This window comes from Lactobacillus sp. IBH004, assembly GCF_026185255.2.
GTDB lineage: Bacteria > Bacillota > Bacilli > Lactobacillales > Lactobacillaceae > Lactobacillus > Lactobacillus melliventris.
Genome location: NZ_CP110217.2, coordinates 804,213 through 861,883, shown reverse-complemented (window position 1 = coordinate 861,883; position 57,671 = coordinate 804,213). Strand labels below are relative to the sequence as shown.

Below are 57,671 nucleotides of genomic sequence, written 5' to 3'. Positions count from 1 at the left end.
TTGTTTAAGTGCGATATAAGAGTATGTGGCATAAGCAATAATTGACAGTCCAGTTGCCAAACCATCTAAACCGTCTGACAGATTAACTGCGTTGGAATAACCTACCAACCAGAAAATTACAAAAATTGTGAATAAAACAACACTGTTAACTACACCAAAAAACGGTATGAAAAGTTTGAATTGAAAATGGTCCGTTGCTGCGATGATAATAATCAGAACAGCAACTAAAATTTGTAAAGAAAATTTTTGCCATGCACGAAGACCCAAATTACGCTTATAAAACAATTTTATACTATCATCTAAGAAGCCTATAGTACCGTAACCCAGCAAACTGATTAATAAAATCCAGATCATTTTCGTGACTTCGTGTTGCCATACACCAACCCAGATTGTAGAAACTGTGGCTGCTAAAACAAAAACCACACCACCCATTGTAGGTGTACCAGACTTTTTTTCATGCCATTTAGGACCTTCATCCCGAATTTCCTGTCCTTCATGGTGTGACCTCATGAAAATAATCACCCAGGGTAAAATAATCCCCGTTAACGCCAATGAACTTACTAATGCAATAATGCTAATGATCAGCATAAAATGCTACTCCTTTAATTGTATTTTTATTTTTGTCCCGGATTTGACAGTTTCACCAAAAGCTACACTTTGCTTAGATACTACACCTGTACCCTGAATGCTTAATTTAGCCCCAGTCAAATCTGCAAACTGCTGCAGCTCATCTTTTGACCAACCTTTCATAGCAGGACACTTTATAATGCCGGCTGTCCGCACCAGCATTAATTTACCTGACTGCTGTTTTTGACCTGCTTGATAAGACTGCTTGGTTATTTTATCACCTGAACCAATCCTGACAAGTCTGAAACCAACCCGTTGAGCGATTGCTTCAGCCTCCTTATAACTTAGCCCCGTTAGGTCAGGTATTTTAATCATTGTTGAACTGCTTAAGCCATTTTTAGACATAAGAATTGTTCTATTCATTACAGGTTTAAAAATTGAAGAAAGAATTACTTCAGCCGGTTTACTCATTCTTTGAGGCTGCTTGACAGTGATGTAAATGCAATAACGCGGATGCTTAGCCGGTGTAACTCCAACTACAGAAAAGATGTAATTATTGTTACCTTTAAGATAGCCCCCACCTTTAAGGTTAGCTATTTGCGCAGTACCTGTTTTAACAGCAATACTTTGATTTTTCATCCGGTATGCAGCTCCGGTACCAATTCTTTTGTTTAAAACTTGGCGCATATTTTCAAGAACTATGTTTGCTGTTTCTTTACTATAAACTGGTCTGCCAACATTTTTTATTTGATAACCCGTTATTGTGTGATCATCTGCATCGGTAATTTTTTCAACGAATTGGGGTTTTACCATTTGACCATTATTCGCCAAACTGCTAAAAGCTTGCATCATTTGCATGACGTTCACATCAACGCCCTGCCCAAAACTAGTGACAGCCTGATCAACGGGTGAGTTAAACGCGATCAATCCTGGTTGCTCACCTGGGAGCGTTACGCCAGTTTTCTGACCAATATGGAATTTCTTTAAATACTTTTTCCAAGTCTTAGCACCCATTTGTTGCTCAATATGAACGAATCCGGTATTGCTCGACCGTGGAAATGCTTGTGAAAAAGGTATGCTTCCCCAGCCATGCGGCTTCCAATCGTGAATTACTGAGCCATTCACAGAAACTGATCCTGAATTGTAATATTGATTTGGATGGTAGTTTCCGCTATTAACAGCGGAGGATAATGTCAGGACTTTAAAAACAGATCCGGGTTCATATGTATCTTGCACCAAAATATTGCGATAGGAATTTTTTATTCCCTTTTTGGTCTGCGGATTGAAACTTGGTCTTTGCGATGCAGCTAATACTTTTCCCGTCTTCATATCTTCAACTACGGCTGTCATAGAAACGGGATTAAAGGTATCCTGAACATAAGATAACCTACTTTCAAGGCATTCCTGCAACTGCGAGTCAATAGTTAGATATATATTATTACCGTCTACAGGGGCTTTATAAGTATGGGTACTATTTGGCGTCTGGAAATTTGAGGCATCAACAGCTGAAACCTGATAGCCGTTTTTTCCGGTAAGAACTTCGTCATACCAAGCTTCCAGTCCCATGGTACCCTCTAAATTTTGTTGCCTGGTTTTTTTATCATAAACTGGTGTAGCCAGACCAATTATGTGAGCTGCAAAATTACCATTTGGGTATAACCGTGACTGAGTTTCAAAAAATTTAATTCCCGGCAAATTCATTTTTTCAATTCGGTCTTTTTGCTTTTTGGTCAAATTAGAACCTGCAGTACCAAATTGTACCTGAAAAACCGGCTGCGAAGGATTAAGATACTTTAAAATTTTATTTGCTTTAAGAGGTAAAACTTGTGCTAACTTTTCAGCAGTTTTACTTTTGTTAACAACATATTCTGGCTTATTTTTATAATTAATGGATGATTTATCTAGAATGGCATAAATTGTATACAAATGGGAATCCTGCGCTACAGCTAAACCGTTACGGTCATAAATATTTCCCCGATTGGCCTTTAATACTTGATTACGCATATACAATTGCTCGGTCTTAGCGGTTAAATCTTGTCCATTAACGGTTTTTGAAATTCCCAGATATAAAAATCTGCCTATAAATACAAGAAAAACCAAAGCAACAGCTACCTCGAGAAATCTCCCGACTGTAAAACGGTATCCGTGGGCTTTGGAATTTAAGTTATATTTTTTACTAATGTGCTTATTCATTAGCGTATAGTCCTAATATTTTTTTCATTCAAAGCCAACCCCTTGCTGCGAGCAATTTTATTCATTCTTGAGCTTGAGGTCAACTCACCTAATTCTTGATGCAAATCTCCAACTTGACTTTGCTCTTTTGCAACCGAGCGCTGCAAACTAGTAAGTTCATGTTGAGCTGAAGTAGCAGAAATACTAGAAGAAACGAGCATTGTCATTAAGCCAATTGTGATCATTGTTCCCAATATAAGCAAGGACTTTTCGAAGCCGGTCCAAGCAACGTTGTGATGATTGAGAACTTGACGTTGTCTCTTCTCTGGATCTCTTTGCTCATTAGGATTAAACTCTATTTTTCTTGCTAAATTATCAGCCATTGTTTTTCCTCTTTACAATTTTTCTGCAACCCGCAACTTGGCACTGTGTGAGCGATTATTATTTTTAAGCTCTTCAGCCGAAGCAACAATGGGCTTACGATTTACTAATCGAAGCGTTGGCTTCAAGTCATCGGGAATAGCAGGCATTCCCCTAGGTACCTCAACGTCGGAGTATTTTTTAAAAATATTTTTTACTATTTTGTCTTCATCAGACTGAAAAGTAATCACACTAATGCGACCGCCTGGTTTGAGTAATTTGATCGCTTCCTCAAGTGATGTACTTAAAGCATCAAGCTCGTGGTTTACAGCAACACGCAAAGCCTGAAAAGTCTTTTTTGCTGGATGCCCTCCAGTCCTTCTTGCAAACGCAGGAATTGCTTCCTTAATAACATCAACCAGTTCAAAGGTTGTCGCAATTGGCTTTTTTTGTCTTTTAAGGACAATTTTATGAGCAATCTGGCGAGAATACTTTTCTCCACCAAATTTATACAAAATATTAGCCAATTCTTTTTGACTTGAGTCATTAACCAATTGATACGCATCAAGACTTTGATCCTGATCCATTCTCATATCCAATCTGGCATCGAAGCGGTAAGAAAAGCCTCTTTTTGCCTGATCAAATTGGGGGGAGGAAACGCCTAAATCATAATAGATACCGTCAATGCCATCTTGATAACCCAGCTTAACCAAGTTAATTTTTAAATGACTAAAGTTGTCGTGTACTAATTGTAATTTAGGATCAGCCTCAGATTTAAGTAAATCGGCAAAGTTTAACTTAGCCGAATTTATTGCATATTCATCCTGATCAAAACCAATCACGGTACCACTAGCAAGTTTGCTCAGTAAATATTTTGCATGACCGCCGCCGCCAAAAGTTGCGTCTACATAAAGACCACCATTTTTGGGTTTTAAATTATCGATTGTTTGGTGTAAGAGTACACTGGTGTGTTTGAATTCCATGTTTATAGTTCCAAATCATCTAAATTTTCTGCGATATCATCATAGTTTTCGTTGGCTTCATCACTAAAGCTTTCCCAACGCTCTTTCGACCAAATCTCAATTCGATCAGAAACTCCTATAATGACACATTCTTTAACAAGACAAGCGTGCTTCTTCAACGTTGTGGTCAGATTCACACGTCCCAGCTTATCAAATTCGCATTCCATTGCACCAGAGTAAAATAAACGCGTAAAACTGCGTGCATTCCTCTTAGTCAAAGGAAGGTGGGCTAGCTTGGCTTCAATTTTCTGCCATGCCTCTGTAGTATAGCCAAAAATGCAACCTTCCATTCCACGAGTAAATATCATTTTTTCGCCAATCTGACTACGCAAACGAGCAGGTATAATTAAACGCCCTTTGCTGTCGAGATTGTGATGATATTCACCCATGAACATGGCATTACCCCCTTCCACTAATTAATTTACCACAATTCACCACTTCCTACCACTTTTTAGTTATAAAGTTTAACATTTATTTTTTATGAGCCAAAAAGTAAAAAACGCAGACCATTGCAGGTTTGCGTTTAACTTGAAAAATAAATTTTTTTACTCAAAAAGTTTGACTATATCATTAAAAATAATAACCCTAAATACCAAAAAATAGTATTAACAGTTAAATAGTCCCATATTTTGCGGAAAGTTTTACTTATGGACAAGTTCTTATTTTTAATTGCTTCCGTTATAGCTATTATTATAACTAAAATGAAGAAGACAAAAAACCCATATGGCAAAAACTCAGGCCTTTTCTGATTCAGGGTAATCAGGTGGCATGCATATATAAAAAAGAATGGTAATAAATCATATCCGCGAAATTGCGCCTTGGGAAACATCTTATTAATAAGAAAAGCTAAAACAAGACCAACAATAGGTATCAAAAAAATTAAAAACATTGGCTATATTCCTCTATTATCTAATCTCTATTTTATCTTACTCTCTAATTGAAAAAAACTTTTAAGTAGCATAAAATATTGTTCAAATAGGGAGGTCTATCAATGACGAGAAGACATAAGAAAAAGAGATCTAAATTTCAAAAGCTAACAATTGCTATGGCCTGGCTAATGGCAATAATAACTTTAGCTGCTGTAGTAATGCAAGTTGTTGGTGCATTATCCAGCTTTGGCTTTTTCGAATAAAAAAACGTGAGATCATTGTCTCACGTTTTTTATTGTTGATAATTATCTAAATTTACCATAAAAGGATAGTTAACGGCTAAATTCCACCATAATTTATAAGTAACGCAAGCAAAAATAAATGCCCAACATAAGGTTGGCAAAATACTTTTTATCAATTTAATTGAACTAATACTCGTCAGGCCTGTCATATTCATAATAAGCCAAGTATAGCCCTCAACCAGAATAGAAGAGATTAAAATCGCTAAAATTCGGGCCCAAAAAACTTCTGGTAAAAATCTGGCAGCTTTTTGCAACAGCCAGCAAATTATAGGTAAACTAATGGCATAAACACCAATAATACCAAAAAAATAAATATCACTTACTATACCAGTACCAAAAGCTAACCAAATCTCTTTATGATTAGTGTCATCAAAAAGTGCTATTAACATCATGCTAACGGGTACCAATAAGTTTGTAGCATTACCTATTAAAAAAAACCGGTGAAAGAATAAAGACAAACTGCCGCTGATAGCTAAAACTATATATAAAGCTAAAACAAGACTAAATTTTCGCAGAGACTTCATTAGTCGTTCACTTTCCTTTTAATAACTGAGACTACAGAAGGATCATTTAATTCACCTGCTGGATTAATTTTAATTAAATCAGATAAGCCAAATGTATCATGGGTTGTAGTAGAAACTGTTCCTACCAATAATCCTTTGGGTGAATTACCACCTAATCCGCTAGTGTAAATTTTTGCACCACGCTTTAGTTTTTTACTGTCGACCGCCTGAGTAAATGCTAGTGTCTTGTTACCTATTACCGTAATAATTCCATGAACTTTTTTTCCGTTTACGGCTTGTGCTTCAACTGCGAAACGATTGGCTGATTTATCACTAGTTGTTATTAATTCAACTTTTGCAGTAGCAGCATTGACTTCTATTAGGCGACCAATAATACCACCACCGGACATTACCGCCATATTTTTACGCAAGCCAGATGTAGATCCTTTATTAATAACCAACAGGTCTGTCCAACTGTCCGGTGAACGAGAAATGACAGATGCTTGAATAATATTATAGTCAGTAAGCGTATTTTTTACTTTTAATGCTGATTTAAGTTGTTTGTTTTCAGCTTCCAAGCTAGCATTACGAGCTTTTGTTTGTTCTAAGTCAGTAACTTTGCTCTTGAGGTAGTTATTTTCATCTTGAGTATTCAACAAATCGTGAACATTATTTAAACTGCCAGAAACAAAACTTAATGGAAAATCAATTATTCTTGATCCCACTGCGACCACATCATTGCCAAAACTCTGAATAATCAGGGGGGTATCACGTCTATTACGTAAGCTGACACTGCCTCCTATAACAGTAAAAGCCAAAATAACTGCTATACATGCCGATAATAATTTTTTGTTTTGTAGAAATTTCTTCATTTGGAAACAGTCCCTAAAGAAAAGCCGGCGAAAACAGCCGACTTTTAGTATTATCTGCGATTTTTGCGCATTACTTCAATATTTTTCAGAGACTCACCTGTACCAACTGCAACACAATCTAGTGGATCTTGGGCTATAAATACTGGCACTTTAGTAGCTTCGGAAATAATCTCAGGTAAGTTTTTTAGTAAAGCTCCACCGCCTGTCAATACAATTCCGTGATCAATGACGTCTGCTGCTATTTCAGGGGAGGTCTGTTCAAGCGTTTCCTTAATTGCAACGATAATGTCCTGAACAACATCTTGAATAGCATGAGCTACATCGACTGCTTTTACATCAACTGATTTTGGTAAACCAGTAACTAAATCACGGCCACGAATATTGACTGCTTCAATATCTTTAGCCTTTTCAACTGAAGCAGAACCAATTTGAATTTTAATATCTTCAGCAGTTCTCTCACCAATTAGCAAATTAAAATTAGAGTGAACATAATTCACAATTGCCGTATTGAACTTATCACCGGCTTGGCGGATTGAGGTAGAAGAAACTATTCCCCCTAAAGAAATAGTGGCAACATCGGTAGTTCCCCCACCAATATCTACAACCATTGAGCCAGTGGGATCCATTACTGGCAATCCTGCCCCAATAGCAGCTGCAAATGGTTCTTCTATTACAAAAGCTTCACGTGCTCCAGCTACACGAGCAGCATCAATCACTGCCCGCTTTTCAACCTCAGTAACACCAGAAGGTACACAAATCATAGCTGAAGGTTTGGAATTGCCAACAGTCTTTTCGATAAAATACTTAAGCATTGAGGCAGTTGTATCATAATCAGCAATTACGCCATCTTTCATTGGCCTAATAGCCACTATACTTTCTGGTGTTCTGCCGATCATTTCTCTTGCTTCTGACCCTACCGCAATTACCTTGCCGGTATGGGTGTTTTTTGCCACCACAGAAGGCTCTCTTAAAACAATCCCTTTACCTTCCATATAAACAAGAGTATTGGCAGTTCCTAAGTCAATGCCAATATTTTTTGCTCCTAATCCAAACACGTAAATCTCTCCTTATTATTGCAGTCTCTAAATCTTGAATAATTATAGCATAAAGTGCAACTTAAAAAAGAAAATGGAACGTAACTTTAAGATGATTTTAAAATAATTGCCGTTCACAGAAACTAAAGTAATTTCCTTTGCCCACAATAAAATGATCAAGAAATTCAATCCGAAATAGTTTTGCTGCCTCATGAAGCATCTCAGTGAGTTCAATATCACTTTTTGAAGGTAACAAATTACCGCTGGGATGATTATGCACTACAAAGAAGCCGGCACAGGCATAAATAACTGCCCAACGAAAAACCTCTCGTGGATGCGCAATTGACTTATCCAAAGTACCTTGAAACAACTTCTTTTCAGCAATTATATGATTACTGTTATCTATGTAGATTGCCCATAGTTCTTCTTGTTTATGTCCTGCAAATTTATCTAATAAATAAGTACCGACTTCATCGCTTGAAGTCATAATAAGTTCCCGGTCTGATACCGCGGAGCGCAATCTTTCAAGTAATCCCTCACCTAAAATTGCTAAACTGTCACAGCATTGGTCACCAGATACATATTTAAGCAGATCATTGGCATTTCTTATTTTTAATTCTTCCAACTTAACAAGAAGTTCATCAAAATTTTCAATTCCATGTTCTTTCAGTTCATCAAAAAAACTGTTCAGCATTTCCCAGTCAGTTTTAATTAAATAGTGATGAGACCTTATTAATTCCATAAAATCATTCCTTTCACTATTTATATACGCCAAAACTAACTAACTTTTTGTAAAAATTCAAAGAAATCCTGACAAACAAAAGCCGCATTCTGATGATCTTCGGCGGTAGCTGGAATTAAATCCGGCACCATTACACATTTTAAGCCGGCATTAACAGCAGCTAGCAAGCCAGGAGAAGAATCTTCGAATGCTAAAATATTATTTTTGGCAACATGTAATTTTTGGGCTGCTAAAAGATAAATATCTGGTGCAGGCTTAGGCTTGACATTATTATTTTTTACATCGTCATAATTTAAGTGAAATTGAAAATAGTTACGCGTACCTGTGGCCCATAAATTATGCTCCACCACATTTTCAGAATTGCTGGTTACCACAGCCATAGGCAATCCGGCAGCCTGAAACCGATCAAGAGCTTTTTGCACTCCCGGTCTTAACTTTAATTTACCTTGTTCAGTCCACTGCCATACTAGTTCATCAGTACGTTTAATAAATTGGTCACGTTGTTCTTTATTCTTAAAGTATTGCTGGTAAAAATCGTTCATATCAGTTGTTGTCGAGCCAACTAATTTGAGATAAATATCATCTGGCGTACCAAGATTTGCCTCCTTAGCAGCCTGAATATTGGCTTCCCAATATAAATTTTCGGAATTAACCAGCAAGCCATCCATATCAAACAAAATGCCTTTGATATCATCCTTAATGCCTTGAACACGCATCTTTTATCTCCATTTGTAAAATATTCCCAACTAAGTAAAATGATCCTGTTACTAGCAGTATATCATTTGTTTGACTCTTCTGCTTTAATTCTTGATAAGAAGTTCGCCAGTCAACGTGATAATGATATTTTTTTTGAATCCAAACCGGATAGTCTTCTTTTTTAGCTGCACGCGGATAATCAATTGTAGTTAAGTGAACTTCATCTGCCGGTTTAAACAGTTTAAAAACTTGCTCAATATCCTTATCTTTCATCATCATCATCAATACTCTAATTTTTCCTTGCTTTTTTTTCTGCTTAAAATAAGCAAAATTTAGCAGGTTTTGCATTGCCTGAATATTGTGCGCTCCATCAAGGATAATTAAAGGATTATTTTGCAAGATTTGATAACGTCCAGGTACAGTTGTTTGGTTTATTGCATCTTCTATCTCTGAAGCAGAAAGTGATAGATTTAATAAGCTAAAGGCTTGAATTGCAATACCAATATCATAGCCTTCAACTAGTGGCCTGGGTAAAAAAGCAAGCTTTTGATATTGATCTTGATACTCCAAGTTTTCTTGAAGTAAAACATTAAAGTCAGAACCAAGTTTTTTAACCAGAGCATTTTCTTTTTGAGCCTTTTGCTGAATAATAGGTAACACTTCCTTGGGAATATTACCTAAAACAACTGGCCGATTTTTCTTTATTATGCCACTTTTTTCACGGGCAATATCTGCTAGCGTTGGTCCGATAACTTGCTCATGATCTAGTCCAACTGTAGTAATCACACTAACTTGCGGTGTAATGACATTAGTTTTGTCATGTTCACCACCTATGCCAACTTCTATCACAGCATAGTCACATTTTTCTTGTGCAAAATAAAGAAATGCCAATACTACTTCATATTCAAACGTCACTAATGAAAAAGCAGGATTGTTTTTACGAATTTTTGTCAAAACCGACTCTATTTTATTAGCTATTCCAATCAAACTTTGGTTACTAATATTTTGACCATTCAACTGAATTCGCTCGTTAAATTCAAAAACATAGGGCGAAACAAAAAGGCCAGTCTTTTGACCAGCCTTTTGCAACAAATTACTTAAATAGTAAGAAGTTGAGCCTTTACCATTCGTGCCCGTAACATGGATTGTTTTTATCTGATCTTGCGGATTACCTAACATAGCCAAAATTGTCTTAATATATGTTAAATCTGCTTTTTCATGTAATTTAGGAAGTGAGTATAAATAATTAATCACATCTTGAGCTTTGGTAAAAGTCACGTTATTCACTCTTCTTTAATTCTTGAATTCTTTCCTGAACGCTTTGAAGTTGACTTTCATAATCAGCTTTTTTCGCCTTTTCTTTATTTACCACAGCTTCCGGAGCATGTGCGACAAAGCCTTGATTATTTAGTTTCTTAGTTGAGCGTTCAACTTCAGCTTGCAAATCTTTTTCTTCTTTGGTCATGCGCTTGATTTCGTCGGCAATATTAACTAAATCAGCTAATGGCACAAAGATCTGAGCTCCTGAAATCACTGCAGTTTTAGCAAGTTTTGGTGCAGCAATTTGAGTTGAAATGGTTAATTCCTTTGGATGCAAGAAGTTCTTAACGTAATCTTCATTGTCAGTTAAAATTCTTTCATTCTTTGCGTCTTCTAACTGAATCATGATGTCTATTGAAGAAGATAACGGAGCATTTACTTCCATGCGAATGTTACGTACCGCCTTAATAATTTCAATTAAGAAAGCCATGTCATGACAAGCTGGTTCATTTTCAAATTCAGCATGTACTTCAGGATACTTAGCCACCATAATTGACTCACCATCGTGTGGCATTGAGAGCCAAAGCTTTTCAGTTACAAATGGCATAATTGGATGTAATAAACGCAAGATTTGGTCAAGAATCCAAATTAAATTATCTTGTTTTCTTGCTTTTAATTCTTGATCATTACCATTTAAAACAACTTTAGCCATTTCGATGTACCAGTCACAGAAGTCGTTCCAAATGAAGTTGTATAATTCACGACCAGCTTCTCCAAATTGATAGTCATCAAATAACCGAATAACTTCACTCACAGTATGATTTAAACGATCAAAAATCCAACCATCTGCTAAATCAAATTTAGCTGTATCTGGCATATGAGCAGATTGTGCATCTTCTGGTAAATTCATAATGACAAATCTGGCGGCATTCCAAATCTTATTGATAAAGTTCCAAGCAGATGCCAATTGTTTAGGATTATAACGAGTATCTTGACCTGGAGCTGTACCGTTAAGCAAGAACCAGCGTAAAGCATCGGCACCATACTGGTCAATAACATCCATTGGATCGACCCCGTTACCCAAAGATTTACTCATTTTACGTCCTTGTTCATCACGAATCAAGCCATGAAGTACCACGTCATTAAACGGTCTTTCATGTGTAAAATGCAAGCTCTGGAATATCATCCGTGAAACCCAGAAAAAGATAATATCATAGCCAGTAACTAAGGCATTAGTTGGGAAATAACGCTTAAAATCAGCAGAATTTTCATCAGGCCAGCCTAAAGTTGAGAATGGCCATAAAGCACTGGAGAACCAGGTATCTAGTACATCTGGATCTTGTTTCCAGTTTTCAATGTCCTTTGGCGCTTTTTCGCCAACATACATTTCACCGGTCTTTTTATTGTACCAAGCAGGAATTCGGTGTCCCCACCATAATTGGCGTGAAATTACCCAGTCATGAACATCCTCCATCCAGTGATCTAAAGTTTGTTCAAATCTTTTTGGTACAAAATTAACCTTACCCGCAGTTTTTTGATTTTCTAAAACTTTATCAGCTAATGGTTTCATCTTAACAAACCATTGAGTGGAAAGACGAGGTTCAACTTGAACGCCAGAACGCTCTGAGTGTCCAACTGAGTGCACAATCGGCTTAACTTTAATCAGATAGCCCTGTTCCTTCAGGTCCTTAACTAATGCTTCACGGCACTCAAAACGATCCATCCCTTCATACTTACCGGCATTTTCATTCATAGTGCCATCGTCGTTCATGACGTTAATCCGTTTTAAGTTATGACGATTGCCGACTAAAAAGTCGTTAGGGTCATGAGCAGGGGTAATCTTTACTAAACCAGTACCAAATTCAGGATCAACGTGTTGATCTTCAATAATTGGAATATGGCGTCCCACTAGCGGTAAAACTAATTCTTTGCCGACAAGGTCTTTATAGCGTTCATCCCCCGGTGCCACAGCAACCGCGGTATCACCGAACATAGTTTCAGGACGAGTAGTTGCAATTTCAACAAAGCCGGAATCATCCGCAAACGGATATTTAATATGATAAAAAGCGCCCTTATCGTCTTGGTGAATAACCTCGATATCACTTAGAGCTGTTTGCAGCTCAGGATCCCAATTGATAATGTATTCCCCGCGATAAATTAATCCTTCATTGTAAAGTTGAACAAAGACGCGGCGAACAGCTTTAGACAAACCCTTATCTAATGTAAATCTTTCACGTGAATAATCTAGTGACAGGCCCAATTTTGCCCACTGGCTCTTGATAATAGCAGCGTACTCATCTTTCCAGTCCCAAACTTGTTTAACAAAAGCTTCACGTCCCATTTCATGACGGTCTTTACCCTGTTTGCGTAATTTAGCCTCAACTTTTGCCTGAGTTGCAATTCCGGCATGATCCATTCCCGGAAGATACAAGGTATCATAACCCTGCATTCTTTTAAATCTAATTAATGTATCCTGAATTGCTGTATCCCAAGCATGACCTAAATGAAGCTTACCAGTAACATTTGGTGGCGGAATAACAATTGCATACGGATGTGCCTTTTTATCTCCAGATGGCTTAAATAAATCTTGATCAAGCCACTTTTGATATCTACCCTGTTCAACCTCGCGTGGGTCATATTTTGGTGCTAAATCTGTCATAGTTCTCCTCCCAATAAAAAAGTCCTAGACAACATGTCTAGGACGATGTGATTAACCGCGGTACCACCTAAAGTTAAGCAGAATAAATTCTGCCTCTCTTAATAATGATAACGGCGAATTTGCCGGATCAGCCTACTGTTAGTTCAGCCAATCAGTCCAATTGAGCTACCAATTAACCTTCATTCGGCCTTTCACCACTATCAGCCTTTCTCTATCTATAAGGTTAATACCTCTCAATTATTGCTTTGGGCGTATTATAACACGTTTTTTACAGTAGTGCAGCATCTTCTGCCGCTTTATCTGCCAAAAACTTATCATTAGGATAAATTGAAGTTACTTGTATACCAGCTAGAGCGCGGTCAATTAATCCTTCAACATCCAAACGATTTTCAAATTCCCGTGCTTTATCGATTTTGGGTTTAGTTTTGGGACGAGGCGGTGCGAAGATAGTACAACAATCTTCAAATGGCTGGATAGACAAATCAAAAGTACCAATTTTTTCAGCCAAATTAATAATTTCAGTTTTATCCATCGTGGCAACTGGTCTGACAACTGGTGTGGTCGTCACATCATTAATTGCAGCCATTGATTCCAAAGTTTGCGAAGCCACTTGACCAACGGATTCACCGTTAAAAATAGCCAGGCCTCTTCTTTTAGCTCTTATTTTATCTGCCAACTGCAACATGAACCTTCTTTGCACAGTCATTAAATAACCCTCAGGAATTTTTTCCTTAATGGTTTCCTGAATTTCAGCAAAAGGCACGGCAATAAAATTGATCTTCCCTGCATAATTGGCAAGAATTCCAGTTAATTCTTTAGCCTTATTTAGCGCTTTTTCAGTAGTATATGGCGGACTGTAAAAATGAACCATTTCTATATCAACACCACGCTTAAGAGCTAAATATGAAGCTACTGGCGAATCAATTCCGCCAGATAGCATCATAACGGCGCGTCCACCTGTCCCAACTGGCATTCCACCTGCACCGCGAAGTAACTGATTAGAAATATAGACAGCATCCTTGCGCACTTCAATTCTAAGGACAATGTCAGGGAGTTTCATTTCTACCTTTAAATTCTCCATATTGGCAAAGAGATAGTCACCCACCATTTTATTCAACTCATTGGTATCATATAAAAATTGGTGATCACTGCGTTTAGTGTTGACTTTAAAAGTCATGCCCTTTTTAAAAGTTTCTTTCATTAAAGCTAGAGCAGTTTCTTCAATTTTTGCCAAAGTTTTTTCAACTTTGATAGTTGGTGAATAAGTTTGAATACCAAAAACCCTTTTTAAACGTTTATCGACTTCTGCAAAAGGTGCATCATTTAAAACTATGTGCATGCGATCATGCCGCGGGTGTATTTCGACTTGCGGAAAATCGCGCAATACTTTAGTCACGTTACCAGCTAAGCGGCCAATGAAATCTTTACGATTTTTCCCTTTAGTTGACAGCTCACCATAACGTACCATTATTTCAGTATATTTCATAAAAAATTATTCTCCTAAATGATTAATTCTGGCAAAATGATGGTAAATTTTATCAAAGACCTTAATAAATTCATCTGCCTCGGCAAGAGTATTAGTTTCATCAAAACTAAGACGAATCGCACTTGTTGCTACTTTATCATCAACATGCATTGCCACCAATGTGCTTGCTTGATCAGTCTTAGTGGAAGAACAGGCCGAAGTAGTTGAAGTATAAATGTCATACTCTTCGAGTGTATGAACAAGAGTCTCTCCTCGAATACCTTCAAGAGCAAAACATAAAATATGAGGGGCAAAGTTATCATTCAATGGTGAAAATATAGTGATTCCTGGCTTATCTTGGAGATACTTCACTATTTTGGCTTTAATTTCAGCCTCACGTTGAGCTTTTTCCTGTTCATTTTCCAAAAGCAAACGTACTGCTTTAGCCATCCCTGCTATTGCCGGTAAGTTTTCAGTACCTGAACGCAAACCTTTTTCCTGACCGCCACCATCATGCAAGGGAGCAAGCATCTTGCCCTCTTTTTTATAAAGGATTCCGGTACCTCGAGGTGCATGAAATTTATGCGCTGACAGACTGGAAAAATCAACACGAGGGGTAAAAACACGAGACCAAATATTTTTACCTAATGCTTGCACATTATCCACATGAAAACTTACAGTCGGGTAGTTAGTTAACAAATCACTAATTTCAGCGATTGGCTGGATAGTACCAATTTCATTGTTAACGCCCATTATTGAAACCAAAGTGGTATCAGAATCTAAAGCATTACGTAAATCATTTACGTTAACACGGCCTTCTTTATCAACGGGTAAACGGGTTACACGAAAGCCAATATATTCTAAAGCGTTAAAAGCATTGGCAACAGAAGCATGTTCAACGCTTGAAGTAATCAGATGCTTGCCAAATTCCCGTTTTTGCAAAGCGGTTCCTTTTATTGCCCAGTTATTTGACTCAGTTCCACCAGAGGTAAAGAAAATTTCATCCTGTTTTGTGCCCAAAAGACTGGCAATTTGCTTACGTGAACTTTCTAAAAGTTGAAATGCACGGTCTCCCAGTTTATGTAAACTGGACGGATTGCCCCAAATGGTTTGAGCTACTTTATCATATGTGGCTAAAACAGCAGGATCAATCATAGTCGTGGCACTGTTGTCAAAGTAAATCACGGAATTTCTCCCCTCCAAAAACACTACATGGTCAGCTATTAACTTATAAATTGTAACTTAAATTCTTGTCAGCTTCAATTATTTATTCATGAGCACTAAAAAAGCTTTAAAATTGTTTTTTTAATTTTAAAGCTAAATATTTTTCTGCAGATTTATGATTCTTATCAGCTATTTTTCTTATCAGAATAGTACAAATTTTCTAAGCGTTGATATGAACCTGGCTCAACTTTTTCAATAGCAGTTGCAATGGTGTCCAAAGCATCTTTATAGTTATAATCCTGTTCATAAAGTTGCATTGCCTTTTTCTGAGCGCTTTTAATGGAACCATTATTGGAATATTTATTAGAATATTGCAAGGTTAGCTGAACTAGATCTGCAGAATTAATTATGTCATCTGCTTCTCGTTTTAACCTTTCGACATCATCAGAAATTTGAATTAATTCCTGAGAAATCTTTTCCATGTTTAGCCTTACCTGACTCAATTCTTTTGCCACATGACCAATCTCGTTGACAACCAAAGTATACATTTGCACAAAAGTATCAGGATTACCAGGGATTTTTTTACGTTCCAAACGGCGATAAACTAGAGAAACTTCCTGCTTAAAGCGGTTGATTGAATCATTGGCTACATTTTCAGAATCATAAAGACCATCAACGTCTTGGGACATTTTCTTTTGCTCTGCACTAATTTCACGTAATCTTTCCAACATGCTCAACCACGATGACTTAATTTTGGAATAGACTCCCTTCCCATCAGCAACATTCTGGGTATCAACCGTATATTGCCGCTCCATATCATTGACTTCCTGTTCCAACTTCCTACTAGTGGCAAGTTCATTATGAGTAAGCTCATAACTCTCATCAATATGGCGCAATTTTGCTACTAGTTTTTTTGATTCAACTTGTTCGTGAGCAAGCAGACGCTGGATTTTATCTTGATTTTCTTCTACAAATGGTCTCGCTTTGTACTCTTTAGCTAAAATATCATAAAGAGCAGAAATTTCTTTTTGGATTTCCGCATTTTTTTCTTTTAACTCGGAAACTTTAAGCTCTTTTAGCAAACTATTTGCATCGGCTACTTGTCCTCTGATTTTTTTAATCTCAGCTAAAACGTCTACCTGAGTTATGTAATACTTAGAAGACATCATCTTCTTATAACTGTCAGATAGTTCACTCAACTGATCTTGAAAAACTTTATTAAGTTGGTGACGGGCATTTCTGATTTCGGGCAGGATAGAACTAATGTTAGTCAAAGCAGCTTTAATTTTTGACAAAATACGTTTTGCTTCAACTTGATCTCCTTGAGCAGTCAAACTCTTGGCTTCCGAAAAGTCATTTTCAATATTTGTCAATTCGTTTTCAATCTGATCCAGAGCAGCACCATAATCATATGAATTTGCCAGAATGTCTTTACGCATTTCTTTAAAGCCATTGAACAAGTCGTTATATTTTTTTTGATTCTCACGGTTTGATTCAAGTAATTCTGTGAATACTTCCTTAGTGTTCTTGGCATCTTTATAAGTTGGATCCATGATTTCACGGGCTTGTTTAATACTTTTATGAGCTTTAAATAAGTGATAGTGTGTATTTTGCTCAGCAGCCTGTTCAAGAAAGTTCTGCGCTGCAGGAATCTTTTTAGCCAATGCCTGCTCGTAGTTTTTACGCCAAGTAGTTAATGTTGTCAAACTTTCACCGGCTAAATCCATTTTATCCAGATTGACAATATCTGTTTCTAAATGCATTTTATCAATTTTGGTAATCAAATCGTCTAATTCAAGAATTTGCCTTAATTGGCGGCGATTGATTATTAACATAGCGGCTATAATTATAATGATGATTAAAATTGCAATGATTACAACTATGGATTGAGTTGGTGACATAATTTTCCTCCAAAACTACCCCAATTATACCAAACTTCTACATTATTGTGGTCAAGAGTTTTTTCAAGCCAATAAAATTCGTTATTTAAATAAAATCGTGCGATCAGATATTTATAAATATCTCTTTAATTAAAAGCAGTATACTAGTATTAACAAGTTGCTACCACCTTTTTATTTTTTCTAGTTAAATTATTAAATATTAAAGCAATTGCTATTTTCCTTGCTTTAATAAGGTAATACAACTATAATATAGAACGTGTAAAATATTTGCAGCTATAAGTGGCAAGAACGTCAACATCTTAATACGTTTTAGTGAACGAGTAACCGACGCTGCAATAGGCGAAAATGAAAATTAAGATGCACGAATGTTAAACTTATACGTAATTATTTTACTCCAAAAACTGTTATCAGATTTTATTGGAGGATTTTATGTCAAGATATACAGGTCCAAGTTGGAAACGTTCCAGAAGATTAGGAATTTCACTTTCAGGTACTGGCAAGGAGCTTAGTCGTAGAAACTACGCCCCTGGTCAACACGGCCCTAATTCACGTGGTCGTTTATCAGAATATGGCGAACAATTGCATGAAAAGCAAAAGTTACGTTGGATGTACGGTTTAAATGAGCGTCAATTTAGAACTTTGTTCAAACGTGCCGGTAAGATCCGTGAAGGTGAACACGGTACTAACTTTATGGTTCTGCTTGAATGCCGTTTAGACAGTATTGTTTACCGTTTAGGTTTGGCTACTACTAGAGAGCAAGCTAGACAATTAGTTAACCACGGTCACATCACTGTTGACGGCAAGCGTGTTGATATTCCTTCCTATGAAGTCAAGGTTGGTCAAACCATTGGTCTTAAGGAAAAGTCAAAGAACCTGCAACAAGTTAAGGATGCACTTGAAGCAGTTGTATCCCGCCCATCCTTTGTTTCATTCGATGACAACAAGGTAGAAGGTTCACTTGTTCGCCTTCCAGAACGTGATGAAATGGAACCAGAAATTAACGAAGCTCTAGTTGTTGAATACTACAACAAGTTACTTTAATTTCCATGTTTTTACAAACCCCTTTCCTTCTTGGAGAGGGGTTTTTGTTACCCGAAAGGAGTACCAATCAATGACAGAGGATTTAAATACCAGAGTTTCAAATGCTGCTCAAGGCATCACACCCCAAACAAAGCCGGATGAACGCAGAAGATTTTTAGGGTCTCTTCGCGAGCGGGTATTAGTTAGAATGACCAATGCTGAAGTGCAAGATCCTAAATTAACCAACCTATTTTTACGCCATTTTAAAGATTATATTGGTTACAATATCCTGATTAATGGCAATTTACACGATAAGTTTGTTGATCAAGTGGAAACTAGTTGTGGCAAATACGAGATCTCTTTTACTATCGTTAACAATGAAACGGCAAAAACGGGTCCGAATGACTCGGCAATCTTAGTAGTAGCTGCAAATGCAATTAACAAAATGCGCATTGAAATAAGTCAAGTGTATCCACCCGAAATGCCCCAAGAATTGCTTACTAGTGACAAAACTAAAAAAGCTGGTTTCTGGCAGCGACTTTTTCATGGAGACAATTAAATGAAACCATTAGCTTACAGAATGAGACCAAAAACGTTAGATGAGGTAGTCGGTCAGGAGCATTTAATTGGCCCTGGAAAAATTATTCGCCGGATGGTTGAAGCCAAAATGTTGTCCTCGATGATTCTTTACGGTCCTCCGGGAATAGGTAAAACAAGTATTGCCAGTGCCATAGCTGGTTCCACCAAATACGCTTTTCGCCAGCTTAACGCTGCAACAGACAGTAAAAAACAGCTGGAGCAAGTAGCCGCGGAAGGAAAATTGAGTGGTACGGTGATATTGCTCCTAGACGAAATTCACCGCTTGGATAAAACCAAGCAGGACTTTTTATTACCTCTTTTAGAATCCGGACAAATTATTTTGATCGGTGCGACAACTGAAAATCCGTATATAGCAATTTCCCCCGCTATTCGTTCCCGCTGCCAGATTTTTGAATTAAAGCCTTTGGCAAAAAATGATGTCAATAAAGCAATTGACCGGGCGCTTAAAGATTGTGAACTTGGTTTGGGTAAGTACAACGTTAAATTGACTTCAAGCGCCAGAGAATTATTAGTGCAAAAAGGCAACGGTGACTTACGTTCGACACTGAACGGACTCGAACTTGCAGTCCGCTCAACGAAACAGGAAATGATAGTTGCCGGTAAAAATGATGAAACTGAATTAATCATTGATCAAGATGAAATGGCCAATTCTATCCAGCTGCGTAATCAAAACTTTGATGCTAAGGGCGATGGGCATTATGATCTGGTTTCTGCTTTTCAAAAATCAATTCGCGGTTCTGATACAGATGCAGCCTTGCATTATTTAGCTCGACTAATTGAGTCTGGTGATTTAATAGCAATTTGTAGGCGTTTAAGTGTAATTGCCTATGAAGACATCGGCCTTGCAAATCCCGCAGCCGTTCAGCATGCTCAAATAGCTATTCAGTCTGCTAAGAGTCTGGGCTTCCCTGAAGCGCGGATACCTTTAGCTAACGCGGTGATTGAACTGGCTTTATCACCTAAAAGTAACAGTGCTATCAGTGCTATTGATCAGGCTTTAGCTGATGTAAAAAATAAGGACTATGGCAATATCCCCTCTACTTTAAAAGATGCACACTATAGTGGTTCAGCAAAATTAGGTCACGGTAAAGGTTATATTTATCCTCATTCTTATGTGAATGATTGGGTACCACAGCAATATTTACCAGATAAACTCGTTGGCACGCGATATTTTCAGCCTAAAGGCAATTCTAAAATAGAAAAAGGGTTTAAAAAGCAATACGAAACTTTGCATGAATTGCAAAAACAGGGTCTAAAATAATTAGTTTTGCTTAGAAGGAAAATATTTTAGTAGATGCTGGCCGAAGATTTATTTTGCAATCAGCCCTTTTATTTTGGTCATGCACAAAGTAAGCCGGTATATTGATAACCTTAGTTCGTTCAGGAGCTTAAAAGCTATCCTAAAAAGTACCCTCTAATTTTTCTGCCTTGACAAAACTCGTGATGCTTAGTAGTATAATAGTTGATCTGAGTTGATCGACTAGCTCAATTGTATAAGGTTGACCGGTCAAACATAAGACATGCGAGATAGTAAATAACTTTCGAATCGGAAAACTATCTTCAAAGATAGGATCCATATTCGTTGCGATACATCTCATTTTTTGAACACTGCGGGTTCAACAAGCATTGTTTTGCTATGTTTCGACGACTCGGATTTCTTGAGAAATTTAGGAAGCGGTCTGCGGACCGTTTTTTGTTTGGAGAATTTATGGCTATTAAAATTGTTATTCTAATTTACCTGGCAGTATTGCTATTGACTGCCTTTTACTTATGGCATAATCGGCACCGTCATTTCCTAATATACAACAGTAAAAATATTTCTAATTTTAGTTCTCTAATGTCTTGGACAGCTATTATTTTAATTATAGAGACCATTTTGGGTTTATTTTTAGTTTTCCAGAAGAATAAATACTTAAATCTTATTACTTTAATTCTCAGCAGCATTACTATCCTAATTTTTAGTCTTTTACTTAATCAAAAGGATGATTAACTGGACTAAAATTTGGTAAAATAATGGTAAGAGAGGTGTTTTAAATGATGAAACAATATCACCGTATTCAAGTCGCAGTTGATGGCTCAAAAGAAGCTGATTTAGCTTTTAAAAAAGCTGTCGCTGCGGCTAAGCGAAATGAAGCTGCTTTGGAAATTTTACATGTCATTGACACCAGATCCTTCCAAAATGTTTCTAGCTTTGATTCAGAAATGGTTGAACAAGTATCAAACGATGCTAAAGAAAAATTGCAAAATTACTACCAACAGGCTACAGAAGCTGGAGTAAGTGAGGTTCACTATTCAATTGAATTTGGGGCTCCTAAAGCAATTATCGCCCACCAATTCCCTAAAAAGCACCAGATTGATTTAATCGTATTAGGAGCTACAGGTCTTAACGCTGTTGAACGCATATTAATCGGCAGTGTTACCGAATATGTTACTAGAACTGCAGATTGTGACGTGCTAGTTTGTCGTTCTAACGAAAATTTGAGTAATTAAAAAAGAGCATTTCAGTTGAAATGCTCTTTTTTATGTATAGATAAATTAGAAATCTCCTGCTTGACTGAACATATAATCTTTATTATGAAATTTCATGGACAAAATCATACCAATACCAATCATATTACCAATTAAGGCTGATCCACCTTGAGAAATAAAAGGCAACGGGATACCGGTCAGAGGTAGCAGATCAATACTCATACCAATATTTTCAAATACATGGAAGAGTATCATCATGATAACGCCAGTAGAAACGTAAGAATAAAATGCGTTTTTGGTATCAAAAGTAATCCGTACCATTTGCACTATCAAGTATAAGTAAAGCAAAATGATTGCTACACTTCCAATAAAGCCAAATGATTCTCCTATCACTGAATAAACCATGTCTGAGCCTCGGACCGGCACATAAACACTTAGTTTACCAAAGCCGTTGCCGAATATTTGACCAGAACCAATCGCTTGCATACTTTGCCATAATTGATACGCAGCTTTTGACGTGTCATTAGATGGATTCAACCATGACATAATGCGTCTAAATTGATAAGGCTGAAAGAAATGACTTAGAAATGATTGACCACTTGGTGTGGTAACCATATAAATAACTACGACCCCCAGCACAAAGACAGCGACAAACATTGGCGCAATTATTTTCCACGAAATACCAGATACTAGCACTACGCCACCAACAATTGCAATGAAGACCAGCATCGTACCAAAGTCATTTTGCAGTTTTAAAAGCACAGCAATCGGTAGCAGCCAAGCCAGCATTTTACCAATTAAAATCCAGTCGTTTTTAATTGTGTGAGCAAATTTATTGTTATGCTCACGCACAACCCGGGCCAGCATCAATATAAAAGCAGGTTTCATGACTTCTGATGGCTGAAAAGAAATTGGCCCCAGCTTAAACCAGCTTTTAGCGCCAGTATCTACAGCTATACTGCGATTATAAAAGAACAAAACCGCAATTAAAAGCACTATCCCCAGACCATATACATAAGGTGCAATGCGGTAGAGCTGTTCAGCATCAAATTGGATTACAAAAGCAACTGCGGCAATCGAGATAACATACCATAATCCTTGCATTGCCACTGCCCTAACTGGACTTCCCATATGACTGGGATCATCAATTGCGGCAAAATAAATGGAATAAAGGCCCACAGCTGCCAATATGAGCACAGGGACAACAATATTCCAGGCAATTCGATCAAACAGATTGGTTTTATTTTGTACTTTGACCATTAATTAATCACAACCTATTATTTTTCATGCAAAGCGAAGTATGAAAGCAAATCATTAATACTACTTTCCAAACTTTTTGCATACAAGACGCTGTTGGTTTTGCCGGTTGTAGCCCGATAACGGCCAGCAATTTTTTCAATCACGCCAATAGATTTTTTCTGGGGAATTACTACTTCCCAGGTTGGGTTTTGCTTACCCTTAATTTCATTAATTTCCACATTAATATTTTCTGGTTTTTTTGACATAAATACTCCTATTTCGTATTAGGATGGAATTTCTTTGCAATAATCTCATCTTCATATCGTTCTGGATGAGGATTACGAAAAATTGTAAATTTATCTGGTACCGGATCAACACCACCACGCACAAAAGGATTGCAGCGTAATATACGTGAGATTCCCATAATAAGTCCTAAAAGAGGACCAAATTTGGTCAATGCGTCAACCATATAGGTCGAACATGTTGGATAATAACGGCATGATTTTGGTAAAGCAGGAGAAATAAACTTCTGGTAGATTTTAACCAAATAAATCAAAATTTTACGCAAATCTAGCCTCCCAAGATTAGTGACGCTGATGTTTTTCAATATTCTTAAGCAAAATTCCCGTCCCAAGTGCCACAGCTTCAAGTGGATGATCGGCCGTTAATACTGGTACCTTAAGGTAATAAGAAATTAGCTTATCAATATTCTTAAGCAATGCTCCACCACCTGTTAGCATAATTCCACGGTCAATAATATCCGCAGAAAGCTCCGGTGGCGTTTTTTCCAAAACCTCTTTAGTAGCAGCAATAATAGTCATCAAGCCATCATGAAGAGCTTCTTGAATTTCAGGCGCAGTAACAGTAGCCTGTTTTGGCAGACCGTCAACCACATCGCGACCGCGAACAGTGATAGTTTCGTTCTTATCAGGTTCAAAAGCACTACCAATTTCGATTTTAATCTGTTCCGCAGTGCGTGAGCCAATTAGCAAGTTATGTTTGTTCTTAATGTAAGAAACAACAGCTTGATTCATATGATCCCCAGCATAACGCAATGATTGACTTGTAACAATTTCACCCATTGATAAAACGGCAATATCAGTAGTACCACCACCAATATCGATTACGATGTTGCCTTGAGGTTTGAAAATATCAAGCCCTGCACCTACAGCAGCAACTTTAGGCTCAAAATCAAGGTAAACTTTGCCTCCACCCGATTTTTCCGCAGCCTGAATAATTGCCTTCTGTTCAATTGATGTTACTCCTGTCGGAGCACAAATTAAAATATTTGGCTTGGACATAAAGCCCTTAACGTTTAATTTTTCAATAAAGTAAGACAGCATTGCTTCTGTGATATCAAAATCAGCGATAACACCATTTTTTAAAGGACGGATTACACGGATGTTCCCCGGAGTCCTTCCTACCATCTTGTAGGCTTCTGTACCAACTGCTACTACTTTATTTGTACTTGTATTAACAGCAACAACAGAAGGCTCATTTAAGACAATTCCTTTACCAGAAACATTAATGAGCACATTTGCTGTTCCTAAATCTATTCCTATATCTCGTGCCACGATAATCCTCCATCATATTCAATGTATATTTTACCATAAAGATTTTAAGTTTGTCGGCGACTTTATCCGCTTTACCAAGTCTTAAAAGAAATTACTTAACTGCAATGAAGTATCAATTAATGTAATAAAGAAATTACCCACTAGAAAGCCTAAAGCAATTGCAGCAAAGATAAGTAGCAGTTGTGCTTCAAATATCCTGTTTTTACGAATTATCTTTTCAATACGAACACTTTTCATAATCTGAAAGGACAAACCAATCGTAATTAAATAAATTATTATACTAATTAAAGCATGAACGCCAAGTTGAAACATATTCTTTTCCACTTTTCCTAAGTTACAATAAAAGCGGACACACAAAAGCAGTGCATCCGCTTAAAACTTTAAATCTATTTAACTGAATTGTAAACACTTATTCGGTTAACGGCTCTTCTAAGTGCAACCTGTGCCCGCTCAAGTGATCGTTGATCATGGGCAGCCTGAGCCTTTTTCAGTGCATTTTGAGCACGTTCTCTAGCTGCTTTAGCTCGGGAAACATCAATATTATTTGCCCGCTCAGCGCTGTCAGCAATAATGGTAGCCACATTATTTGAAAATTCAAAATAGCCACCACTAACAGCAATATGGTTGACAATATTGTTCATTTCCCGACTTCTTTTAACTTTAATCTCACCTATTGCTAGCGGAGTCAAAATCGGTAAGTGATTATACATCACTGAACGTTGACCATCAATTGCACGCATTTCAACAATACTAGAATGATGAGAAAATATTAGACCATCTGGAGTTACAACATTTACCATAAAAAGTTTTTCTGGATCTGCCATTTGACATCACCTTACTTTTCTAATAATGCTTTAGCTTCAGGATCACTCGGAGTTACACCCATTTGCTTTGCTTTTTTCAAAACATCTTCAATTGGGCCTACACTACGGAATGCATCTTCTGGAAGATCATCTAAATGACCATCTAAAATCATCTTAAAGCCCTTAATAGTTTCTTTAATTGGAACATAAGAACCAGGCACACCAGTAAACTGTTCAGCCACAAAGAAGTTTTGCGATAAGAAGAATTGAACTTTACGAGCACGGCTAACTATCACCTTTTCCTCGTCAGATAATTCATCCATTCCCAAAACAGAAATGATGTCTTGCAATTCATGGTATCTTTGCAATATATGCTGGACGCCAGTAGCGACTTCATAGTGCTCTTGGCCCACAATTTCAGGATCCAAAGCACTTGAAGTAGATTGCAGCGGGTCAACAGCCGGGTATATACCTTGCTCAACTAAACTACGTTCCAAATTGGTAGTAGCATCAAGGTGAGCAAAAGTAGTAGCTGGAGCCGGGTCAGTATAGTCATCAGCAGGAACATAGACCGCTTGAATTGAGGTAATAGAACCCTTCTTGGTAGAAGTAATTCTTTCCTGCAATTGGCCCATTTCTGTTGCCAAGGTTGGCTGATAACCAACGGCACTGGGCATGCGTCCCAGCAAAGCTGAAACTTCCGAACCAGCTTGAGTAAATCGGAAAATGTTGTCGATAAAGAGCAGAACGTCTTGACCTTCAACATCTCTGAAATACTCTGCCAGCGTTAATCCTGTCAGTGCTACCCGCATTCTGGCACCAGGCGGCTCATTCATTTGACCAAAGACCATGGCAGTTTTGCTTAAAACTCCAGATGCTTTCATCTCAAAGTAAAGGTCATTACCTTCACGTGTTCTTTCACCAACACCAGTAAAGACTGAAATACCACCATGCTCTTGGGCGATATTATGGATAAGTTCCTGAATAATAGTGGTTTTACCAACACCGGCACCACCAAACAGGCCGACTTTTCCTCCACGGACATAAGGTTCAAGTAAATCAATTACCTTAATACCGGTTTCAAGAATTTCCTGACTCGTTGTTAATTCATCATATTTAGGAGCATTCTTATGAATACTGTCACGAGCATGATCTTTTGCAAATTTAGGGCCGTTGTCAATAGGCTCACCTAAAACATTAAAAACACGTCCTAAAGTATCATTACCAACCGGTACTGAAATAGGGCCACCTGTGTCTTCAACCTTCATTCCGCGTCTAAGACCATTGGTAGATTCCATCGCAATTGTTCTTAAAACACCATCGCCAAGCTCTAGTGTAACCTCGAGAACAACAGATTCATCGTCCGACTTAACGACGCGCAAAGCATTGTCAATATCAGGCAGATTTTTGTCAAGCGGGAATTTGACATCGACAACTGGGCCGATTACTTGAACAACTTCACCTTCACTCAAAACATCTACCTCCTTTTCTTAATTATTTCAAAGCGTTAGCACCACTGACAATTTCAGTAATTTCAGTAGTGATTTCTGCTTGTCTTGCACGGTTTAATTTAGTAGTTAAACTCGAAACCAAATCGTCAACGTTGTCCGTAGCACTCTGCATGGCAGTCATTGAACTGGCATGTTCAGCAGTTTTGGCATCCAGAATAGCACCGTAAATAGTAGAACGGGCATATTGGGGAATTAGTGTGGTTAAAACAGCATTAACATCAGGTTCGATATCGTATTCCAAATCTTGATGGGCTTTAGCTTCTTTGACACCAATATCAATATCAACGATTGGCAACATTTTTTCAACCCGAAATGCAGATGAAAGTGAGTTGATGTGGTGAGTATAACATACATATAATTCATCAAAAACTCCGTTTAAATACATTTTGATTGCAGTTGAAACAATTGGTAAAACTTCATCAAAAGTAGGTACGTCACTAATACTGTCATTTTCATAAACAACGTTCAGCTTGTTTTTCTTAAAGAAATCAGCACCGACTGAGCCAACAGCCAAAACCTTAATATCTTTGTGTTCAGCCTTCGAATCCTCAAACAATCCCATCATGTTTTTGATGACAGCACTATTATAAGAACCAACAAGACCACGGTCACCGGTAATAACCAAATAACCAGTGGAATTGACCTTTTTGCGTGCTTGAACCATATCGGAAACAACACCCAAACCAAAGACATTTTCATAATCAATTTTGCTTATGCTGTCTTCATCAATTGCAACATGTGCCTTACGCAAATGGCTGACGACTTCAGCACTCATCAAGCGCGATAAAGTTTGCCGTATGTGATCATTGTAGATCGTGTAACCCTTATCCCGCTTTTCAGTTTGGTTTAACTTTGATGCCGAAACCATTCTCATGGCCTCAGTAATTTTACCAGTTTGCTTAACCGAAGCTATTTTCTTCTTCAACGCAAGTAACGATGCAGGCATATAACTACCTCCTATTTATTACTTGGTGAAAAACTATCCGCAAATTTAGAAATTGCTTCTTGTAATTTCTTCTCATCCGGCAATTCACCAGTCTTACGAATGTGCTCTAGCAAATCTGCATGATTAGTATCGAAATTGTCATATAATTCTTTTTCAAATCTGGCAATATCATCAACTGGAACGGAATCAAGATAACCGTGAGTCAAGGCATAAAGAATAATAACCTGTTTTTCAACTGGAATTGGTGTATGAAGTGGCTGTTTTAACACTTCAACAACCCTGCGTCCACGATTTAACTTTGCTTGAGTTGCTTGATCCAGATCACTACCAAATTGAGCAAAACTTTCAAGTTCATGGTAAGCTGCCAGGTCGGTACGAAGCGTACCAGCAACTTTTTTCATAGCCTTAATCTGGGCACTACCACCAACACGGGAAACTGAGTTACCGGCATCAATGGCAGGACGGGTTCCTGCAAAGAACAAGTCGCTTTGCAAGAAAATTTGTCCATCAGTAATTGAAATCACGTTAGTTGGAATATAAGCTGAAATATCTCCCGCTTCGGTTTGAATAAATGGAATGGCCGTCATTGAACCGCCACCAAGTTTATCACTCAACTTCGCACTACGTTCAAGTAAACGTGAATGCAAATAGAAGACATCACCAGGATATGCTTCACGACCAGGCGGACGACGGAGAAGTAAAGAAAGTTCACGATAAGCAACAGCTTGCTTTGATAGATCATCAAAGACTACCAAAACATCTTTGCCGTTATACATGAATTCTTCACCCATTGCCGTTCCGGCATATGGCGCTATGTACAGCATTGGTGCGGGTTCACTTGGCCCAGCTTCGACAACAATTGTATAGTCCATTGCGCCAAAACGCTTTAAAGTTTCTACTTGTGCTCTGACAGTTGATTCCTTCTGACCAATAAAGACATAAATGCAAATTACGTCTTGTCCCTTTTGGCTCAAAATAGTATCAATTGCCAAACTAGTTTTTCCAGTCTTACGGTCACCAATAATTAACTCACGCTGACCGCGACCGATTGGCACTAAGGCATCAATAGCTTTGATACCAGTTTGCAGCGGTTGATTAACTGACTGGCGTTCCATAACACCCGGTGCCGAAGCCTCGATTGGACGAGTCTTTGACGTTTTTATTTCGCCAAGTCCATCAACTGGCTGCCCCAATGGGTTTACCACGCGACCAATTAGTGCATCACCAACCGGCACACGCATAATCTCACCGGTTCTTTTGACTTGGTCACCTTCACGAATATCATCAAAATTGCCTAGAATAATGATACCAACATCATTTGATTCAAGGTTTTGTGCAATACCATAAGAACCATTGTCAAATTCCAATAGTTCGTTGGCCAAAACATTGTTCAATCCGTGAGCCCGGGCGATACCATCACCTATGTATGTTACAACTCCAACTTCATTAATGTCGAGTTTATCATCATAGTGTTCAAGCTGCTGCTTGATTAAAGAGCTAATCTCTTCTGCTTTTATGCTCAATGGTTTCACCTCTTTTAATTTTTATTAATTAACTGCGCACGAATCTTATTCAGTTTGTTCTTGACTGACCCATCGATTACGCAATCACCAACTTTTAAAATCACGCCGCCAATAATACTTTGATCAACCTCATTAGTGAGAATGACTTTTCGCAAATTAAATTTTCGAGCATAACTAGTACCTAATTCCTGCAATTGTCTTTGATCAAGCGCTACTGCTGAAACAGCAACTCCCGTTTCAATTTTTTGATTTTTATTATACAAATCATTGAAACAGTTTATAATGTCCGGCAATTCCATAAAATGGTCATAATCCAGTAACAGGTTCAAAAAATTCTGAACTTCTTCTGACAGACCTTGCTCAATCACAGAAAGCGATTTCGCTTTTTCGGCACTATTAAAAATTGGGTCGCTAAAAACTTGCAAAATTTGCGGATAATTGGAAATAGCCTCAGCTAGTTCCTGCATATCTGCATGAACAGTATCCAAAGCAGCCATATCTTCGGCATAATCAAATAGTGCAGTACCATAACGTGCAGCAATTTCCGCTTTACTTAAGGCCATTATTTATTCAGCCCCTTAATAAATTGATCAACCAAATCTTTTTGGTCATCAGCAGATAAGTTCTTCGCAATTACTTTTTCTGCAATCGTGACAGAAATATCTGCAACTTGTGCACGAGCTTCATCTAAGGCATCCGCTTTAGCCTGAGCAGCATCGGCCTTTGCCTTCTCATGAATCGAAGCCGCGTTATCATTAGCTTCTGCAACAATCTGGGTGCTGGTTTTTTCAGCATTCGCTTTTGCATCAGTAAGAATTTGCGTTGCTTCTTGTCTTGAGTTCTTCAAGGCAGCTTCACGCTCATTAGCCAAAACTTCGGCCTTTTTGCGATTGTCTGCAGCCGAATCAAGATCATTGATTACCTTTTGGCGTCTTTTTTCCATCATGTCGGAAACAGGTCCCCATGCATAATGTTTAACCAAAATAAGTAAAATTGCGAAAACAATTAAATACCAGATAGTATTACCCAGATAAATATGACCTGCCGAGGCTGCAAATAAAATTTGAAATGTCATTTACTGCCCTTCTCTCTTTTATCTAAATTGTTTTAAATAAAAAAATTAAACGAAGAGAATCAGGAAAGCAACAACAATCGCCAAAATAGGAACGGCTTCAATCAGACCAACACCGATAAACATTGTTGATCTTAAGTTACCAGCACTTTCAGGTTGACGAGCCATGCTCTCAACTGTCTTAGTGATAACTTTACCATTACCCCAAGAAGCTGCCAATGCAGCAATACCAGCTACAATCGCTGCTGAGATATATTTAAAAGCTTGTGACATATTTAAACCTCCAATAAATTATTCTTTTGTAACTTTTTTCCCAACATAAACCATGGATAAAGTTACGAAAACATATGCCTGGATAGAGCCAATGAAGACAGAGAATCCTTGCCAGATCATAGCAAGCGGTGCTGCTAACACCAAAGTGATAACACCAAAGCTAGGAGCAAAGCTATTACCTATTAAAGTTAATAACACTTCGCCAGCGTAAATATTACCATATAAACGCAAAGATAATGTCAAAAAGTTAGTGATTTCTTCAATCATATTGATTGGGAAAAGAAAACTAACAGGTTCGGCATAATTACGCCAGTAGCCACCAGTACCGAATTTCTGCATACCGAATGTGAATGAAAGAAGCAAGGTCATCATTGCAAACGACATTGTCGTTACCGGATCTGCTGTGGGAGATTTTACAAAAATGTTGTCTCCCGCCTTAACCTCTAAGAAGAGGCCCAACTGGTTCATAAACCAAATGTAAATAAAAAGGACAAAAGCATAAAGCGAAAGGTGCTTTCGTGCATCAACATCACTGACATTGTCTTTAACAATTCCATCAGTAAAGTCAATCAAATATTCCATGATATTTTGCTTTTTATTTGGTTTCATCTCAACTTTTCTTGATAACCAGATGCAGACAAACAATACGACAGCTGCCATTAAAGTTGAACCAATGATCCCAGAAAGATCAAATGTCAAACCCAGAAATTTAAAAACAAATGATTGCTCCAATTCTTCGTGACCTCCCTTCTCGTGCCCAAATTATCGAACACTCATACAATATTAACACCATTCAATAATTTTGTGAAAAATGTAAGCGTATTTTGCAATTAATTTACATAAAAAAGATTATTTGGTACCAAATAATCTATCGCCTGCATCTCCTAAACCAGGTGTAATATAGCCGTTTGGCAACAATTTTTCATCTTCGGCGGCAGCATAAATATCGACATCCGGATTCTCTTCTTGAATAGCTTTGACACCCTCAGGAGCGGCTACAAGAACAGCCAGCTTAATTACTTTAACGCCCCGCTTTTTAAGCGCACCAATTGCCATATTAGCAGAACCGCCAGTGGCAAGCATTGGGTCAACCACAAGACATTCACGCTCTGCAACGTCTTTAGGCATTTTGCAGAAATATTCGTGAGGCATAAGAGTTTCTTCATCCCGATACATACCAATTACTCCTACCTTGGCTGACGGAATCATTTCCATAACACCATTAAGCATACCGATACCTGCACGTAAAATTGGCACAATAGTCAATTTCTTGCCGGCAATCTCTTTTTGGGTTGTCTTGCCAATTGGTGTTTCAATTTCAACATCTTTCAGCGGCAAATCTCTGGTAATCTCGTAAGTCATCAGTCCCCCGATTTCACCAACTATTCTCCGAAACTCGTTAGAACTTGTCTCCTTACGCCTGATAATTGTTAACTTGTGTTGAATTAACGGATGATTCAAAACCGTAAATTTGCCCATCTTTTTCCTCCTATAAACATAATTACGTTTACGTGTATTTTAATAAAAAAAGCAGAGGGTTTAAAGTCCCTTGCTACTAAAATTTTTACTCTTTGACATAATGATGACCAGCGGCAGCTTTATTTAGCCTGTTCATATATGCCAAAGTATTCTCGCTGCCACTAAATCCCTGCACAAAAATTTGTTTGATCTCTGGTTTATCATCGAAGTAACGTAAACCACCAAATAAATTATGGTCGGCCTCTAACAAGTTTTTACCTAAATTAAATTTATTTGCGGCTGGCAGCTTAATTTTTTCAAGCACATCTGTTAATGCCATTACTCCTGTTGCATTGGTTAAATCAATGTTTGCAAAGTTTTCTGGATCATCAACCACGACTACGGGTGCACTCGGAGCATAATGACGATATTTCATTCCTGGAGCTTTCGGAACATCTTTATCAGCAACTTTACCACTGTTAATTAAAACTTTTTCACCCAAAACCTGACTTAACTCTGCGGGAGTAACTGCACCAGGACGTAAAACAATGGGCGTAGCTACAGACAAGTCAATAATCGTTGATTCCAATCCAACTTCTGTAGGTCCACCATCAATAATTCCCGCAATTTTTCCCTTTAAATCATGATAGACATGCGCAGCTGTCGTTGGACTAGGCTTAGTCGAAGTGTTGGCGGAAGGTCCAACAATTGGGTAACCCAATTTACTGATCAACTGATGAGTTAAGTCATCATTAGGACAGCGAAAAGCCACAGTATCAAGACCACCAGTTACAGCTTTAGGCAGACTGTGAGGTTTAACATAAAGCAAAAGGGTTAAAGGACCTGGCCAAAATTTTTTAATTAACTTTTGAGCACGCTCTGGCACCTCTTTTGCATAATGAGACATCATTTGAGCATCAGAAACTGTTACGATTAACGGATTGTCACTAGGACGTCCCTTAGCCTTATAAACATTTTTTACAGCTTTTTCATTTGTGGCAATGGCACCCAAGCCATAGACAGTTTCTGTCGGAAAAGCAACCAATTCTCCCTGAGCGAGTAATTTTACTGCATCATCTATTTGATCCTGTGAAAAAATTTTAGTTTCCATTATTTATTCCACTTTCCTTTAACCATGCGTGGCTTTCCAGCTAAATCATTTTTGAATTCAATGGTAAAATCCGGCAGCTCCCGTCCAAATAAATCAACCAGCTGCTCTTTTTCACTGAAGCCAAATTCCAAGAAAAACTCTCCTCTGCTGTTTAAGTGATCACGCACTTGTTTGACAAACTTCTGGTAAAATTCTATACCATTTTTTCCACCAAAAAGTGCCTCCTGGGGTTCATTTTGCAATACGTTTTGGTCCATCACATCTTTTTCCGTTTCCTTTATATAGGGAGGATTAGAAATGATTTTATCGAACTTTTCAAGACCAATTAAAATGTTTGCTTTTCGAACGGTAACATCAACTTTATGAATCAAAAAATTTTCTTCGCTAGTTCTTAGTGCAGCATCAGTGACGTCAGAAGCATATAAATCAAGATCGGTAATCTGCTTTTTAGCAGCTTCTTTAGCTAGAGCTACTGTAATGCAGCCGGAGCCTGTTCCTAAATCAAGCACTTTATCACCACTGGTCAGATTTGCTAAAGCCCATTCCACTAACTCTTCAGTTTCAAAACGGGGAATTAAAACTCCGCGCTGCACTAAAATTTTATAACCAAAAAACCAGGAGTAACCCAAAATATACTGAGGCGATATCCCTTTAGCCAGCTTGCGCACATCCTTTTGTGCTTGCTTAATTTGGTCTGGTGATAATTCCATGTCCTGTTTTAATTGAAACTCACTAGGACTCAGCTGCAGTCTTTCAGCTAGCAAAAAAGCGATATCTTCTGGTCTTTGTTCTGGTGCAGTTTCAGCAGCCCAAATTCTCAAGCTTTTTAAAGTGTCAATTTTAGACATTCTGTTCGGCCAGCTCCTCCAATTGCTTTGTTTGATTATATAAAATCAAAGCATCAATAATTTCATCAAGTTCCCCATTCATTACCCGGTCAAGCTTATTAAGAGTCAAACCGATACGATGGTCAGTTACCCGGTTTTGCGGGTAATTATAAGTTCTGATGCGCTCAGACCTGTCACCTGTACCAACAGCATTTTTTCTCTTAGCATCATACTTATCACGGTTTTGACTTTCATAGTAATCGTAAACACGGGATTTTAAAATCTGCATGGCTTTTTCCCGGTTTTGCTGTTGACTACGCTGATCTTGCATTGCCACTACAATACCAGTAGGTAAGTGCGTCATGCGCACAGCACTGGAGGTTTTGTTAATATGCTGACCGCCCGCACCACTTGAGCGATAAACATCAACTCTAATGTCTTTGGGATCCAAATCAAGGTCAACTTGCTCATATTCAGGCATGACTGCCACTGTAGCAGTTGAGGTATGAACACGGCCTTGAGATTCAGTTACAGGAACGCGTTGCACGCGGTGCGCTCCGTTTTCATATTTAAGTTTTGAATAAACCTTGTTGCCAGTGATCATAATGGCAACTCGTTTATAACCACCTACTTCAGTTGGCTCACTGTCGACGATAGAAACCTGCCAGTTTTGTCTTTCAGCGTATTTTTCATACATTCTGAGCAAGTCTCCGGCAAACAAGGAAGCTTCATCACCACCAGCTGCTCCTCTAATTTCCATAATAATGTCTTTATCATCATTAGGGTCTTTGGGCAACATTAATATTTTGATTTCATCTTCAAGCTTAGCAATATCCTGCTCTAAATCGTTATTTTCATCTTTGGCCATCTCAACCAAATCTGAATCACTTTCGTTTGCAATAATATCCTTATTGTCTGAAATTTCTTTTTTATCAGCCTTATATTTGCGATATTTTTCAACTACATCGCGTAAATCTGCTTCTTCCTTAGAAACTTCCATGTACCTTTTGGTATCATTGATAACTTCCGGGTCAGCCATCATTTCCTGTAATTCGTCATAATGAGCAACAAGACTTTCAAGCTGTGCCATAATTTTATCCATGTTGTTCTAATCCCTTCCTATCTTGTTTGATGCGGATGAAAATAATGAAACCGACAAACCGGGTAATAACTTTCATCTCCACCTATTTGAACCTGTTCACCCTCGTAAACTGGTTTACCATTGTGTATCCGTTGATTCATTGTAGCCTTTCTACCGCAGTAGTGGCAAATTGTTTTGATCTCTTTTATTTTATCAGCAAAAATCAACAAATTCTTGGTTCCTTCAAATAAATTATTTTGAAAGTCGTTTTTTAAGCCGAAAGTCATGACGGGAATGCATAAATCATCAACAATTTTGGCACATTCTACCACATGATGACGTTCCAAAAACTGGGCTTCATCGACAAAAACGCAGGCGATTGCGCCGTCACCTTGTGCTTTTTCCTGTTCGTTCAACTTTTTTATATAAGCAAAAATATCAAAATCATGGTCGATCGGAACTGCCTTTCGCTGAAGCCCAATTCTTGAAGCCACAGTGCCCACACCGCTACGATTATCAATTTTACTGGTTAACAAAGCAATCTTGCGCCCCTGAGCCTCATAGTTATGAGCATCCTTCAGTATTTCTAAAGTTTTGCCACTGCTCATCGTGCCGTACTCAAAAAATAATTGTGCCATTTTTGCTCCTTTGTTTCATTTAAATTCATCTAACTTATCTAGTATAATGTAAAAATAAAATATGTGTAGTTAAATGGTTATAAAAACTCGTTTTCGGTTTATGGCTATGCTATAGTTGATAATGATTTTAAAGCGAGGGAAAAATATGAGTTTTAAATCTGTAATTGCAAAAAGCGCGGGTAAATCAAGCTACTGGTTTTTACATAACGTTTTAAAAGGTGGTACTAGTTTTCCCGGCAAACTGGCAATGAATCTTGATCCGGAAATTTTAAAGACACTGGCTGACGGCTATGAAACGGTCATTGTTACAGGAACAAACGGTAAAACCATGACTACCGCATTGATTGTGGCGGCATTAAGAGAAAAATACGGTGACATCTTAACCAATCCATCAGGTTCCAATATGCAACAAGGAATCGTGACGGCTTTTTTAGCCCATAAAAAGAAAAAATCATCCAGACCGATTGCAGTGTTAGAAGTTGACGAAGCAAATGTCAAAATGGTAACGGAACTGCTTCATCCTAGTGTGTTTGTCCTTACCAACATCTTTCGCGACCAAATGGATCGCTACGGGGAAATCTATACCACTTACGAAAAAATTGTAGATGGCATTGAATTAGCACCTGAAGCTACTATTATAGCCAATGGTGATGCTAGCATCTTTTCTTCAGTCGACTTGCCTAATCCTAAAATTTTTTATGGCTTTAAACTGCCAAATGATAATCCGCAAAATGATACCAAGGCTCCAGTTAATACTGACGGCATCTTATGTCCTGATTGTGATCATATCTTACATTATCATGAAAGGATTTACGCCAATCTGGGAGATTTTTTCTGCCCCAACTGCAACTATCGCAGACCTGAATTAACTTATTTTGTTAACAAGATTACTGAGCAGACGCCTAATAAACTTGAGTTTCAAATGGGCAGTAAAAACTATACTATCAGCATTGGCGGCACTTACAATATTTATAATGCTCTAGCTGCCTATTCAGTGGCGCGCTATTTTGACCTCAGTGAAGAAGAAATTGCTCAGGCTTTTGCTAAAAACAAGCGGATTTTTGGCAGACAAGAATTAATTAAATATGAAGGAAAAGAAATTGACCTGATTTTAGTTAAAAATCCGGTTGGTCTAGATGAAGTGCTGCACATGCTTAACACGGAAAAAGATGATTATTCCTTAGTTACATTGCTTAACGCTAACCACGCTGACGGCATCGACACATCCTGGATTTGGGACGGTCAATTCGAAGATCTCAACCATAAGCAAATTAAAAAGATTCTGGTGGGCGGCGAGCGCTGGCATGATATGGGCTTTCGTCTGGAAGTCGCCGGTTTTGATCCGGGTAAAATGGTTACATGCACAGATAATGAGGAAGTAATCGCTAATATTGCCAATTTGCCGACGAAAAAGGTTTACATTTTGTCTACCTATACCGCTATGCTCTCTTTACGTAAGACTATGGCTGAAAAGAAGATAATTAAGGCAGGGATGTAAAAGTAATAATTTCAATAAAACCTGTAAAATGCTTCATTGATGTGAACCCTAAAATTAGGACACTTTATTAGCTCAACTAAGGACTAACCTCCGATATTCAATCGGAGTTAGTCCTTTTAGTTTGTTTTTGAACTTAAAACCAATGTATTTATACCTAGGTGAGTATTGGGATACAACGATATAGATCCCGATAGCTCCCACTTGCAGAGTTAAATCTTTTCCAGCATATTTTTTACATTTGGCTAAAACACCATGAAAATTATATTTTAAGCATTAAAACATCTTTAATTTGCTGTAAATAAGATTGGGGAATATCATTTACGGTATTAACAATGTACGATAAAATTAAAGTATACTTGATTAGAAATTGATTATAAAAACTAAAAATCGTTATTAATTTTTGCTATCAGGTATTTTTGTCCACCACGCCAGTGACACCAAACCTACGGCAATATCGCTTCAGGAGGAAGTAATGGTTAAATTTAAGAAAACCCTTTCGATTGGCACCACTGTTTTAGCGGCACTGACAATTGCAGGTTGTTCTAACAATAAGATTAGTAAAGAAAGTCCTAATAAATCTGTTAAAACCACTCATCATCAAAAGAAACCAGAACCTAAAGTGGCAGACTATCCCAATATTAAAGCTGCGGAAGCTGCCCTCAGTAAAGGTAAAAATTTAAAAGGTAAGACCGTACAATTTAAAATTAAGAAATTCGAACCTCAAAGTTCTTTCGGTTACAACATGGAAACCGGTAAACATCTTAATTTCGTTAGTCCAGAAAACCCCAACGCTAAAAAAGGAGATACTGTTTTCCTAAAAATCAAAAAAGTGAAATCGGTACTTGGCTCCTTTATCATCACCTATTCTGATCTATCTAAAGTCAATTAATGATTACAATAAGGGGTATTAATATAGCAAATCTATTTCGTAAAGTATCAAAAAATTTTTAACGACCCAACACATATAGTTTTAAATATAGGAGGAAGTAATGAAAAAGCGTACGAATGTATTGTCAGTAGCTCCTATTTGTTTAGTAGCCTTATCCTTAGTTGGTTGTTCTAAGAATAGCAGTAGTAATAAGTCTGATAGCAATAAGCCGAAAAGCAGCCAAAAAGTAAAGAAAACGAATACTTAAAAAACATCTTTTAGAAAATCTTTTAACAAAATTCAAGTCGGTGACATCATGCAACAGGGTAATGGCGGGAGCACTCTTAAAGATGTGAAAAACATTTTGGGTCAGCCAAATTCGATTTCATCAACTGAGGTCAAAGGCTTTAAGGTAAAATCATATTCATGGACTAAATATGGGACTACAATAATGGTTCAATTTAGTCATAAAAAGGCTATTACCAAAACGGTATCAGGCTTTAAATGGAGCCGCAACAGCACTAAGCTAACGCTTAAAGCATTTAACTCAATAAAAACAGGTAGTTCTTACAGTACACTTGTCAACACTTATGGTGAACCCGACGGATTGAACGAAAATGTCGTTTTAGGAAAGAAAAATGTAACTGCGGTTTACTTCACTGGAATTAAAGGAAAAAATGCAGGAGCAAATGCCAGTTTCATATTTGCCGATGATAAACTAGTGTCTAAAAAAGAAACTAATTTAAAATAAAGTAGTTTCTGTTAAAAGAGAAATAAAACTACAAAAGTTGTCTAGCTTTTGAGTCTCAGTACATATGGTTTGTATGGATCGTAGTAAAAAGTTTGAAAATAATGGTAAATGAAATGTCAAATGTCCATCAAAATAGCGATACTTGACCTACAGCAAATTTATATAAATATTAAATTTGAGTAAAAATGGTTCAAGATATATAACTTTTTCATTTATAGGTAATATGTAAAAAAACACAAGATGTTGTGTAGTCTTCTCTATTTTTAGTGATTTTTGAAGAAAAACTACCAAATATTGTATATTTACTATAAAAATAAATTTGCTATAATACGAATATGGATCAAGTTCGAAGGGCCCGAGGAGTAGGTGTCGAACTAACAATGCCTCATGTTCTGTATTATTACAGATATGGGGCTTTTTGTTTTACCAAAATAATTTTTAAGGAATACCAAATGTCAGTAAATGATTTTATTAATAAAAAACCTTTTAAAAGTCATAATCAACAAATGAAAATTCTTCGCGAAAGAGGTCTTACGGTAAAGTCTAGTGATAAACGTGCTTTAGAAGAACATGGTTACTATTCAATAGTTAATGGATACAAGCAATTATTCTTACAGAGGGATTCCAATGGTACCCCTGTATCACCAGAAAAATATTTAAAGAATGCTAGTTTTAAAGAAATAAAGAGTTTATACGATTTTGACAAGAACTTGCGCAGAATTCTATATACACCATTAATGGAATATGAAAGCAATTTAGGCTCCGAAATATCTTATAGGTTTTCTGAAGAATACAAAGAACCCCATTCCTATCTAGCAATAGACAATTATTCAAACGATAAAGAAAAAATAGTTTCTATAGTAAAAACGATAAGCAATTTGTCTAATGAAATTAAAAGAAACGCCAATAAGAAGAATGCTATCAGTCATTATGTCAATGAGCATAAGCATGTACCTCTTTTGGTTCTTGTAAACTATTTAACTTTTGGAGAATTAAATTATTTTTACAGTGTTTGTACAGATAAAATCAAAAGAGTTATAGCTAGCGACTTTTCACTAAAATATAAACGCAACTATAAAACTAAAATTAAAATTCAACCCCAATCTATTGAAACTTTAAATATTTTAGTAAATTATTTTAGAAATTCTGTAGCCCATGATGAAATCACCTATAACAAATTAGTTTTAAAAACTAAAAAATTTAGATTGATAAAGCAGGATTTAAAACTCAATAATTTTATTGTTAACAGTCAAAGCGGTGTCTTCGAATTAATAGTTGCCCTAAAATTAGTTTTAAGTAAAAAAGAATACTACGATTTTGTCAAACAACTTTATAAATTATTTGACAAATATGAGCCATGTTTTCAATCTGTAAGTTTAGCTGCAATCCTACACGATATGCATTTTCCAAAAAACTATCGTGCAATCCTGAAGGTAAAGTGAACAATACAAAAAGCGGTTAAGAACTCGCTGGAAACCAAATCTAAAGTTAAATTATGATAAGCAGTAGCCAAGCAACTAATTTACCCTATTTAGCTAGAAATCAAAGGCGAAATAAATATGTTAGCAAAAATCATGGTAAATCATGATCTGCTAGAATTAATTGTCTAGACGCTAATGGTCAGCTTTACTAAATTGAAAACAATGCTTTTAATATACCAAGGCTGAATCTGAACAATATTCTATGGAACAAAAATACTAACATACCCAAGAGTAGATGTTGAGAGAAACCCAGTTTTCGTCGATTATTTCTATGAATAGTGAATCACCTAAAAACATATTGGATATAAAACACTAAAACACCATGAGATAAGGAAAAACGCTAGATGACCAATTCATCTAGCGTTTTGTAACAATTCTGATGGGCAAATGATGGGCAAATTTGTTTTTTAGCTCTCATAAACCTTGCCGTTGAGCTATTTTTATTGGGATATCCGGGCTCGAACCGAAACATGCAGGAACCAGAAACCTGTGCCTTACCATTTGGCTATATCCCAGTGTTAAATCACCCGCACGAGAATTGAACTCGTAACTCCACCTTGAGAGGGTGGCGTCTTAACCATTTGACCAGCGGGCAAAATCAACAGTAATTATTATGCTTGAAGATACACGTAATGTCAAGTAGTTTTCACGCTTTAGCGGTAAAAATTATCGAACTATTCTTTTGGCAAACGCATCATTATTTTCAGTTGACTATCAGTAGCCACAATTTCTCAAAATTAATTTGAGAATTGTATATAATAGAGTAAGATACTTTTACTAAAGGATAGTTTTTATGATTGACTACTCAAACACCCAGAACTTAATCGAATCAATGGTCACGGAGCGCATTGTACCGGGTGTGAATTATGCTTTTATTAAAGATGAACAGGTTTTTACTTCAACCGTTGGCTTTGCGAGTACTTACCCCAAGGTGACGCAACTGAGTCCGTTTGCCATTTATGATTTAGCCAGTCTGACCAAAGTGATTATCACTGAAAATATTTTGCTTAAATTATATCAAGATGGACAGCTCAATTTTACTGAACCACTGCATGACTTTATTCCTGAATTTAAAGATGAACGCGTACGTCTTTTTCATTTGCTAACTCACACTAGTGGAATAAGGGGCTGGATAAAAAATAGGGATCAATTATCTCGCGAGGAATTAATCGATGCTATCATCCACTTGCCTGTAACAGAAGAATTTGAACATAAAATGCGTTACGCAGATACCAATTTTATTCTTTTAGGTTTAGTTATCAAAAAAATATTTGGTAAACCAGTTCAAGAAGTTGGTCAGAACATAATAATTGAGCCCGCTGGACTCAAAAATACGACTTTTACTCCCGAAAAAGACTTATGTGTTCCCACTGCAGTTTATCAAGGAAGAGTTTTACAAGGAATTCCTCATGATCCCAAAGCACGCCAATTAGGAAGTGATTGTGGCTCAGCCGGTCTGTTCTCTTCTATGAACGATTTGGTTAAATTAAGTAAGGGGTACTTGGGCTTGGATAAAAGTATATTGCCTTATAGTCAAAACTTAGTCGCAAAGCTATTCGAAAATAAAAATCCCCAAGGCTTAAAGCCTCGTTCATGGGGTTGGGATCTACGCTTTGATCCAGAGTTGCACTATCCCTTAATTCTTCATACGGGATTTACTGGAGTTCTGATGCTTCTCGATAGAGTTAAAAAATCTGGCTTAATTCTTTTGACTAATCGCATACACCCTACTGGCCATAATCAAGTCTTCTTAACAATGAGAGAAAGAATCATTCAAGGCTTTTTAAAAGAAAACGACCATTAAAAAAGCAGCTTCATATAGAAGCTGTTTTTTAACACTTTTTACGCTTAGGCCAAAAATGATAAACCAGATCTACCACTGCTTGAGCAAGCATGCCACCAGCCATCCAGTACATTCCCATCATCATATTGCCTGTAAAGGTAAAGTAAGCAGTAATAGCGTATACCACTACCCACAAAACTTTAAAAAATAAGTTATCACACATCATTTGTAAAAAACTCCCTTCAATTTACTTAGAATTATACCGTTTTTAACGTAAAAAAGGGGGGTTATTTCAAGTTATTTAATCACATTAAAGCTCAAGTTTCATTATGATCTGCCATAATTGTTATTAATTCAAAATGTTTACATTCGTAAGCATTAACGAACTTTTTTAAAAAAATTTCTTTGATAAAACCTATTTGATCATTTTTGTGAGTTATGTAATTTAATTGCTTTTTTAACTATCAAAAAGGACTTTAAAATTACAATTCTAAAGTCCTTCTATTTGCTATTCAAAATAATTAGAAACTGTAATCAATGCACATGATTGTGGCATTAGTTCCAAGTTAATCTTGCCATCTTGCATTTTTAGGCTTTCTGCTTTTAATTGTGAAGCAGCACGCAATTCTTTAACTTGCTCATTGTTAACATAGGTTGGTTCTCCCATCTCCTGCCACAATTTCTTTGGATTAGCATGGTTTTCATCAATTCTGTTAATTTCACAAGTACCACTAATTGTTTTGTCCAGATTTATTGCCAATTGTTCTGTTTTTATTGGCTCTTTTGGCACATTATGATTATATGCGACGATTTGCAAATCTTTACCTTTTTGAACAGCTAAAATTTCTGCAGTAGCATTATTATTATCTTCAACTTTTATTCTTTGATCACCGAGATTATGGAATATTTCAAATAATCTATAAACTGGTTTTTCAATGCCATCCACTGTTTGCATACCAAAGCCACCGTGAAAGACTCCTGGTTTTTGGGATTCTTCTTCAAAAATGTCTGAAAATGCCCAATAATCATAACCTTCAACTAGTCCATCATTATCAGCCAGAGTTTTGGCAACCATTGCTGCTCCATAAGGAGTATCATGAGCGGAGTCTCCAACCATCGCTGAAACGCTCCACTCTGTATAAAATAGTGGGTAGTTTTGAGCTTCTTCTCTTGTCTTCGAAGTCATAACTTTAAGTATTCCTCGAGGATAATCTTGTGGAACTCCATTAGTCTTTTTAAAGAATTCGTCAATATCCATGCCACTTTCCCACAACGGATCATCTGTTGGATAATGATGTGTTGAAATAAAGTCCAGCGGTAAATTATTTTTCTGACAAAAGTCTATCATATCTGGTATCCAGGAATTGTAAGATGTAGCTGGACCACCAAAGCGGAGCTTTTCATCAATCTTCTTAGCAGTTCTTACTGTTATTTCATACAAGTGGAAGTAATCTTCTTTGGTACCTGAGAAAAATAGTGGCAAATTTGGCTCATTCCAAACTTCAAAATACCATGATTCTACTTCATCTTTACCATAGCGGTCAAGAATATGCTTGATAAATTTAGCAATTAGATTCTCCCACGCTTCATCAGATTTAGGCATGGAATTGTTACCACCATAAGGAAAAATTTTATTCTTTTTTGAAGCTAAACAAGTTGGCATAAAGCTTAGTTCTACAAATGGCTTCATTCCTATTTTTAGTAAGAAATCATATATTTTATCAATATTAACAAAATTATAGGTAATGCCTTGTGATTTGCCCGTAAAATCAAAGTTTTCAATACAGACACTCATTTCATCGTCGAACAAACCATGAAAACGAACATATTTTATTCCCAGTTCATTATGTACTTTTGTTAATTGCTCTTGATAGTCAGCTCTCAAAGCAGTATAAGCGTGACTACTGCCAACACACATTTCCCAATAGTGTGGAAACGGGGTTTTTATACTTGAATTTACTTTAAAATCTAGCATTCTAATTTTTTCCTTCCATTTTCATCTTTTCAAAATCATCTAGTTCTGGCAATTTAAGACCAAAATTTCTTTCAAGCCACCTAGCACATAAATTGGTCCATTGACTAACAACAGAAGAAATTTGAGACTTGGAACTAGCAGCAGCTTGTGAAGCAAGACTTAAGCCATGACTACCTTGGTCAAAAATATGAATTTCATACGAAATATTATTTTCAGCTAAAACTGTAGCTAATTTTAATGAATGAAGCGGTGTAACAAGTGGATCGGTGGCAGTAGTCCATATGAAAAATGGTGGTGTTTCACTATCAATATGATCAACTGGGCTAAGTTTGGTCTCAAGCTCTTTATCTGGAACTTCTATACCACATGTAGCAACATTTGAAGCTTTCATAAAGTGATAGTCCATAGGATTATTCTTTTTCTTTTCAAGATCGGCATCTAAAAGATGATAATCAGTGATGGCATAACCAAGAATAGCAAAGGCTGGCCGTAAATCATTTTTGTCTACGCCTAAATAATCTGTTAAAACCGGCTCATTAAATTCTGTGGAATAAAGAGCGGCAACATGTCCACCAGCGGAAAAGCCACATACACCAATTCTTTCAGCATCAACATGCCATTTTGAAGCATTTTTTCTAATCAACAACATAGCCTGACCAAGTTCTCTTATCTGTTTGGGATATATTGATATCTCTTTTTTAGGTAGAGGCCGGGATAAATCAGGCATTTCTAATGGTCCATTATTATAGGTTGTATACTTTAAAACAAAAGCATGGTAGCCAATAGAGGCAAAATATAGAGCTACAGGTTCAGCTTCACGATCCGAGCAACTGAAATAGCCTCCACCAGGACATATTATAATTGCAGGCCTGTTTTTCCCTTTTAACATTTCTGGTGAATCATCCAAAACATACGTTGTAAGCGTTGCAGATTCGCTTTCTTTATCTAAATAGATTTTTTCAACTTTCATCTTAATTTCCTCCATTTTCTTTAATTTGTTGTTTTTCAACCCGGGTACCAAATCTAGTGACAAATAAAGTTAAAGCTGTAAATACTGAAATTATTATTCCTGCCATAAAAGAATTAAATCCAGGCTTTATTTTTAATGCTGCCAAAATCAAAGGGACGATCATTCCAGCAATCGATCCTAATATAGTATTAGTGGAAACAGCTAATGGAAATTCTTTTTTAGTAGTTAAAATAGACATTTCATAAGGTGCTGTCGCATTAACTAAAACAATTCCCATTCCGGAAAATGCATTACCAATAATATGAATAATTATATTTTTGAAAAAAGCAATACAAATAAATGATAAAGCAAATGCGATAAATCCATATGCTATCGAGTCATTTTTAGTAAATTTTCTTATGTACTTCAAAAATGCAGCGGTTATAATTCCTCCTACATTACCTATGGCTGTAACCATTGCAACATAGGATGTTCCCTTTCCTTGACTAGATAAAACTATTGATTGATTAGACAGAAAGGTCATCATGGCCATAGACAGCATAAAGTTGATAAGATATATAGCATAAACATAGCCATTTAAATGTTTCATTAAAACCCAGAAATTGGTTTTTTCGCTCTTTTTATTATTTTTTGAATTACCAGTTAACTTGACATCTCGTGGAATAAGTACATAAGCTAAAATAAAAATAATTAAAGCTAGAGAATATATCCAAAAAAGATTTCGCCAATTTGCTCCGCCTAAAATACCTCCTAGAGCAGTAAATATCATCATACCAACGTTAGTAACACCGGTAGCCCAGCCCATAGTGGTGGCACGAGCTTCTCCTTCAAAATTTTCTTGTAATAAAACGGGGACAACGTTAGTAATAGTTCCTGTACCAAAGCCAACTAAGACCATACAAGCTAAAATTAGATTTAGGTTGCTATTATAAATTGCTGGAATAAGTCCTCCAATTCCAACAAAGGCTATTGCCAGCAATCCGATGTTCTTTCTAGTTAATTTAAAAGTTAGGTAAGTAAAAATTATACTTGCAATAATCTGACCTAAATGTGGTATAGAACCTAGCAGCTGGACTTTAGAAACTGGTTCTCTAGGAAAGGACTTTGCTATTGCCGCAATCGCTGAAGTAACGGCAGTACCCAGCATTAAGAGCAAATTCATACTCAAAATACCTATTGCTTTTGAAATTTGTTTTTTTGTCATTTTCTTCTCCTTCTATTATGGATTCGCTTTCATTTTTAATTAAAGTATATTAGTCAACATTTCTGATAACCATAGTCAAAAAACAGAGAAATTATATTCATTTCCCAGTTTTTTTTAAAAAACCCAAAAAAATCCGACAAAACAGCCCTATTAAAAAAGCTATTTTAGCGGATTTTCAGTTTAATTTTAAAATCACTTTGACTAGTAATTATAAATTCTACCTTTTTGCAAAAATTTGCTAACTATTTTTATGACGGTATTCAGCTGGTGAAACCCCAAAATATTTTTTGAAGATTTTATAAAAATAAGATGGATTCTCATATCCCACTTTATTAGCAATTCTATCAATAGGCGCAACTGTATATGATAAATACTCTGCTGCTACATTAACTCTCTGCAAATGAACAAGCTGGATAAAGGTTTTACCTGTATGTTTTTTTAAAAAGTCAGACAAATAGTTCGGATTAAAGCCAAAATAATTGGCCATTTCCTGCAAAGTAATTTTTTCGTAATTTTTTTCAATATATAGCAACAAGGAAAGTAAGTTGTTTTTTTGCTTCCGAATCTCTTTCACTGTCATTCCAGAATAATTTGCTTGGCGAATTAAACGCGAAAACAGAGTCAGCATCTCTAGTCTGATCAGTTGATTAGACTGAATGTCAGGATGATAATATTCGTAAATAATGTCATAAATTAGGGCGATAATTTTAGGGTTGGCTTTTACGTCAAAGAGATTATACCGTCCTTCACCATATTCTTCATCAGAAAGCAGTGAGAATAAAATATTAGAAATATTGGTACCGTTTTTTTTGTGATGCAAAAAATCAAGGTCATTAAGTGAAAAGGCGGAACTGCGCAAAGCAATGTTAACAACTATACCCTTAGAGCTTATAGGACTAACCTTATGCACAGTTTTATTTCCCATAAAAATAAGATTGTTTTGTTTGACTTTAATTTTGGTTCGCTCGACGTAAACGAAGCAGTCTTCTACCAGCGGAATCATAATTTCTACATAATTATGAATATGATACGGAATAAATGACTTAATGGGTTGAACTGTAATTGAAATTGAACTGTTGTTCAGTATTAAATCGTCAGTATAGGTCTCAAAAAAACGATATACTGGCTCCTTACCTATCCTTCCTATCTCTTTGGTAAGATTACCGTTTTTGGCAATCGTTGCTATAACATCTTCCCATTCTCTAGGCATATTTCTACTTCGAAGTAGCTGTAGAATTTCTTTTTTCAATTTATTTTCTCCTGTTAGAATCTAAATATTTTTAAGAATAATAAATAAAATCTGTGAAATCGACATACTACACATGACTTTTGACAATAGCGATAGCGCTAACATTAAGCTACAATAAACTTGTTTTCGAATCAATATATTTATAGCACACGGAGGAAAATAATGACAGATCTAACTAAAAAACCTTATAACTTATCGAATAAAGAAATTGATTTTGTTAAACATAAAGTGAAGAATATGCCACTTTCTGCCAAAATAGGACAGCTTTTCTTTGTAATTGGTGAGGATGAAGATAACACTGACTTAACAGAGTTTGTTAAAAAATATCAACCAGGTGGTATTATGTACCGTCCCGATAAAGCCCAAAAATTGCAACGTGAAATAACAGTATCTCAAAAAGCAAGTCAAACACCTTTGTTCATCGCTGCTAACTTGGAAGCTGGTGGGAATGGTTTATTAACTGAAGGTACATGGTTTGGCAGACCTTTGCAGGTTGCCGCTACGGACGACGAACAGAATGCCTATAATTTGGGTGATGTGTCCGGCTATGAAGCTAAACAGGTTGGTGGCAACATGTCTTTTGCACCTATTGTTGATTTAGACCAAAATTTTCGCAACCCGATCATGAATGTGCGCACATTTGGTAGTAGCGAAGAGCGTGTTATCAGGATGTCTGATTCACAAATCAAAGGTCTTAAGGCTAATCATGTTATTCCTGTAGCTAAACACTTTCCTGGGGATGGCGTTGATGAACGCGACCAACACCTTTTGAGCTCAATTAACTCCTTGCCTGCTGACAAATGGATGGAATCTTACGGACAAATTTATCATCACTTAATTCAAAATGGTCTGCCAGCTGTCATGATTGCTCATATTATGCAGCCAGCTTGGGAACGCCGGTTACAACCAGGTATTGAAGATAAGGATTTACGTCCTGCATCGACTTCCAAATTGCTAATTGATGGCCTTTTACGCTCTGTTTTGCATTTTAATGGACTCACAATAACTGATGCCACACCAATGATCGGATACAATGCAATTTTGCCACGTTCAGAAGCCTTACCTGCAACCATTAATGCGGGTGTCGACATGATCTTATTTAACAAGGATATCGATGAAGACTATCAATTTGTGACTGATGCAGTCAAAAGCGGCAAGATTTCTATGGCAAGAGTAGACGAAGCTGTTACCAGAATAATTGCAACTAAAGTTGCACAAGGCGTAATGGATACGGAAAATAATCTTTGCGAACCTGCATCTCAAGATATTAACTTAAAATTAGCTGAACACGAAAAACTGGCCGCCAAAGTAGCACAAGAATCTGTTACTTTAGTTAAAGATCGTGACAAACTGCTACCGATTACACCAGAAAAATATCCTCGTGTTCGTTTAGTCGTTTTAGGTGATACAGACGATGGTGGTTTTAAGGAAGGCGGTAAAGTAACCGCAAAATTTAAAGAGAAACTGACAGAAAAAGGATTTAAAGTTACAGTTTTTGATCGGAAAAATCTTAATTTTAAAGAGGTTTTCGAAGGTGGAGTGCAATATGAAAAAGATCAATTTGACCTGGCATTTTATGTTGCTAACGTTGAAACGGCAAGTAATCAAACGACAACAAGACTTGATTGGATTCATCTAATGGCAGCAGACGCTCCGTGGTTTATGAAGGACATTCCTACTGTTTTTGTTTCCACTTGTAATCCCTATCACCTATTCGATATTCCAATGGTTTCAACTTATATTAATGCTTATACAGGCAATGATGTCACAATTGATGCTCTTCTGGAAAAAATGATGGGAAATGATAAATTTAGTGGACATAGTCCTGTAGATCCTTTCTGTGGCCGCTTTGAGACTCACTTATAAGGAGGCAGATCAATGTTAAAAATTAAAGATATTTTAGTCAACCATTATACTGAGCCTCTTGGTTATGATTTAGACAACCATTTGAGAATTGAGTTCAGCGCTGAAGCGAGTCAGATTTCAAGCAATATTCAAAAAAGAATAACAATTGATGCAAATGAACCAATTTTTGACAGTCAGTGGCAACAATATGATAACAATTACTTTGACTTTGAATTGGAGCTTAAACCGCGCACGAGATATAAAGTTACTGTTTGGTTAAAAAGCGCTGATACTCAAACAAGCGCAAAAAGTTTCTTTGAAACTGGTAAGATGAATGAGCCTTTCACAGCCGAATGGATTGGCAACGAAAATAAAGAAATTCAAAATACACTTTTAAAGAAGAAATTTACTTTACCTAAGAAAGTTGTTAATGCACGTCTTTATATTAGCGGTTTAGGTGTTTACGAAGCTTATTTAAACAAGCAAAAAATTGGTGATGAGTTTCTTGCACCAGGCGTCACAGCTTATGACAAGCTAGTACAGATTCAAACTTATGATGTTACCGCAATGCTGGGGGAAAAATCGCAGCAAGAACTTTTGATTTCACTTGGTGATGGTTGGTATAAAGGCAACTTTGGCTTTGATGGTGGTAAAGATTGCATTTATGGCGACCAGCAAATGGCTATTGCTGAAATGCATATCGCATATGATGATGGCAGCAGCCAAGTGATAAATACAGACGCTTCTTGGAAAACTACTGCTGGAAAAATTACCAAATCAGCCATTTATTATGGTGAAGACTTTGACGCTACCAAGAAAATAATTAATTGGCAACCGGCAATCGTATTACACCATTCTAAAGAAATATTGCACGACCGTTTAAGCCTACCATTAAAAATAAAAGAATATTTGCCTGTTAAAGAAATTATTCACACTTCGAAAGGCGAAACTGTTCTTGATTTTGGGCAAAATCAGGCTGGTTGGCCAGAATTCAAAAATCAAGAACCTTCAGGCAGCGAAATTGATTTACAAGTGGGAGAAATTCTTCAAGATGGTAACTTTTACCGGGATAATCTTCGATTAGCTCGTGCTGCCTTTCATTATGTTTCGAATGGTAAAAAAGAATGGATTAGACCACACTTCACCTACTACGGTTACCGCTATGTTAAAGTTTGCGGCAATTCACAACCCTTAAGAAAGGATGATTTTAGGGCAGCGGTAATTTATTCCGATCTTGAAATTACTGGTGGTATAGAAACTACTAATGCCAAAGTTAATCGCCTGCTCCAGAATGTTTTGTGGAGTCAAAAAAGCAACTTCTTTGATGTTCCAACAGACTGTCCGCAACGAGACGAGCGTTTAGGCTGGTCCGGTGATGCCGACATCTTTGCCAGCACTGCCATTTTAAACATGAATGCTTACGCCTTTTTCAAAAAATATGCTAAAGATATGAAAATTGAACAGGCTGCACACAATGGAATGCTAACAATGTATGCTCCTGCAATGGGCAATAATAGTGGTGGTGCAGCAATTTGGGGAGATGCCGCAACCGTTATTCCCTGGAAAGCATACCAAGCAACAGCTGATCCGGCTATTTTAAGACAAAATTACTCCAGTATGAAGTCCTGGGTAGATTGGATTGGTCGAGCTACCACTACCAAGAATCTTTGGACTGGTTGCTTTCAATTCGGTGATTGGCTATCTTTAGATGGTGAAAACCCAGCGCTGCCTAGTGGAAAGACTGACGAAGATTATATTGCTTCAATTTATTACGCCTATTCCAGTTGGATTGTTGCTCAAACAGCTAAAATTTTAGGTAATGCCAGTGATGCTAAGAAATATGAACAACAAGCTCAAGCTATTAAAACAGCCATCAAAGACGAATTTATTACTAAAAATGGCCGGCTGGCAATTGACACACAAACTGCATACGCCCTAGCCCTTCATTTCGATTTAGTACCAGAAAAACAGAAAAAACGTGTAGTTAAAGATTTAGTTCAAAGGCTAAATAAGGATCACAACCATTTGCAAACTGGCTTTATTGGAACGCCTTTTATTTGTCAGGTTTTATCTGAAAATGGCGAACATAAGTTAGCGACACAAATTTTTCTAAATGAAGATTTTCCAAGCTGGCTTTATGAAGTAAATTTAGGAGCTACTACTATTTGGGAACGTTGGAACTCCGTGCTGCCTGATGGCTCAATGAATCCTGAAGGAATGAATTCTCTTAACCACTATTCAATCGGTGCAATCATGCAATGGGTTTATCAACAAGTTTTGGGATTAAGAAAGCAAACCAAGGGCTACCAAAATGTGCTCTTTGCGCCTCAATTTGATTATCGGTTTAAAAAGGTTTCTGGACACTATCACAGTTCATATGGTGACCTAAAAATGGCATACCAACTTGAAACTGATACTCGGCACACTATTAAAATCACGCTCAATATTCCGTTTGGTCAAAAAGTAACCGTAAAACTACCTAGAGTGAAAAATAAAGTAGAACTTAATGGTCAGCCAACATCGATGCCATTGGAATTAACTAATGGTGACTTTACAATTTCCTATGTGCCTGAAAGAAATTATATTGAGTACTATAATATCAACATGCCTGCTAAACAACTAATGGATGATTCAGAACTTGTTAAACAATTAAAATCAATTAATCCAGTCTTTGATTTTTTGCAAGATTCAGATAACATCGAAAAATTTGGCGGAAATTCCCTGGTAAAGTTAAACGGTTTGTTGCCATTTATTAATATCGCAGACGAAGATTTTACCCAAATTAATAAAATACTTGACACAACACCTTTAGCAAGTGAAAGGAAGTTTTTAAATGAAAGGCGTTCTCTTTGATTTAGATGGAGTCATCGCAGATACATCTGTCTATCATTTCCAGGCATGGCGCAAATTAATTAAAAATCATTTCAATCTTGAGTTGCCGGATGAACTGGAAAAGCAAACTAAAGGCGTTAATCGCAGTGATTCTTTAAAAGCAATTTTAAACTTTTTAGCTATCTCCGTTTCAAAAGAACAGTTTAATGAAATGACTAATGAGAAGAATAATATTTTCCGCAATTTGCTGGCCAATTTAACACCCGCAAATATCTTGCCTGGAATTAATGAATTGATTTCTTCCTTTAAGAAGAATAATGTCAGACTTTGCTTGGCTTCAGCGAGTCTGAATGGCCCCTTTATTTTAGAAAAATTACAATTAACAGATGCATTCGATGCTATTGCAGATCCTAGTAAAGTAGCTGCTGGGAAACCTGCTCCAGATATCTTCATTGCTGCAGCCGCGGCCATAAGTCTCAAGCCACAAGACTGCGTTGGTATTGAGGACTCAATTGCTGGCATCACTGCTATTAATAAGTCAGGGGCATTATCCGTTGGTGTTGGCTCTAAGAAAGACCTCAAAGATGCTAAAGTCCTTTTCCCTAAAACAGCAGCTTTAAACTATAAGCAAATCGAAACTGCCTGGAAAAAATTTAGCTTAGAAAAATAATTAGAAAATAAAAACTCGTGAATAAAATAATATTTTTTCACGAGTTTTTTCATGTTTAAAATAAATTGATGTAAGTAAGGTATTGTATTTTTAATGACAGAAATAATTATTCGCCTAAATAGGCAAAGGCAACTTTTTCATCATAAAGATGAAATACTTTTTCAAAAAGGAAGCGACAAATCATTGCTACTACAACCGGAAATACTATCCAGACAATTAGCGCCATTACAATATTAATGCTTGCTTTACCAGCGTCTAATGAGGCAAGAGGTCCAACTAAACCGACGAGGCCAAAGCCAGCAGAAGCTGGTGTGCCACTAACATGGAATAAGGCTACTGGAATAGCGGAAAGAGCTGCAGTAATTAAGGTTGGCAAAACGATAATTGGATATCTAAAAAGATTAGGCATCATCATTTTCATAGCTCCTAGTGCTATGGCGATGGTAACTCCTGATTTATTAGTGCGCCAGGAATGAACTACTAATACCAAAGTGGTTGCGGCCACCCCCATCGCGGCTGCTCCTGCGGAGATACCATTTAACTGAATTGCCATACCAATAGCAACAGTTGATATTGGCGAAATGATTAAGACTGCAAACATACAGGAAATTAAAATACACATTAATATTGGTTGTAGGTTAGTAAAGGAGTTAATTACAGCGCCCAGCCAAGTGGTAATTTTACTGACATAAGGCAAAATCAACATGCCAATTAGGCCTGCTCCACCACCCACAAAAATCGGTGCGGCAACAATTTTGACAGAGCCAAAATGTTGTCCAACTAATAGCAAAAGTCCCACAGCCAAACCAGCGGTAATCATGGTATTAATCAGATCGCCTGTTCCTGCAGATACAAAAACTCCCTGAGCTTTAGTAGCTGGGTTAACAATCTGTGGCACAAACTTGGTTACCCCAGAACCAACATATGCGGCAGCTCCTACAATAGCAACATCGAGTGGCTCCATTTTAAATTGAATCGCAATTAACGCACCAATCAATAGTGGCGTAGCACATTGAAAGATCAAAAGCGCTTGATTAATAGTTGCAGTCACCGGATTTTGTCCAAATAACTTTAAAATTGCGCTGACAACTGCATTGGGAATTAGCCCCACAATAATTCCAGTTGCGGTTCCGGCTAAAATCTTATTAAGAAAAGTTTTTACTGTTAGTTTATTGGTGTTGGTTGTATCAGCCATATTTATACTCCTTTAATTAAATAGTTCTTAAGTATGCTTTGTCAGCAAAATAATTTGTGACAAAATCGAAATATGCTGATTGCTAATTCGTCTCATTGCTTTTTCCTCCCTTAAAATTAATTATTAAGTATTTTATCATTTTATTTAAAAATGTACACTAAAATGTTAATTTATTTTAATGTTAATTATCTGGCAAAAAAATAACTTCATTTATTGCAAATGAAGTTACAGCAATTAACGAAACTATTTAATTATTTATCTCATTTTTTGCTCAAGTCTAAACAAGTTTAAATAACTTAGTAAAATTATGACACTGACAAACGTCAAAAATAGAAAGGCTTCTTGACTTCCTTGAGCAGTGAGTGCAGCATAATTGCCCGGTCTTTTTTGCCAAGAAGAAATAATGGCAGCCATTACGGTAGTACCCATTGAGCCAGCATATTGCTGGCCAGTTTGAAAGACTGCGGTAGCATCAGTATGCAATTCTTCTGGTTGCAGTTTTGAGGCCTCTGCCATTGTGTTGTTAAACGCCATTTGGCGACCAATAATCATAATTCCGTAAAAGACACCGACCATCACTGTACTAATTTTTAAGCTAAAAATCGCAAAAAGCAGACATGCTGTTAAACAAAATACTGTTCCGGTTAACAAAGGTAACGGTGCACCCTTTTTATCATAAATACGTCCAAACCACGGATTTAAGATACCACTAATAATACATCCCGGAAGTAAAACTAAACCACCAACAAGAGAACTAGCGTGATTAACAATCTGCACGTAGTTAGGAACGGCAAAACTAGTGCCAATATTAATAAACTGAAGTAACAGATAGGAAATCATGGCAAAAATAAAGGGCTTATTTTTGAAAATACTCAAGTTTATTAATTTCTTCTTACTTGAGCGTGAAAGTTTAATAAATACGTATACTAAAATCGCCACTACTACCATGCTGAGCCAAAAGCCAACATCTGTTAAACCATTACTAATGCGATTAAAGCCTAAGTTAAAAATAATCATTGCACTGGCAATAACGATATAGCTTAACCAGTCAAAGCTGGGATGCTTTTTTTCATGGTATTGCTCTACCACAAATAGGCCCAAGATCATGATAATTATTGCAATTATAGCTACAATTTCAAAAATTAGTGGCCAGCCAAAATAGTAAACCACAGTGCCACCAAAGGTTGGCCCCAAAGATGGTGCAAGTATAATAACTAAGCCTGTTAGTCCCATGTAAAAGCCCCATTTTTCTTGCGGCATCAGTTCAACAACCATGTTGAACATTAATGGAATTGAAAGACCAGCACCGATTGACGAAATTAAGCGACCTGCCAGTAAGACCCCAAAATTAGTCGCAAAGCCCGCTACAACCGATCCGGCAATAAAAGCAATTGCAGCAGTTAAAAATAATTGTCTCGCGGAAAAACGATCATTCAAATATGAACTCGCAACCATAATTACAGAAATTGTCAGTAAGTACCCAGTTGTAGTCCACTGAACTAATCCCAAACCGATATGAAATTGTTTCATTAAAGTGGGAAAAGTAACATTTAAGCTAGTTTCAGTTAGTATTGAAACAAAAGCCATTAAAGCACAACTGATAATCGCCAAAACCCGTTTTGGTGTCTCTTTTTTTTCTTCCATATATTTCTCCTTAATAAAAAAGGGTTAAAAGTCATAAACTTTTACCCTTTCCATTATGATTAAATATCACTATATATGATGTACAGGTTAATCTCTATATATTTATGTTAGTCTTATTTAAAAGAAGTTGCAATAAATAAAAATTAGTTTTCCTGTTTGAATCTATTAGCTAGGTCATCGTGTAATTCTTCATAACCTGGTTTGTTAAGCAAACCAAACATATTACGCTTATATTCTTCAACGCCTGGCTGGTTGAATGGATTAATGCCATTGACATAACCAGAAACAGCAATAGCCAACTCAAAGAAGTAAATTAAGTAGCCTAAAGTATGTTCAGTTTGATCTGGTATATTAACTGTCATTACCGGTACTCCACCATCTGTGTGAGCCAGAACAACACCCTCATAAGCACGTTCATTAACAAAGTTTAAACTCTTACCGGATAAGAAATTCAGCTGGTCTAAATTGCGATCATCAGAAGGAATTTCGACATCATTTGTGGGTTTTTCAACTCTAATAACAGTTTCAAAGAGGTTTCTTCTGCCTTCTTGAATATATTGTCCTAATGAATGAAGGTCGGTAGTGAAATTGGCGCTTGCTGGCCAAATACCTTTATTATCCTTACCTTCAGATTCACCCATTAATTGTTTGCACCATTCACTAAACATTCTTAAAGTTGGTTCGTAATTTTCAACTATTTCAGTAGTGTAACCCTTGCGATACAAAATATTACGCAATGCAGCATATTGATAAGGGGTTGCTTTACTCAAGTCTGTATCGGTGTAATCGGCTCTGGCATCAGCAGCACCTTTCATCAACTGATCAATATCAGCTCCAGAAACAGCTATTGGTAAAAGACCCACAGCCGACAAAACGCTGTAACGACCACCAATATCGTCCGGCACAACAAATTCTTCGTAGCCTTCAGCGTCTGCCTCAGTCTTCAATGCTCCCTTAGCCTTATCGGTGGTAGCAAAAATTCTGGTCTTAGCCTCTTCTTCACCATACTTTTTAATTAATTTATCTTTAAAAATGCGGAAAGCAACAGCTGGTTCGGTAGTTGTACCAGACTTAGAAATAATATTTACGCTAAAGTCCTTATCGCCAACCCACTCGATTAAGTCATGTAAGTATGAGCCGGACAATGAATTGCCGCAAAAAACAATAGTAGGATATTTTTCTTTACCCTTACCGTAAAACGCACCATTCAAAAATTCAACGGCAGCTTGAGCACCTAAGTAAGAACCACCTATTCCGATACATACCAATACTTCAGAATCACTTTGAATCTTTTTAGCGGCTTTTTTAATTCTGGCAAACTCATCTTGGTCATAATTAACTGGCAGATCAATCCAGCCAAGAAAATCATTACCTGCACCTGTGCCATCTTTAAGCTCTTTAGCAGAAGCATCAACAATAGCCTGCATTTCACTTAGTTCATTTTCATGAACAAATGGGGTTAATTTGGTGCTATCAAATTTAATTAAACTCATATTTACGCTCTCCTTACTGAATTAAATACTTCTTTCACAAAAACATTTTAGCAATCTTATTTTATAAATGCCAGACCTTTTAGTTAGTTTTACGAGACTTTCTCCTGATTAACATAACCAATAAGTAACCAAAATAGCCAACAGCCGTGCCGCAACTATTAAAGAACACATCATCAATATCGGTCACTCCAGTTTCAAGCAAAAATTGCATCCCTTCAATGAAAACCGAAAAAATAATTCCGGCTAATAAAACCCGCCAGAACGTTTGCTTTTTTGGAAAAACAAATGGTGACAAAAAGCCAAAAGGTACAAAACAAAGAATGTTTCCCAAAGAATTATAAAAAAAATCAAGCCTACTTTGAGCGTGATACATTTTCCACGTTTCCCTGAGAAAGACAAAATTAATTTCATTAAGAGGCCTGTGAAGGTTTAAGGTAAGATTCCAAGGAAAATACGTATTGCGAAAAGTCGTCAACATTA

Annotated in this window: 58 protein-coding genes and 2 tRNA genes (2 of these 60 cut by a window edge); 15 read left to right on the top strand and 45 right to left on the bottom strand. The window is 36.9% G+C overall.

Features of this window, described 5'->3' with window-relative positions:
• The 6 genes from mraY to LDX54_RS04355 form a co-directional block, all read right to left on the bottom strand.
• A protein-coding gene (gene mraY, locus LDX54_RS04380; RefSeq protein WP_265666775.1) for a phospho-N-acetylmuramoyl-pentapeptide-transferase crosses the window boundary here: on the bottom strand, positions 1-588 show its 5' portion. The gene continues 375 nt to the left of window position 1, outside the view; the window shows 588 of its 963 coding nt (coding positions 1-588); its start codon is at positions 586-588; its stop codon lies beyond the left edge, outside the window.
• Positions 589-594: 6 nt separating this feature from the next.
• Positions 595-2,760 (bottom strand): penicillin-binding transpeptidase domain-containing protein, encoded by a 2,166-nt coding sequence (locus LDX54_RS04375; RefSeq protein ID WP_265666776.1) that lies wholly within the window; start codon positions 2,758-2,760, stop codon positions 595-597.
• The gene (gene ftsL, locus LDX54_RS04370) at positions 2,760-3,122 is read right to left on the bottom strand and encodes a cell division protein FtsL (RefSeq protein WP_046324739.1); all 363 of its coding nucleotides are present in this window, start codon (positions 3,120-3,122) and stop codon (positions 2,760-2,762) included. The genes LDX54_RS04375 and ftsL overlap by 1 nt, the downstream gene beginning before the upstream one ends.
• Before the next feature lie 12 nt (positions 3,123-3,134).
• The gene (gene rsmH, locus LDX54_RS04365; protein WP_265666777.1) at positions 3,135-4,082 is read right to left on the bottom strand and encodes a 16S rRNA (cytosine(1402)-N(4))-methyltransferase RsmH; all 948 of its coding nucleotides are present in this window, start codon (positions 4,080-4,082) and stop codon (positions 3,135-3,137) included.
• 2 nt (positions 4,083-4,084) lie between these two features.
• The gene (gene mraZ, locus LDX54_RS04360; RefSeq protein WP_265666778.1) at positions 4,085-4,516 is read right to left on the bottom strand and encodes a division/cell wall cluster transcriptional repressor MraZ; all 432 of its coding nucleotides are present in this window, start codon (positions 4,514-4,516) and stop codon (positions 4,085-4,087) included.
• Positions 4,517-4,683: 167 nt separating this feature from the next.
• On the bottom strand, positions 4,684-5,010 hold the full coding sequence (locus LDX54_RS04355; protein ID WP_046324736.1) for a DUF3397 domain-containing protein: 327 nt from the start codon (positions 5,008-5,010) through the stop codon (positions 4,684-4,686).
• A gap of 102 nt (positions 5,011-5,112) precedes the next feature.
• Between LDX54_RS04355 and LDX54_RS04350 the strand changes: the two genes are divergently transcribed.
• Positions 5,113-5,253 carry a DUF4044 domain-containing protein gene (locus LDX54_RS04350; RefSeq protein WP_084619544.1) on the top strand — a complete coding sequence of 47 codons (141 nt, stop codon included), beginning with the start codon at positions 5,113-5,115 and terminating at the stop codon, positions 5,251-5,253.
• Positions 5,254-5,282: 29 nt separating this feature from the next.
• Here the strand turns inward: LDX54_RS04350 and mreD are convergent, their stop codons facing one another.
• The 10 genes from mreD to ezrA all read right to left on the bottom strand — a co-directional run bounded on the left by mreD (position 5,283) and on the right by ezrA (position 17,588).
• Positions 5,283-5,816: a rod shape-determining protein MreD gene (mreD, locus tag LDX54_RS04345; RefSeq protein WP_046324735.1), complete on the bottom strand. Its 534-nt coding sequence runs from the start codon at positions 5,814-5,816 to the stop codon at positions 5,283-5,285.
• Positions 5,816-6,667 carry a rod shape-determining protein MreC gene (gene mreC / locus LDX54_RS04340; RefSeq protein ID WP_046324734.1) on the bottom strand — a complete coding sequence of 284 codons (852 nt, stop codon included), beginning with the start codon at positions 6,665-6,667 and terminating at the stop codon, positions 5,816-5,818. The genes mreD and mreC overlap by 1 nt, the downstream gene beginning before the upstream one ends.
• Positions 6,668-6,717: 50 nt before the next feature.
• On the bottom strand, positions 6,718-7,722 hold the full coding sequence (locus LDX54_RS04335; protein ID WP_046324733.1) for a rod shape-determining protein: 1,005 nt from the start codon (positions 7,720-7,722) through the stop codon (positions 6,718-6,720).
• A gap of 97 nt (positions 7,723-7,819) precedes the next feature.
• Positions 7,820-8,443, bottom strand: coding sequence for a JAB domain-containing protein (locus LDX54_RS04330; RefSeq protein WP_046324732.1), 624 nt, complete (start codon positions 8,441-8,443; stop codon positions 7,820-7,822).
• 35 nt (positions 8,444-8,478) lie between these two features.
• Positions 8,479-9,159, bottom strand: a complete 681-nt coding sequence (locus tag LDX54_RS04325; protein ID WP_198202399.1) for an HAD family phosphatase — start codon at positions 9,157-9,159, stop codon at positions 8,479-8,481.
• Complete coding sequence (locus tag LDX54_RS04320) at positions 9,140-10,417, bottom strand: folylpolyglutamate synthase/dihydrofolate synthase family protein (RefSeq protein ID WP_265666779.1); 1,278 nt, start codon at positions 10,415-10,417, stop codon at positions 9,140-9,142. The genes LDX54_RS04325 and LDX54_RS04320 overlap by 20 nt, the downstream gene beginning before the upstream one ends.
• Position 10,418: 1 nt before the next feature.
• Positions 10,419-13,058, bottom strand: a complete 2,640-nt coding sequence (locus LDX54_RS04315) for a valine--tRNA ligase (RefSeq protein WP_265666780.1) — start codon at positions 13,056-13,058, stop codon at positions 10,419-10,421.
• A 268-nt stretch (positions 13,059-13,326) separates the two neighbouring features.
• Entirely contained in the window at positions 13,327-14,544 is a 1,218-nt protein-coding gene (thiI, locus tag LDX54_RS04310; protein ID WP_265666781.1) for a tRNA uracil 4-sulfurtransferase ThiI, read from the bottom strand.
• A 6-nt stretch (positions 14,545-14,550) separates the two neighbouring features.
• Positions 14,551-15,708: a cysteine desulfurase family protein gene (locus LDX54_RS04305; RefSeq protein WP_265666782.1), complete on the bottom strand. Its 1,158-nt coding sequence runs from the start codon at positions 15,706-15,708 to the stop codon at positions 14,551-14,553.
• Positions 15,709-15,872: 164 nt separating this feature from the next.
• Entirely contained in the window at positions 15,873-17,588 is a 1,716-nt protein-coding gene (gene ezrA, locus LDX54_RS04300) for a septation ring formation regulator EzrA (protein ID WP_265666783.1), read from the bottom strand.
• 429 nt (positions 17,589-18,017) lie between these two features.
• Here ezrA and rpsD point away from each other — a divergent pair, with 429 nt between their 5' ends.
• From rpsD to LDX54_RS04275, 5 genes are all read left to right on the top strand, one after another.
• Positions 18,018-18,629 (top strand): 30S ribosomal protein S4, encoded by a 612-nt coding sequence (gene rpsD, locus LDX54_RS04295; protein WP_046324725.1) that lies wholly within the window; start codon positions 18,018-18,020, stop codon positions 18,627-18,629.
• A gap of 70 nt (positions 18,630-18,699) precedes the next feature.
• Positions 18,700-19,167, top strand: coding sequence for a YueI family protein (locus LDX54_RS04290; protein WP_046324724.1), 468 nt, complete (start codon positions 18,700-18,702; stop codon positions 19,165-19,167).
• Positions 19,168-20,469 (top strand): replication-associated recombination protein A, encoded by a 1,302-nt coding sequence (locus LDX54_RS04285; protein ID WP_265666784.1) that lies wholly within the window; start codon positions 19,168-19,170, stop codon positions 20,467-20,469. It begins immediately after the preceding gene.
• 447 nt (positions 20,470-20,916) lie between these two features.
• Positions 20,917-21,198, top strand: coding sequence for a hypothetical protein (locus tag LDX54_RS04280; RefSeq protein WP_046324722.1), 282 nt, complete (start codon positions 20,917-20,919; stop codon positions 21,196-21,198).
• A gap of 44 nt (positions 21,199-21,242) precedes the next feature.
• Positions 21,243-21,698 carry a universal stress protein gene (locus tag LDX54_RS04275; protein WP_046324721.1) on the top strand — a complete coding sequence of 152 codons (456 nt, stop codon included), beginning with the start codon at positions 21,243-21,245 and terminating at the stop codon, positions 21,696-21,698.
• Between the two features lie 45 nt (positions 21,699-21,743).
• Here the strand turns inward: LDX54_RS04275 and LDX54_RS04270 are convergent, their stop codons facing one another.
• From LDX54_RS04270 to LDX54_RS04185, 18 genes are all read right to left on the bottom strand, one after another.
• Positions 21,744-22,937 (bottom strand): FtsW/RodA/SpoVE family cell cycle protein, encoded by a 1,194-nt coding sequence (locus LDX54_RS04270; protein ID WP_122025963.1) that lies wholly within the window; start codon positions 22,935-22,937, stop codon positions 21,744-21,746.
• 17 nt (positions 22,938-22,954) lie between these two features.
• Positions 22,955-23,182 carry a DUF2969 domain-containing protein gene (locus LDX54_RS04265; RefSeq protein WP_110445998.1) on the bottom strand — a complete coding sequence of 76 codons (228 nt, stop codon included), beginning with the start codon at positions 23,180-23,182 and terminating at the stop codon, positions 22,955-22,957.
• A gap of 8 nt (positions 23,183-23,190) precedes the next feature.
• Complete coding sequence (gene yidD / locus LDX54_RS04260) at positions 23,191-23,484, bottom strand: membrane protein insertion efficiency factor YidD (RefSeq protein WP_046324717.1); 294 nt, start codon at positions 23,482-23,484, stop codon at positions 23,191-23,193.
• 16 nt (positions 23,485-23,500) lie between these two features.
• A complete protein-coding gene (locus LDX54_RS04255; protein WP_046324716.1) occupies positions 23,501-24,490 on the bottom strand; it encodes a rod shape-determining protein in 990 nt (329 codons plus the stop codon).
• 81 nt (positions 24,491-24,571) lie between these two features.
• Positions 24,572-24,802: a DUF1146 family protein gene (locus LDX54_RS04250; RefSeq protein ID WP_265666785.1), complete on the bottom strand. Its 231-nt coding sequence runs from the start codon at positions 24,800-24,802 to the stop codon at positions 24,572-24,574.
• Between the two features lie 74 nt (positions 24,803-24,876).
• Positions 24,877-25,314 (bottom strand): F0F1 ATP synthase subunit epsilon, encoded by a 438-nt coding sequence (locus tag LDX54_RS04245; RefSeq protein ID WP_046324715.1) that lies wholly within the window; start codon positions 25,312-25,314, stop codon positions 24,877-24,879.
• Positions 25,315-25,325: 11 nt separating this feature from the next.
• Positions 25,326-26,765, bottom strand: a complete 1,440-nt coding sequence (atpD, locus tag LDX54_RS04240; protein WP_046324714.1) for a F0F1 ATP synthase subunit beta — start codon at positions 26,763-26,765, stop codon at positions 25,326-25,328.
• A gap of 22 nt (positions 26,766-26,787) precedes the next feature.
• Positions 26,788-27,750, bottom strand: coding sequence for a F0F1 ATP synthase subunit gamma (locus LDX54_RS04235; protein ID WP_265666786.1), 963 nt, complete (start codon positions 27,748-27,750; stop codon positions 26,788-26,790).
• A gap of 11 nt (positions 27,751-27,761) precedes the next feature.
• Positions 27,762-29,273: a F0F1 ATP synthase subunit alpha gene (atpA, locus tag LDX54_RS04230; protein WP_046324712.1), complete on the bottom strand. Its 1,512-nt coding sequence runs from the start codon at positions 29,271-29,273 to the stop codon at positions 27,762-27,764.
• A 14-nt stretch (positions 29,274-29,287) separates the two neighbouring features.
• Complete coding sequence (atpH, locus tag LDX54_RS04225) at positions 29,288-29,836, bottom strand: ATP synthase F1 subunit delta (protein ID WP_046324711.1); 549 nt, start codon at positions 29,834-29,836, stop codon at positions 29,288-29,290.
• The gene (gene atpF, locus LDX54_RS04220; protein ID WP_046324710.1) at positions 29,836-30,348 is read right to left on the bottom strand and encodes a F0F1 ATP synthase subunit B; all 513 of its coding nucleotides are present in this window, start codon (positions 30,346-30,348) and stop codon (positions 29,836-29,838) included. Before atpF ends, atpH begins: the two co-directional genes overlap by 1 nt.
• A 45-nt stretch (positions 30,349-30,393) precedes the next feature.
• Positions 30,394-30,618, bottom strand: a complete 225-nt coding sequence (gene atpE, locus LDX54_RS04215) for a F0F1 ATP synthase subunit C (RefSeq protein WP_034981200.1) — start codon at positions 30,616-30,618, stop codon at positions 30,394-30,396.
• A gap of 18 nt (positions 30,619-30,636) precedes the next feature.
• Complete coding sequence (atpB, locus tag LDX54_RS04210; RefSeq protein WP_046324709.1) at positions 30,637-31,350, bottom strand: F0F1 ATP synthase subunit A; 714 nt, start codon at positions 31,348-31,350, stop codon at positions 30,637-30,639.
• A gap of 117 nt (positions 31,351-31,467) precedes the next feature.
• Positions 31,468-32,097, bottom strand: a complete 630-nt coding sequence (upp, locus tag LDX54_RS04205; protein ID WP_046324708.1) for a uracil phosphoribosyltransferase — start codon at positions 32,095-32,097, stop codon at positions 31,468-31,470.
• Between the two features lie 85 nt (positions 32,098-32,182).
• Positions 32,183-33,187, bottom strand: a complete 1,005-nt coding sequence (locus LDX54_RS04200) for an L-threonylcarbamoyladenylate synthase (protein WP_265666787.1) — start codon at positions 33,185-33,187, stop codon at positions 32,183-32,185.
• On the bottom strand, positions 33,187-34,035 hold the full coding sequence (prmC, locus tag LDX54_RS04195; protein ID WP_046324706.1) for a peptide chain release factor N(5)-glutamine methyltransferase: 849 nt from the start codon (positions 34,033-34,035) through the stop codon (positions 33,187-33,189). Before prmC ends, LDX54_RS04200 begins: the two co-directional genes overlap by 1 nt.
• The gene (gene prfA / locus LDX54_RS04190) at positions 34,028-35,116 is read right to left on the bottom strand and encodes a peptide chain release factor 1 (protein WP_046324705.1); all 1,089 of its coding nucleotides are present in this window, start codon (positions 35,114-35,116) and stop codon (positions 34,028-34,030) included. Before prfA ends, prmC begins: the two co-directional genes overlap by 8 nt.
• A 17-nt stretch (positions 35,117-35,133) precedes the next feature.
• Positions 35,134-35,733: a thymidine kinase gene (locus LDX54_RS04185; protein ID WP_265666788.1), complete on the bottom strand. Its 600-nt coding sequence runs from the start codon at positions 35,731-35,733 to the stop codon at positions 35,134-35,136.
• A gap of 145 nt (positions 35,734-35,878) precedes the next feature.
• On the opposite strand from LDX54_RS04185, the gene LDX54_RS04180 reads away from it, so the two are divergent.
• The 5 genes from LDX54_RS04180 (at position 35,879) to LDX54_RS04160 (ending at position 40,292) form a co-directional block, all read left to right on the top strand.
• On the top strand, positions 35,879-37,231 hold the full coding sequence (locus LDX54_RS04180; protein WP_265666789.1) for a Mur ligase family protein: 1,353 nt from the start codon (positions 35,879-35,881) through the stop codon (positions 37,229-37,231).
• A gap of 472 nt (positions 37,232-37,703) precedes the next feature.
• Positions 37,704-38,120, top strand: a complete 417-nt coding sequence (locus LDX54_RS04175; protein ID WP_265666790.1) for a hypothetical protein — start codon at positions 37,704-37,706, stop codon at positions 38,118-38,120.
• Positions 38,121-38,220: 100 nt separating this feature from the next.
• On the top strand, positions 38,221-38,367 hold the full coding sequence (locus tag LDX54_RS04170; RefSeq protein WP_265666791.1) for a hypothetical protein: 147 nt from the start codon (positions 38,221-38,223) through the stop codon (positions 38,365-38,367).
• A gap of 48 nt (positions 38,368-38,415) precedes the next feature.
• A complete protein-coding gene (locus LDX54_RS04165; RefSeq protein WP_281214435.1) occupies positions 38,416-38,850 on the top strand; it encodes a DUF3862 domain-containing protein in 435 nt (144 codons plus the stop codon).
• 452 nt (positions 38,851-39,302) lie between these two features.
• Positions 39,303-40,292, top strand: a complete 990-nt coding sequence (locus tag LDX54_RS04160; RefSeq protein WP_265666792.1) for an Abi family protein — start codon at positions 39,303-39,305, stop codon at positions 40,290-40,292.
• Between the two features lie 482 nt (positions 40,293-40,774).
• On the opposite strand, the gene LDX54_RS04155 is transcribed toward LDX54_RS04160, so the two are convergent.
• Positions 40,775-40,846: transfer RNA gene (locus LDX54_RS04155), tRNA-Gln, on the bottom strand.
• 8 nt (positions 40,847-40,854) lie between these two features.
• Positions 40,855-40,926, bottom strand: a tRNA-Glu gene (locus LDX54_RS04150).
• 198 nt (positions 40,927-41,124) lie between these two features.
• Between LDX54_RS04150 and LDX54_RS04145 the strand changes: the two genes are divergently transcribed.
• Positions 41,125-42,135 carry a serine hydrolase domain-containing protein gene (locus LDX54_RS04145; protein ID WP_265666793.1) on the top strand — a complete coding sequence of 337 codons (1,011 nt, stop codon included), beginning with the start codon at positions 41,125-41,127 and terminating at the stop codon, positions 42,133-42,135.
• Between the two features lie 28 nt (positions 42,136-42,163).
• On the opposite strand, the gene LDX54_RS04140 is transcribed toward LDX54_RS04145, so the two are convergent.
• From LDX54_RS04140 to LDX54_RS04120, 5 genes are all read right to left on the bottom strand, one after another.
• On the bottom strand, positions 42,164-42,340 hold the full coding sequence (locus LDX54_RS04140; protein ID WP_174794384.1) for a hypothetical protein: 177 nt from the start codon (positions 42,338-42,340) through the stop codon (positions 42,164-42,166).
• Positions 42,341-42,622: 282 nt separating this feature from the next.
• Complete coding sequence (locus LDX54_RS04135) at positions 42,623-44,089, bottom strand: hypothetical protein (RefSeq protein ID WP_265666794.1); 1,467 nt, start codon at positions 44,087-44,089, stop codon at positions 42,623-42,625.
• Between the two features lies 1 nt (position 44,090).
• Positions 44,091-45,059: an alpha/beta hydrolase gene (locus LDX54_RS04130; RefSeq protein ID WP_265666795.1), complete on the bottom strand. Its 969-nt coding sequence runs from the start codon at positions 45,057-45,059 to the stop codon at positions 44,091-44,093.
• Between the two features lies 1 nt (position 45,060).
• Positions 45,061-46,263 carry an MFS transporter gene (locus LDX54_RS04125; RefSeq protein WP_265666796.1) on the bottom strand — a complete coding sequence of 401 codons (1,203 nt, stop codon included), beginning with the start codon at positions 46,261-46,263 and terminating at the stop codon, positions 45,061-45,063.
• Between the two features lie 238 nt (positions 46,264-46,501).
• Positions 46,502-47,512 (bottom strand): AraC family transcriptional regulator, encoded by a 1,011-nt coding sequence (locus LDX54_RS04120; RefSeq protein WP_265666797.1) that lies wholly within the window; start codon positions 47,510-47,512, stop codon positions 46,502-46,504.
• Between the two features lie 162 nt (positions 47,513-47,674).
• Here LDX54_RS04120 and LDX54_RS04115 point away from each other — a divergent pair, with 162 nt between their 5' ends.
• The 3 genes from LDX54_RS04115 to pgmB are packed head-to-tail and all read left to right on the top strand — an operon-like array spanning position 47,675 to position 52,859.
• Positions 47,675-49,378, top strand: coding sequence for a glycoside hydrolase family 3 N-terminal domain-containing protein (locus LDX54_RS04115; protein WP_265666798.1), 1,704 nt, complete (start codon positions 47,675-47,677; stop codon positions 49,376-49,378).
• 12 nt (positions 49,379-49,390) lie between these two features.
• Complete coding sequence (locus tag LDX54_RS04110) at positions 49,391-52,210, top strand: alpha-L-rhamnosidase (RefSeq protein WP_265666799.1); 2,820 nt, start codon at positions 49,391-49,393, stop codon at positions 52,208-52,210.
• A complete protein-coding gene (gene pgmB, locus LDX54_RS04105; protein ID WP_265666800.1) occupies positions 52,191-52,859 on the top strand; it encodes a beta-phosphoglucomutase in 669 nt (222 codons plus the stop codon). The genes LDX54_RS04110 and pgmB overlap by 20 nt, the downstream gene beginning before the upstream one ends.
• A 106-nt stretch (positions 52,860-52,965) precedes the next feature.
• On the opposite strand, the gene LDX54_RS04100 is transcribed toward pgmB, so the two are convergent.
• The 4 genes from LDX54_RS04100 to LDX54_RS04085 form a co-directional block, all read right to left on the bottom strand.
• Positions 52,966-54,054, bottom strand: coding sequence for a PTS sugar transporter subunit IIC (locus LDX54_RS04100; protein ID WP_265666801.1), 1,089 nt, complete (start codon positions 54,052-54,054; stop codon positions 52,966-52,968).
• Between the two features lie 255 nt (positions 54,055-54,309).
• Positions 54,310-55,698 carry an MFS transporter gene (locus LDX54_RS04095; protein ID WP_265666802.1) on the bottom strand — a complete coding sequence of 463 codons (1,389 nt, stop codon included), beginning with the start codon at positions 55,696-55,698 and terminating at the stop codon, positions 54,310-54,312.
• Positions 55,699-55,841: 143 nt separating this feature from the next.
• Entirely contained in the window at positions 55,842-57,191 is a 1,350-nt protein-coding gene (locus LDX54_RS04090; RefSeq protein WP_265666803.1) for a glucose-6-phosphate isomerase, read from the bottom strand.
• Positions 57,192-57,270: 79 nt separating this feature from the next.
• Positions 57,271-57,671 carry the 3' portion of a VanZ family protein gene (locus LDX54_RS04085; protein WP_187156538.1) on the bottom strand. The gene runs 226 nt beyond the window's last position, so 401 of the gene's 627 nt are visible here — the last part of the coding sequence; its start codon lies off the right edge, out of view; it ends in the stop codon at positions 57,271-57,273.

What these genes read in the sequence shown, in the direction of transcription:
- LDX54_RS04355 (WP_046324736.1), bottom strand. Translation starts at nt 5,010, where the DNA reads ATGTTTTTAATTTTTTTGATACCTATTGTTGGTCTTGTTTTAGCTTTT.
- LDX54_RS04115 (WP_265666798.1), top strand. Translation starts at nt 47,675, where the DNA reads ATGACAGATCTAACTAAAAAACCTTATAACTTATCGAATAAAGAAATT.
- mreC (WP_046324734.1), bottom strand. Translation starts at nt 6,667, where the DNA reads ATGAAGAAATTTCTACAAAACAAAAAATTATTATCGGCATGTATAGCA.
- prmC (WP_046324706.1), bottom strand. Translation starts at nt 34,035, where the DNA reads ATGTCTAAAATTGACACTTTAAAAAGCTTGAGAATTTGGGCTGCTGAA.
- LDX54_RS04180 (WP_265666789.1), top strand. Translation starts at nt 35,879, where the DNA reads ATGAGTTTTAAATCTGTAATTGCAAAAAGCGCGGGTAAATCAAGCTAC.
- LDX54_RS04095 (WP_265666802.1), bottom strand. Translation starts at nt 55,698, where the DNA reads ATGGAAGAAAAAAAAGAGACACCAAAACGGGTTTTGGCGATTATCAGT.
- mraZ (WP_265666778.1), bottom strand. Translation starts at nt 4,516, where the DNA reads ATGTTCATGGGTGAATATCATCACAATCTCGACAGCAAAGGGCGTTTA.
- LDX54_RS04250 (WP_265666785.1), bottom strand. Translation starts at nt 24,802, where the DNA reads ATGTTTCAACTTGGCGTTCATGCTTTAATTAGTATAATAATTTATTTA.
- atpH (WP_046324711.1), bottom strand. Translation starts at nt 29,836, where the DNA reads ATGGCCTTAAGTAAAGCGGAAATTGCTGCACGTTATGGTACTGCACTA.
- LDX54_RS04290 (WP_046324724.1), top strand. Translation starts at nt 18,700, where the DNA reads ATGACAGAGGATTTAAATACCAGAGTTTCAAATGCTGCTCAAGGCATC.
- LDX54_RS04160 (WP_265666792.1), top strand. Translation starts at nt 39,303, where the DNA reads ATGTCAGTAAATGATTTTATTAATAAAAAACCTTTTAAAAGTCATAAT.
- LDX54_RS04275 (WP_046324721.1), top strand. Translation starts at nt 21,243, where the DNA reads ATGATGAAACAATATCACCGTATTCAAGTCGCAGTTGATGGCTCAAAA.
- LDX54_RS04280 (WP_046324722.1), top strand. Translation starts at nt 20,917, where the DNA reads ATGGCTATTAAAATTGTTATTCTAATTTACCTGGCAGTATTGCTATTG.
- LDX54_RS04235 (WP_265666786.1), bottom strand. Translation starts at nt 27,750, where the DNA reads ATGCCTGCATCGTTACTTGCGTTGAAGAAGAAAATAGCTTCGGTTAAG.
- rpsD (WP_046324725.1), top strand. Translation starts at nt 18,018, where the DNA reads ATGTCAAGATATACAGGTCCAAGTTGGAAACGTTCCAGAAGATTAGGA.
- LDX54_RS04145 (WP_265666793.1), top strand. Translation starts at nt 41,125, where the DNA reads ATGATTGACTACTCAAACACCCAGAACTTAATCGAATCAATGGTCACG.
- LDX54_RS04175 (WP_265666790.1), top strand. Translation starts at nt 37,704, where the DNA reads ATGGTTAAATTTAAGAAAACCCTTTCGATTGGCACCACTGTTTTAGCG.
- LDX54_RS04090 (WP_265666803.1), bottom strand. Translation starts at nt 57,191, where the DNA reads ATGAGTTTAATTAAATTTGATAGCACCAAATTAACCCCATTTGTTCAT.
- LDX54_RS04265 (WP_110445998.1), bottom strand. Translation starts at nt 23,182, where the DNA reads ATGTCAAAAAAACCAGAAAATATTAATGTGGAAATTAATGAAATTAAG.
- LDX54_RS04270 (WP_122025963.1), bottom strand. Translation starts at nt 22,937, where the DNA reads ATGGTCAAAGTACAAAATAAAACCAATCTGTTTGATCGAATTGCCTGG.
- LDX54_RS04200 (WP_265666787.1), bottom strand. Translation starts at nt 33,187, where the DNA reads ATGGAAACTAAAATTTTTTCACAGGATCAAATAGATGATGCAGTAAAA.
- LDX54_RS04130 (WP_265666795.1), bottom strand. Translation starts at nt 45,059, where the DNA reads ATGAAAGTTGAAAAAATCTATTTAGATAAAGAAAGCGAATCTGCAACG.
- LDX54_RS04245 (WP_046324715.1), bottom strand. Translation starts at nt 25,314, where the DNA reads ATGGCAGATCCAGAAAAACTTTTTATGGTAAATGTTGTAACTCCAGAT.
- LDX54_RS04285 (WP_265666784.1), top strand. Translation starts at nt 19,168, where the DNA reads ATGAAACCATTAGCTTACAGAATGAGACCAAAAACGTTAGATGAGGTA.
- LDX54_RS04110 (WP_265666799.1), top strand. Translation starts at nt 49,391, where the DNA reads ATGTTAAAAATTAAAGATATTTTAGTCAACCATTATACTGAGCCTCTT.
- prfA (WP_046324705.1), bottom strand. Translation starts at nt 35,116, where the DNA reads ATGGATAAAATTATGGCACAGCTTGAAAGTCTTGTTGCTCATTATGAC.
- LDX54_RS04375 (WP_265666776.1), bottom strand. Translation starts at nt 2,760, where the DNA reads ATGAATAAGCACATTAGTAAAAAATATAACTTAAATTCCAAAGCCCAC.
- LDX54_RS04185 (WP_265666788.1), bottom strand. Translation starts at nt 35,733, where the DNA reads ATGGCACAATTATTTTTTGAGTACGGCACGATGAGCAGTGGCAAAACT.
- LDX54_RS04315 (WP_265666780.1), bottom strand. Translation starts at nt 13,058, where the DNA reads ATGACAGATTTAGCACCAAAATATGACCCACGCGAGGTTGAACAGGGT.
- thiI (WP_265666781.1), bottom strand. Translation starts at nt 14,544, where the DNA reads ATGAAATATACTGAAATAATGGTACGTTATGGTGAGCTGTCAACTAAA.
- LDX54_RS04170 (WP_265666791.1), top strand. Translation starts at nt 38,221, where the DNA reads ATGAAAAAGCGTACGAATGTATTGTCAGTAGCTCCTATTTGTTTAGTA.
- ftsL (WP_046324739.1), bottom strand. Translation starts at nt 3,122, where the DNA reads ATGGCTGATAATTTAGCAAGAAAAATAGAGTTTAATCCTAATGAGCAA.
- LDX54_RS04135 (WP_265666794.1), bottom strand. Translation starts at nt 44,089, where the DNA reads ATGCTAGATTTTAAAGTAAATTCAAGTATAAAAACCCCGTTTCCACAC.
- upp (WP_046324708.1), bottom strand. Translation starts at nt 32,097, where the DNA reads ATGGGCAAATTTACGGTTTTGAATCATCCGTTAATTCAACACAAGTTA.
- mreD (WP_046324735.1), bottom strand. Translation starts at nt 5,816, where the DNA reads ATGAAGTCTCTGCGAAAATTTAGTCTTGTTTTAGCTTTATATATAGTT.
- pgmB (WP_265666800.1), top strand. Translation starts at nt 52,191, where the DNA reads ATGAAAGGCGTTCTCTTTGATTTAGATGGAGTCATCGCAGATACATCT.
- atpE (WP_034981200.1), bottom strand. Translation starts at nt 30,618, where the DNA reads ATGTCACAAGCTTTTAAATATATCTCAGCAGCGATTGTAGCTGGTATT.
- atpF (WP_046324710.1), bottom strand. Translation starts at nt 30,348, where the DNA reads ATGACATTTCAAATTTTATTTGCAGCCTCGGCAGGTCATATTTATCTG.
- LDX54_RS04140 (WP_174794384.1), bottom strand. Translation starts at nt 42,340, where the DNA reads ATGATGTGTGATAACTTATTTTTTAAAGTTTTGTGGGTAGTGGTATAC.
- rsmH (WP_265666777.1), bottom strand. Translation starts at nt 4,082, where the DNA reads ATGGAATTCAAACACACCAGTGTACTCTTACACCAAACAATCGATAAT.
- LDX54_RS04100 (WP_265666801.1), bottom strand. Translation starts at nt 54,054, where the DNA reads ATGGCTGATACAACCAACACCAATAAACTAACAGTAAAAACTTTTCTT.
- LDX54_RS04325 (WP_198202399.1), bottom strand. Translation starts at nt 9,159, where the DNA reads ATGCGTGTTCAAGGCATTAAGGATGATATCAAAGGCATTTTGTTTGAT.
- LDX54_RS04165 (WP_281214435.1), top strand. Translation starts at nt 38,416, where the DNA reads ATGCAACAGGGTAATGGCGGGAGCACTCTTAAAGATGTGAAAAACATT.
- LDX54_RS04330 (WP_046324732.1), bottom strand. Translation starts at nt 8,443, where the DNA reads ATGGAATTAATAAGGTCTCATCACTATTTAATTAAAACTGACTGGGAA.
- LDX54_RS04125 (WP_265666796.1), bottom strand. Translation starts at nt 46,263, where the DNA reads ATGACAAAAAAACAAATTTCAAAAGCAATAGGTATTTTGAGTATGAAT.
- ezrA (WP_265666783.1), bottom strand. Translation starts at nt 17,588, where the DNA reads ATGTCACCAACTCAATCCATAGTTGTAATCATTGCAATTTTAATCATC.
- LDX54_RS04350 (WP_084619544.1), top strand. Translation starts at nt 5,113, where the DNA reads ATGACGAGAAGACATAAGAAAAAGAGATCTAAATTTCAAAAGCTAACA.